Origin of the sequence: Neorhizobium sp. BT27B (assembly GCF_050455485.1) — a bacterium.
In the GTDB taxonomy this organism is placed as follows: domain Bacteria; phylum Pseudomonadota; class Alphaproteobacteria; order Rhizobiales; family Rhizobiaceae; genus Neorhizobium.
Window position 1 is genome coordinate 1 of record NZ_JBCIYT010000005.1, and the last position, 57250, is coordinate 57250.

52 protein-coding genes and 1 pseudogene (1 of these 53 cut by a window edge) are annotated in these 57250 nt (G+C 60.1%); 31 read left to right on the forward strand and 22 right to left on the reverse strand.

Features of this window, described 5'->3' with window-relative positions:
* Positions 1–45 precede the first annotated feature (45 nt).
* Positions 46–525: pseudogene (locus AAIH70_RS14410) on the forward strand (transposase); the annotation flags it as partial.
* A gap of 246 nt (positions 526–771) precedes the next feature.
* Here the strand turns inward: AAIH70_RS14410 and AAIH70_RS14415 are convergent.
* The 3 genes from AAIH70_RS14415 to AAIH70_RS14425 are packed head-to-tail and all read right to left on the reverse strand — an operon-like array spanning position 772 to position 2863.
* The gene (locus AAIH70_RS14415; protein ID WP_132281615.1) at positions 772–1599 is read right to left on the reverse strand and encodes an inositol monophosphatase family protein; all 828 of its coding nucleotides are present in this window, start codon (positions 1597–1599) and stop codon (positions 772–774) included.
* A complete protein-coding gene (locus AAIH70_RS14420) occupies positions 1596–2426 on the reverse strand; it encodes a glycerophosphodiester phosphodiesterase family protein (RefSeq protein WP_132281612.1) in 831 nt (276 codons plus the stop codon). Before AAIH70_RS14420 ends, AAIH70_RS14415 begins: the two co-directional genes overlap by 4 nt.
* Before the next feature lie 23 nt (positions 2427–2449).
* Entirely contained in the window at positions 2450–2863 is a 414-nt protein-coding gene (locus AAIH70_RS14425) for a DUF4996 domain-containing protein (RefSeq protein ID WP_245519431.1), read from the reverse strand.
* On the opposite strand from AAIH70_RS14425, the gene AAIH70_RS14430 reads away from it, so the two are divergent.
* Complete coding sequence (locus tag AAIH70_RS14430; protein WP_245519430.1) at positions 2849–3187, forward strand: hypothetical protein; 339 nt, start codon at positions 2849–2851, stop codon at positions 3185–3187. The two genes, AAIH70_RS14425 and AAIH70_RS14430, sit on opposite strands and share 15 nt — an antisense overlap.
* Before the next feature lie 111 nt (positions 3188–3298).
* On the forward strand, positions 3299–3502 hold the full coding sequence (locus AAIH70_RS14435) for a Rid family hydrolase (RefSeq protein ID WP_430034471.1): 204 nt from the start codon (positions 3299–3301) through the stop codon (positions 3500–3502).
* A 19-nt stretch (positions 3503–3521) separates the two neighbouring features.
* Here the strand turns inward: AAIH70_RS14435 and AAIH70_RS14440 are convergent, their stop codons facing one another.
* Complete coding sequence (locus AAIH70_RS14440; protein WP_430034912.1) at positions 3522–5375, reverse strand: sigma 54-interacting transcriptional regulator; 1854 nt, start codon at positions 5373–5375, stop codon at positions 3522–3524.
* Positions 5376–5536: 161 nt separating this feature from the next.
* Here AAIH70_RS14440 and AAIH70_RS14445 point away from each other — a divergent pair, with 161 nt between their 5' ends.
* From AAIH70_RS14445 to AAIH70_RS14495, 11 genes are all read left to right on the forward strand, one after another.
* A complete protein-coding gene (locus AAIH70_RS14445) occupies positions 5537–6910 on the forward strand; it encodes a CmpA/NrtA family ABC transporter substrate-binding protein (RefSeq protein WP_132281603.1) in 1374 nt (457 codons plus the stop codon).
* Positions 6911–7750 carry a nitrate ABC transporter permease gene (gene ntrB, locus AAIH70_RS14450; RefSeq protein WP_132281600.1) on the forward strand — a complete coding sequence of 280 codons (840 nt, stop codon included), beginning with the start codon at positions 6911–6913 and terminating at the stop codon, positions 7748–7750.
* A complete protein-coding gene (locus tag AAIH70_RS14455) occupies positions 7750–8649 on the forward strand; it encodes an ABC transporter ATP-binding protein (RefSeq protein ID WP_132281597.1) in 900 nt (299 codons plus the stop codon). The genes ntrB and AAIH70_RS14455 overlap by 1 nt, the downstream gene beginning before the upstream one ends.
* A gap of 33 nt (positions 8650–8682) precedes the next feature.
* Entirely contained in the window at positions 8683–9165 is a 483-nt protein-coding gene (cynS, locus tag AAIH70_RS14460) for a cyanase (RefSeq protein ID WP_132281594.1), read from the forward strand.
* Between the two features lie 17 nt (positions 9166–9182).
* Positions 9183–9641, forward strand: a complete 459-nt coding sequence (locus tag AAIH70_RS14465) for a DUF1348 family protein (RefSeq protein ID WP_132281591.1) — start codon at positions 9183–9185, stop codon at positions 9639–9641.
* Between the two features lie 62 nt (positions 9642–9703).
* Positions 9704–11329: an ABC transporter substrate-binding protein gene (locus AAIH70_RS14470; RefSeq protein WP_207908353.1), complete on the forward strand. Its 1626-nt coding sequence runs from the start codon at positions 9704–9706 to the stop codon at positions 11327–11329.
* Entirely contained in the window at positions 11329–12276 is a 948-nt protein-coding gene (locus AAIH70_RS14475; protein WP_132281588.1) for an ABC transporter permease, read from the forward strand. The genes AAIH70_RS14470 and AAIH70_RS14475 overlap by 1 nt, the downstream gene beginning before the upstream one ends.
* Positions 12276–13166 (forward strand): ABC transporter permease, encoded by an 891-nt coding sequence (locus tag AAIH70_RS14480; RefSeq protein WP_132281585.1) that lies wholly within the window; start codon positions 12276–12278, stop codon positions 13164–13166. Before AAIH70_RS14475 ends, AAIH70_RS14480 begins: the two co-directional genes overlap by 1 nt.
* Positions 13163–14119: an ABC transporter ATP-binding protein gene (locus AAIH70_RS14485; protein ID WP_132281582.1), complete on the forward strand. Its 957-nt coding sequence runs from the start codon at positions 13163–13165 to the stop codon at positions 14117–14119. Before AAIH70_RS14480 ends, AAIH70_RS14485 begins: the two co-directional genes overlap by 4 nt.
* Positions 14092–15162, forward strand: a complete 1071-nt coding sequence (locus tag AAIH70_RS14490) for an oligopeptide/dipeptide ABC transporter ATP-binding protein (protein WP_245519428.1) — start codon at positions 14092–14094, stop codon at positions 15160–15162. Before AAIH70_RS14485 ends, AAIH70_RS14490 begins: the two co-directional genes overlap by 28 nt.
* Entirely contained in the window at positions 15149–16735 is a 1587-nt protein-coding gene (locus tag AAIH70_RS14495; protein ID WP_245519427.1) for a gamma-glutamyltransferase family protein, read from the forward strand. The genes AAIH70_RS14490 and AAIH70_RS14495 overlap by 14 nt, the downstream gene beginning before the upstream one ends.
* Positions 16736–16872: 137 nt before the next feature.
* Here AAIH70_RS14495 and AAIH70_RS14500 read toward each other — a convergent pair whose 3' ends face one another.
* Positions 16873–18936, reverse strand: coding sequence for a mechanosensitive ion channel family protein (locus AAIH70_RS14500; protein ID WP_245519426.1), 2064 nt, complete (start codon positions 18934–18936; stop codon positions 16873–16875).
* Between the two features lie 188 nt (positions 18937–19124).
* Between AAIH70_RS14500 and AAIH70_RS14505 the strand changes: the two genes are divergently transcribed.
* The 5 genes from AAIH70_RS14505 to AAIH70_RS14525 all read left to right on the forward strand — a co-directional run bounded on the left by AAIH70_RS14505 (position 19125) and on the right by AAIH70_RS14525 (position 26570).
* The gene (locus AAIH70_RS14505; protein ID WP_132281579.1) at positions 19125–20309 is read left to right on the forward strand and encodes an efflux RND transporter periplasmic adaptor subunit; all 1185 of its coding nucleotides are present in this window, start codon (positions 19125–19127) and stop codon (positions 20307–20309) included.
* Between the two features lie 4 nt (positions 20310–20313).
* On the forward strand, positions 20314–23409 hold the full coding sequence (locus tag AAIH70_RS14510; protein ID WP_132281576.1) for an efflux RND transporter permease subunit: 3096 nt from the start codon (positions 20314–20316) through the stop codon (positions 23407–23409).
* Between the two features lie 143 nt (positions 23410–23552).
* Positions 23553–23885 carry a hypothetical protein gene (locus tag AAIH70_RS14515; protein WP_132281573.1) on the forward strand — a complete coding sequence of 111 codons (333 nt, stop codon included), beginning with the start codon at positions 23553–23555 and terminating at the stop codon, positions 23883–23885.
* Positions 23886–24002: 117 nt separating this feature from the next.
* The gene (locus tag AAIH70_RS14520; protein ID WP_430034478.1) at positions 24003–25535 is read left to right on the forward strand and encodes a DegQ family serine endoprotease; all 1533 of its coding nucleotides are present in this window, start codon (positions 24003–24005) and stop codon (positions 25533–25535) included.
* A 138-nt stretch (positions 25536–25673) separates the two neighbouring features.
* The gene (locus AAIH70_RS14525) at positions 25674–26570 is read left to right on the forward strand and encodes a DUF1003 domain-containing protein (protein WP_132281567.1); all 897 of its coding nucleotides are present in this window, start codon (positions 25674–25676) and stop codon (positions 26568–26570) included.
* Between the two features lie 425 nt (positions 26571–26995).
* Here the strand turns inward: AAIH70_RS14525 and AAIH70_RS14530 are convergent, their stop codons facing one another.
* The 6 genes from AAIH70_RS14530 to AAIH70_RS14555 all read right to left on the reverse strand — a co-directional run bounded on the left by AAIH70_RS14530 (position 26996) and on the right by AAIH70_RS14555 (position 32557).
* Positions 26996–28255 carry a TRAP transporter large permease subunit gene (locus AAIH70_RS14530; protein WP_132281564.1) on the reverse strand — a complete coding sequence of 420 codons (1260 nt, stop codon included), beginning with the start codon at positions 28253–28255 and terminating at the stop codon, positions 26996–26998.
* Positions 28252–28782, reverse strand: coding sequence for a TRAP transporter small permease (locus tag AAIH70_RS14535; protein WP_132281561.1), 531 nt, complete (start codon positions 28780–28782; stop codon positions 28252–28254). Before AAIH70_RS14535 ends, AAIH70_RS14530 begins: the two co-directional genes overlap by 4 nt.
* Positions 28783–28809: 27 nt before the next feature.
* Positions 28810–29814 (reverse strand): TRAP transporter substrate-binding protein, encoded by a 1005-nt coding sequence (locus AAIH70_RS14540; RefSeq protein ID WP_132281558.1) that lies wholly within the window; start codon positions 29812–29814, stop codon positions 28810–28812.
* A 67-nt stretch (positions 29815–29881) separates the two neighbouring features.
* Positions 29882–30919, reverse strand: a complete 1038-nt coding sequence (locus AAIH70_RS14545) for a transketolase family protein (RefSeq protein ID WP_132281555.1) — start codon at positions 30917–30919, stop codon at positions 29882–29884.
* Positions 30916–31755: a transketolase gene (locus AAIH70_RS14550; RefSeq protein ID WP_132281552.1), complete on the reverse strand. Its 840-nt coding sequence runs from the start codon at positions 31753–31755 to the stop codon at positions 30916–30918. The genes AAIH70_RS14545 and AAIH70_RS14550 overlap by 4 nt, the downstream gene beginning before the upstream one ends.
* Before the next feature lie 40 nt (positions 31756–31795).
* On the reverse strand, positions 31796–32557 hold the full coding sequence (locus AAIH70_RS14555) for an SDR family NAD(P)-dependent oxidoreductase (RefSeq protein WP_245519425.1): 762 nt from the start codon (positions 32555–32557) through the stop codon (positions 31796–31798).
* A 142-nt stretch (positions 32558–32699) separates the two neighbouring features.
* Between AAIH70_RS14555 and AAIH70_RS14560 the strand changes: the two genes are divergently transcribed.
* Positions 32700–33593 carry a LysR substrate-binding domain-containing protein gene (locus AAIH70_RS14560; RefSeq protein WP_132281549.1) on the forward strand — a complete coding sequence of 298 codons (894 nt, stop codon included), beginning with the start codon at positions 32700–32702 and terminating at the stop codon, positions 33591–33593.
* A gap of 112 nt (positions 33594–33705) precedes the next feature.
* On the opposite strand, the gene AAIH70_RS14565 is transcribed toward AAIH70_RS14560, so the two are convergent.
* Genes AAIH70_RS14565 through AAIH70_RS14575 form a run of 3 tightly spaced genes read right to left on the reverse strand, consistent with a single transcriptional unit; the run spans position 33706 to position 35112 of the window.
* Positions 33706–34131, reverse strand: a complete 426-nt coding sequence (locus AAIH70_RS14565) for a cupin domain-containing protein (RefSeq protein ID WP_132281546.1) — start codon at positions 34129–34131, stop codon at positions 33706–33708.
* Positions 34132–34183: 52 nt separating this feature from the next.
* Positions 34184–34816, reverse strand: a complete 633-nt coding sequence (gene grxB / locus AAIH70_RS14570; protein ID WP_132281543.1) for a glutaredoxin 2 — start codon at positions 34814–34816, stop codon at positions 34184–34186.
* Positions 34813–35112, reverse strand: a complete 300-nt coding sequence (locus AAIH70_RS14575) for a putative quinol monooxygenase (protein ID WP_430034483.1) — start codon at positions 35110–35112, stop codon at positions 34813–34815. Before AAIH70_RS14575 ends, grxB begins: the two co-directional genes overlap by 4 nt.
* Before the next feature lie 127 nt (positions 35113–35239).
* On the opposite strand from AAIH70_RS14575, the gene AAIH70_RS14580 reads away from it, so the two are divergent.
* Complete coding sequence (locus tag AAIH70_RS14580) at positions 35240–35815, forward strand: TetR/AcrR family transcriptional regulator (RefSeq protein ID WP_430034485.1); 576 nt, start codon at positions 35240–35242, stop codon at positions 35813–35815.
* 52 nt (positions 35816–35867) lie between these two features.
* Here the strand turns inward: AAIH70_RS14580 and AAIH70_RS14585 are convergent, their stop codons facing one another.
* Both AAIH70_RS14585 and pqqA read right to left on the reverse strand, forming a co-directional pair.
* Positions 35868–36803 carry a LysR substrate-binding domain-containing protein gene (locus AAIH70_RS14585; protein ID WP_430034487.1) on the reverse strand — a complete coding sequence of 312 codons (936 nt, stop codon included), beginning with the start codon at positions 36801–36803 and terminating at the stop codon, positions 35868–35870.
* Between the two features lie 263 nt (positions 36804–37066).
* A complete protein-coding gene (gene pqqA, locus AAIH70_RS14590; RefSeq protein ID WP_132273835.1) occupies positions 37067–37162 on the reverse strand; it encodes a pyrroloquinoline quinone precursor peptide PqqA in 96 nt (31 codons plus the stop codon).
* Positions 37163–37408: 246 nt separating this feature from the next.
* Between pqqA and AAIH70_RS14595 the strand changes: the two genes are divergently transcribed.
* The 3 genes from AAIH70_RS14595 to AAIH70_RS14605 all read left to right on the forward strand — a co-directional run bounded on the left by AAIH70_RS14595 (position 37409) and on the right by AAIH70_RS14605 (position 40983).
* Positions 37409–37798 carry a glucose dehydrogenase gene (locus AAIH70_RS14595; RefSeq protein ID WP_132273837.1) on the forward strand — a complete coding sequence of 130 codons (390 nt, stop codon included), beginning with the start codon at positions 37409–37411 and terminating at the stop codon, positions 37796–37798.
* A gap of 10 nt (positions 37799–37808) precedes the next feature.
* Positions 37809–39839, forward strand: a complete 2031-nt coding sequence (locus AAIH70_RS14600; RefSeq protein ID WP_132273840.1) for a pyrroloquinoline quinone-dependent dehydrogenase — start codon at positions 37809–37811, stop codon at positions 39837–39839.
* A 181-nt stretch (positions 39840–40020) separates the two neighbouring features.
* Positions 40021–40983, forward strand: coding sequence for a LysR substrate-binding domain-containing protein (locus AAIH70_RS14605; protein ID WP_132273843.1), 963 nt, complete (start codon positions 40021–40023; stop codon positions 40981–40983).
* A 28-nt stretch (positions 40984–41011) separates the two neighbouring features.
* Here AAIH70_RS14605 and AAIH70_RS14610 read toward each other — a convergent pair whose 3' ends face one another.
* Complete coding sequence (locus AAIH70_RS14610; protein ID WP_132273845.1) at positions 41012–41254, reverse strand: hypothetical protein; 243 nt, start codon at positions 41252–41254, stop codon at positions 41012–41014.
* An 882-nt stretch (positions 41255–42136) separates the two neighbouring features.
* Here AAIH70_RS14610 and AAIH70_RS14615 point away from each other — a divergent pair.
* On the forward strand, positions 42137–43519 hold the full coding sequence (locus AAIH70_RS14615) for a putative bifunctional diguanylate cyclase/phosphodiesterase (RefSeq protein WP_245519196.1): 1383 nt from the start codon (positions 42137–42139) through the stop codon (positions 43517–43519).
* Positions 43520–43708: 189 nt separating this feature from the next.
* Positions 43709–46840 (forward strand): PAS domain S-box protein, encoded by a 3132-nt coding sequence (locus AAIH70_RS14620; protein WP_430034490.1) that lies wholly within the window; start codon positions 43709–43711, stop codon positions 46838–46840.
* A 135-nt stretch (positions 46841–46975) separates the two neighbouring features.
* Here AAIH70_RS14620 and AAIH70_RS14625 read toward each other — a convergent pair whose 3' ends face one another.
* The 4 genes from AAIH70_RS14625 to AAIH70_RS14640 are packed head-to-tail and all read right to left on the reverse strand — an operon-like array spanning position 46976 to position 50691.
* Positions 46976–47791, reverse strand: a complete 816-nt coding sequence (locus AAIH70_RS14625; RefSeq protein WP_132273851.1) for an ATP-binding cassette domain-containing protein — start codon at positions 47789–47791, stop codon at positions 46976–46978.
* On the reverse strand, positions 47792–48757 hold the full coding sequence (locus AAIH70_RS14630) for an iron chelate uptake ABC transporter family permease subunit (protein ID WP_132273854.1): 966 nt from the start codon (positions 48755–48757) through the stop codon (positions 47792–47794). It abuts the gene before it with no gap.
* The gene (locus AAIH70_RS14635; protein WP_132275767.1) at positions 48754–49761 is read right to left on the reverse strand and encodes an iron chelate uptake ABC transporter family permease subunit; all 1008 of its coding nucleotides are present in this window, start codon (positions 49759–49761) and stop codon (positions 48754–48756) included. Before AAIH70_RS14635 ends, AAIH70_RS14630 begins: the two co-directional genes overlap by 4 nt.
* Positions 49762–49785: 24 nt before the next feature.
* On the reverse strand, positions 49786–50691 hold the full coding sequence (locus AAIH70_RS14640) for a Fe(3+) dicitrate ABC transporter substrate-binding protein (RefSeq protein WP_132273856.1): 906 nt from the start codon (positions 50689–50691) through the stop codon (positions 49786–49788).
* Between the two features lie 307 nt (positions 50692–50998).
* On the opposite strand from AAIH70_RS14640, the gene AAIH70_RS14645 reads away from it, so the two are divergent.
* The 5 genes from AAIH70_RS14645 (at position 50999) to AAIH70_RS14665 (ending at position 56447) form a co-directional block, all read left to right on the forward strand.
* Positions 50999–51676: a response regulator gene (locus tag AAIH70_RS14645; RefSeq protein ID WP_132273859.1), complete on the forward strand. Its 678-nt coding sequence runs from the start codon at positions 50999–51001 to the stop codon at positions 51674–51676.
* Positions 51663–53120: a sensor histidine kinase gene (locus AAIH70_RS14650; RefSeq protein WP_165932018.1), complete on the forward strand. Its 1458-nt coding sequence runs from the start codon at positions 51663–51665 to the stop codon at positions 53118–53120. Before AAIH70_RS14645 ends, AAIH70_RS14650 begins: the two co-directional genes overlap by 14 nt.
* Before the next feature lie 61 nt (positions 53121–53181).
* Entirely contained in the window at positions 53182–54141 is a 960-nt protein-coding gene (locus AAIH70_RS14655; protein ID WP_430034494.1) for a Bug family tripartite tricarboxylate transporter substrate binding protein, read from the forward strand.
* Between the two features lie 102 nt (positions 54142–54243).
* Entirely contained in the window at positions 54244–55551 is a 1308-nt protein-coding gene (locus AAIH70_RS14660) for a CitMHS family transporter (protein WP_132273866.1), read from the forward strand.
* A gap of 182 nt (positions 55552–55733) precedes the next feature.
* Positions 55734–56447 (forward strand): FadR/GntR family transcriptional regulator, encoded by a 714-nt coding sequence (locus AAIH70_RS14665; RefSeq protein WP_132273869.1) that lies wholly within the window; start codon positions 55734–55736, stop codon positions 56445–56447.
* On the opposite strand, the gene AAIH70_RS14670 is transcribed toward AAIH70_RS14665, so the two are convergent.
* Positions 56419–57250: the 3' portion of an aspartate ammonia-lyase gene (locus tag AAIH70_RS14670; RefSeq protein WP_430034496.1), read on the reverse strand. Its footprint extends 602 nt past the window's final position; the window shows 832 of its 1434 coding nt (coding positions 603–1434); its start codon lies off the right edge, out of view; the stop codon is at positions 56419–56421. The genes AAIH70_RS14665 and AAIH70_RS14670 overlap by 29 nt on opposite strands.

Here is a 57250-nt window from a genome sequence, read left to right on the forward strand (position 1 = left end):
ACTTGCGAATGATACCAATGGGTTGTCACTCGCAAGGAAGCTGCAATGAAACGCACCTACTCCCATATCGACATGGACGAACGACGCAAGATTGCCCGTTGGAGAACGGCTGGGCTGAGCATTGAGCTGATCGCCGAGAAGCTGGGCAGGCATCGCTCAACGATATTTCGCGAGATCAGACGCAACACCTTCACCGATGCCGAGTTTGTGGACCTGAACGGCTATTATTGCGTCACGGCGCATGACATGGCGTGCGAACGCCGCGCCAAGCTGAGGAAGCTGTCGCGCTTTTCGAATGTCAGGCAGTCCGTCATCGACCGGATCATGCATGGTTGGTCACCGCAGCAGATTGCCGGCCGAATGCGGCTCGAGCGTCACCCTGTCTCGGTCAGCCACGAGACGATCTACAAGTTCGCGTATTCGGCCGATGGTCAGGCGATCAAGTTGTGGCGACATTTGCCCGAGCATCGCGCCCGACGCCGACCACGCCATGCCAGACGCAAGCATGGTCAACGGTTTAGCCCGGTGGGTTCAAGGATGAAGTGCGACTTGCGAATGATACCAATCGGTTGTCACTCGCAAGGAAGCTGCAATGAAACGCACCTACTCCCATATCGACATGGATGAACGTCGCGTTATCGCGCGGATGTGGGCAGAAACGAAAAGCCCGCGCGGGAGGAAAGCCTATTATCTCTTGATACGATGCAAACCAAAGCGCATGTCGACGTGGGTACGCTCCTCTGAGTATTATTATCAATCTCAGGGACGACTTCAGTAAGAAAGAGCCTCTCGCACGTCACTCCATGACGCCCGGCTCTGTGCGGCGAGCAGGTGTCCTTCCGTCATCGTCGGCCGATAGAGATCACCCGTCATGGTCGCGGCATAGCCACCGGCCTCCGCGTGGATCAGAACGCCCGCCGCGTGATCCCAGGGCTTCAGGCTCTCATTGAGGCAGAAGCTCATAGCGCCCGTCACAAGCATGCGATACTCCCACGCCGAGCAACGCCATGTCGTTACCCGCAGGAATTTCAGCAGGCGCGGCGCCAGCTCAGCCCGCAGATCCGGTTCGAACATATGCAGCGGAATGAACCCGTGCATCTGGTCTATCGGCGTCGGCATGGCGACGGAAAGCTGTGTGCGTGAACCGTCTGCCGCCACGTGCCATGCGCCCTGCCCCGGTCGTGCCACCAGAAAATCACCCTGAACCGGATAATGAATGATGCCGGCAATGGTTTGCCCACCGGAAACGATGGCGAGAATACTGCCGAACATCGGCGTGCCATTGGCAAAATGCCAGGTGCCGTCCACTGGGTCGATAACCGCCGCGAGCTCCGCATCGGCAAGCCTTGCGAGAACCGATGCATCATCCGACACCGCTTCCTCGCCGATTATGGTGATGCCCGGCAGACGCGCCGCGAGCTTTTCGCTGATCATGCGCTCGGAGGCGATGTCCGCATCAGTGACAATATCGTCCGCCATGGTCTTGGCGCGAATGGTATCCGACGTGACCGAACGGAAACGCGGCAGGATCTCTCTGTCTGCCGCCTCGCGCATGATGTCCATAAATTCATTCAGCAGTTCGTCCGAAACGGTTTTCATGCGCGGCGCCCCGCCAGATAAGCTTTGAGCGCTTCCGGCTCGTCTGTCTGGAAAACGCTGACACCGGCTTCCATCAATGTGCCCCAGATGCGGTCGGGATCGACAAGCGCCGTCTTGTCCACCCACTCGCCGCTGGCTTCCATGTTCAGCGTGTTCGTCCACAACGACATGTTGGCATCGCGAAACATCTGGCGGTTGGCCTTGATGGTTTCGAGGCTGTCCAAACGCATCTCGCACATGAACGGCCTGATTTCCGACAGCAGTGCCATGGTTTCGTAGATGCTCTCGGCGGTGAATTTCGACATCGCCATGAAGGCCACGCCGTCGATGTTCTGGGCGCGCACCCAGTCCAGCTCCTCGCGGGTCATGACACGGGTCTTCAGGTCCACATAGGATGCGGCATTCATCTCGCGGGCGCAGGCTGCGACTTCGGAGAAAAGGCCGCGATCCTTGAGATCGAGATCCGCAAAAATACGTCCGCGTATGATTTCCAAAACCTCTTTCAGAGTCGGAATACGCTGATCCGTCGTGGCGCGATGTTCGCCGCCATCATCTTCACGCAGCGCAATGGCCTGCAGTTCGGCAATGGTAAAGGTTTCGGCGTCGCGGTCGATACCGGCCATGCGCAGCAGTGTGTCGTCGTGCATGATGAGGAGTTCGCCATCAGCGCTCTTGCGGATATCGAGTTCGACAACATCTGCGCCAACGGCGATCGCGCGCTCGATGGCCGCGAGGCTGTTTTCCGGCGCACCATGCCACGCGCCGCGATGGGCAACGATGGCGGGATCGCGTTTCTGGTCGGCGATGTAATCTACGTAATGCGTCATTTCATGCTTCCTTGGGAGAGTATTCAGGCGCGGCGCGCCGCGAGATAGGATTTCAAGGCGGCGGCCTCGTCAGTCTGGATGACCGAGATGCCGGCATCGATCAGCCGTCCCCAGACGGCATCGGGATCGGCAAGGGCCGCCGTATCGGTGAAGCCGGCGCAGGCAACGCTGTCGAGCGTGTTGAGCCAGAGCGCCATGCCGGTGTTGCGGGTGAGGTCCTTCAGGGCGGCCAGCTCCTCCAGCCGGTCGAAATAGATTTCGCAGACCGAGGGACAGAGTTCTTCCAGCAGAGCCAGCTGCGTAGCAGCACCCGGCACGTTGAGTCGGGTCTTAGCCAGAAACAGCACCTCATGCGGAAGGATCGTCTCGCGGATCCAGCAAGAATCCTTTTCGGTTTTCAGCGAGGCCCAGAAATCAACCTGATGCTCGACACCCATGTCCTTTGCGAGAGCGATCACATCCGGAATGACATCGCGTTCCTTGACGTCGAGATGCAGAAAGATGCGGCCGCGCGTCAGTTCGAAAACCTCGGCGACGCTCGGCAGTTTTTCCAGCGTGAAGGCATTCTCGATCTTTCTTCAACCGCAACGGCGCGCGCAGCAAGCGAGCCCACGACCGGGATCGTCTCGGTGACGGCCAGCTTTTCGGTGGAGAAGGATGCGGATGAAAATATAGGCAGGAGAAAAAGCGCGCCGAAGACGGGCCGGACCTGCGACAAGAGTGATCGGACAATCCGAGCCATGATAAGACCTTCCATTTGATCCGCAGACATCGCGGATGATGAGGATCAAACGGTATCGATCCCGAGGCGGAAGGGTGTGTCGTCGTATTAAGAAACGTTACAAGGCGGATCGATTGCACGCGGATCAACGATGCGCCAGTCTAAATATACTTTCGAGAAAACACGTGGCCGGTCCGTCAATATTCTCCTCGCCGACATGGCCGGCTTTGCAGAAATGAACGAAGCCTGGGGTACCCAGGTCACCAGCGGGCAGGCTCACACTGGAGCCACGGTGGAATCGCGCCTCGCTCATCCGGATCTGCCTGTCGAGATGACTGTCATCGCTGCAAAATAGCGAACTGGCGAGATACGATCTAGATCATCAGCGCCTTGATACGAGAGGCGAGAGTGGTCGGCTTCATCTGCAGCATGTCGGCCGCGCCGCCCTTGCCGGATATTTTTCCACCGCTGCAGTGCAGTGCGGAAAGAATGTTTTCCCGCTCCAGCTGTCGCATCTGGCTTTCGGTCATGAACGTTACGGCAGGATCGGGCTGGCGGGGCTGTGTTTTTTGCGGCGCCGGCGTATCAGGCAGGTCGAAATCGAGCTTTCCATGACGCGACAGAATGGCGGCGCGTTCGATAACATTTTGCAATTCACGCACATTGCCCGGCCATGCGTAGCGCTGCAAGGTTTGGATATTGGCGTTCGACAGAGTGAGATCTTGACGCCGAGCAAGGCTTTGGCGTGCGAGAAAATGCTGCGCAAGCAGTGGGATGTCTTCGCGGCGGGCACGCAGCGGCACGGATTCGATCGGGAAGACCGCCAGCCGGAAATAAAGATCCTCGCGAAATCGGCGGTTCTGTACGGCCCGTTTCAGGTCGAGATTGGTGGCGGCGATAATGCGGACGTCGACCTTGCGGGTGCGCTCCTCGCCGACGCGCTCGAATTGCCCCTCCTGCAGGATTCGAAGAAGCTTGCCCTGCAATTCCGGCGGGATTTCACCGACTTCATCGAGAAACAGGCTGCCACCGTCGGCCAGTTCGAAACGACCGATCCGATCTCTGAGGGCGCCGGTAAAGGCACCTTTCGCATGGCCGAAAAACTCGCTCTCAAACAGTTCGCGCGGAATGGCTGCGCAGTTGACGCGAATGAGTGGGCGATCCTTGCGGTCGCTTGCCTCGTGGATGGCGCGGGCGATCAGTTCCTTGCCTGTGCCGGATTCGCCGGTGATCAGCACGGTTGCGTCGGTCGGCGCGACCAGCGCGATCTGGCGAAGCGTCGCCTGCACGGCTTCCGACCGACCGACGATGCCGGAAGCGTTCGTCTCAATGCGGATTTCTTCCTGCAGGTAGGCGTTTTCCAGCTCCAGCCGCTGGCGCAACTGATCCACTTCCATCAGCGCCGCATGCAGTTTTTCGTCCGATCTCTTGCGTTCGCTGACATCGCGAAAGACGACCACCGCTCCGACGACGACATTGCGGTCCCTGATCGGCGTCGATGTATATTCCACCCATAACGGCGTGCCGTCCTTGCACCAGAAGATCTCGTTATCCACCCGATGCACGGCACCATCGCTGAAGGCCGCATAGATAGGGCATTGGTCATGCGGATAATGACTGCCGTCAGGGCGGGTGTGGTGGATGATCGTATGGATGTCGCGGCCCGTCAGTTCCTCCGCGCTCCAGCCGAGAAGACGCTCTGCAATCGGGTTGACGAATGTGGTCTTGCCCTCGGCATTCACCCCGTAAATGCCCTCGCCGGCGGCCCGCAGGATCAGGCGGTTTTCCCGTTCGATATCGCGAAAAACGCGCTCGGCGCGCTGCCATTCGGTCAGGCCGCCGCCCATGAAATCCTCGGCTGCGTCGTCAATCGAGCGGCGTTGCCTTTCGACCAAATCGTTGACGGCAAGCAGGATCAATCGCCCGTCGCTGCCATTGTCGATCAATGATCCGAAATATTCGACACGCAGTTCACGCCCGAGGGCATGGCGTGGCATCAACCGGGTCGTGCGGTAGACACCTTGCGCGAGCACGGCCTGCGTGAAAACGATCAGCGTCGGTAATTGTTCGGCGTGGAGGTGGCTGACCTTCGTTTGCACCAGAAGGTGATGGTCATAACCGAGCAGCCGGCACGCCGCCGTGTTCGCATCGACAATCCGGTCCCTGTCGGCATCGATGACGATCTGGGCCTGCGGAGATTGTTCAAATATATCCTGTCGGGAAATCAGCACACGAAATCTCGTAAATGAAAATGACGATATCTCGTTTATAACGAGATATCGTAAACCATCAAGCGGCACGCAACCCCGGAATTCCGGGGCATTCCGCGTTTCGACCGTTCTGGCACGGCCTTTGCAATACCGTTCTCATAATAAGGGGAACGGCTGCCATGTTCGACAATCCATTTGATCCCAAGACAACTCTGTCCTCCGCGGGCTGCAGCTGCGGCCGCCATCGCAGCGAGCACGAGCATGCTTCTGCCCTGCAGGCGACGGAGGTCACCAGCGGAGAGGAGAAGATCTACCAAAATGTCATTGCCTCCACGGTTTTGCGAGCAATGTTCCCGAGCGATGTTTCGCGACGGATCTTTCTGAAAGCCGTGGGCAGTGCAACGGCCGTGGCGGCCGTTTCGCAATTCTTTCCTCTGGCCACTGCTACCGAAGCCTTTGCGCAGACCGGGCCTCTGGAGAAGACAAAGCTCAATGTCGGCTTCATCCCGATCACCTGCGCCACGCCGATCATCACGGCCGCGCCGATGGGCTTTTATGAAAAGCAGGGGCTCGACGTTCAGGTGATCAAGACCGCCGGCTGGGCGGTCATCCGCGACAAGACGTTGAACAAGGAATACGACGCAGCACACATGCTGTCGCCCATGCCGCTTGCCATCACCATGGGCCTCGGCTCCAACCCGCAGCCCTATGCGGCGCCGGCCATCGAGAATATCAACGGCCAGGCGATCACGCTGGCGTTGAAGCACAAGGATCGTCGTGATCCGAAGGACTGGAAGGGCTTCAAACTCGCCGTTCCGTTCGATTACTCCATGCACAATTACCTCCTGCGTTATTATCTGGCGGAGCATGGCATCGATCCGGATACGGACGTGCAGATCCGCGCCGTGCCGCCGCCGGAAATGGTGGCGAACCTGCGCGCCGAAAACATCGACGGCTTTCTCGGCCCCGACCCGATGAACCAGCGCGCCGTGTATGACGGCGTCGGCTTCATCCATATCCTGACCAAGGACATCTGGGAGGGGCACCCCTGCTGCGCCTTCGCCGCATCGAAACAGTTCATCGGTGAAATGCCGAACACCTATGCGGCCCTGCTGCGCTCGATCATTTCCGCCACGGCTTATGCCCATGATCCCAAGAACCGCAAGGAAATCGCCACGGCCATCGCACCGGCCAATTACCTGAACCAGCCGGAAACGGTGCTGGAACAGATCCTCACCGGCACGTTTGCGGATGGCCTCGGCAAGGTGGTGCAGCAGCCGAACCGCATCGATTTCGACCCGTTCCCATGGCAGTCGTTTGCCGTGTGGATCATGACCCAGATGAAGCGCTGGGGGCAGATCAAGGGTGATGTCGATTACGCGGCCATCGCCAGCGAAGTCTTCCTTGCCACCGATACGGCAAAGCTGATGGCCGAGGTGGGGATGCAGGCACCGAAGGAAACCACCAAGACCTTTGTCGTCATGGGCAAGACCTTCGATCCCGCAGAGCCGCAGGCCTATCTCGACAGTTTCCCGATCAAAAAGGCCTCGTAAGTGCAGACATCTCTTTCAATCAGGGCGGGACTGCTGTCAGTCCTCCTCCTCGCGATCTTCCTGTCGCTCTGGCAGTTCTCCACCATGGGAACCGGCCCGACGACGGATATGGACCCGGAATATGCCAAGCTGATGGGGCTGACGGCAACAACCGGAAAATCGGCACTGCCGGGGCCGATGGATGTCGGCGCGGCACTCTGGAACCATCTTCGGGACCCATTCTATGACAACGGCCCCAACGACAAGGGGCTGGGCATCCAGCTCGCCTATTCGGTCGCCCGCGTCCTCCTCGGTTATCTGCTGGCCGTTGCCGTGGCCATCCCGCTCGGCTTCCTGATCGGCATGTCGCCGCTCGTCAGCCGCGCCGTCGATCCGTTCATCCAGGTGCTGAAACCGATCTCTCCGCTCGCCTGGATGCCACTTGCGCTCTACACGATCAAGGATTCGGCGATTTCCGCGATCTTCGTGATCTTCATCTGCGCCATCTGGCCGATGCTGATCAACACCGCCTTCGGCGTGGCCGCGGTGCGCAAGGAATGGATCAATGTCGCCCGCACGCTGGAGGTCGGCACGTTCAGGCGCGCCTTCACCATCATCCTGCCGGCCGCCGCCCCCACGATCCTTACCGGCATGCGGATCTCGATCGGCATCGCCTGGCTGGTCATCGTGGCGGCCGAGATGCTCGTCGGCGGCACCGGCATCGGCTACTTCGTCTGGAACGAGTGGAACAACCTGTCGATTACGAATGTCATCATCGCCATTCTGGTGATCGGCGTCGTCGGCATGCTGTTCGATCAGGTGCTCGGCCGCCTGACCCGTCTCGTAACATTTCCGGAGTGATGCCTGTGGCCAAGTTCATTTCCATCGAAGGCATCGCCCGTCACTATCCGGCCAAGGGATCGGCATCGCCCACCACCATCTTTGAAGATCTCTGGTTGTCGCTCGATCGCGGCGAGTTCGGCTGCGTGATCGGTCATTCGGGCTGCGGCAAGACAACCGTGCTCAACATCCTGGCCGGGCTGGAAGCGCCGAACGAAGGCACGGTTATCGTTGATGGTCAGGCCGTAACCGGCCCGAGCCTCGACCGCGCTGTGATCTTCCAAAGTCATGCGCTGCTGCCGTGGATGACTGTGATCGGCAATGTCGCCTATGCCGTCTCCTCCCGCTGGCCAAAATGGAGCCGGTCGGAAATTCGCGCGCATGCGCAGAAATTCGTCGATCTCGTCGGACTGTCCGGCTCGGAAAACAAAAGGCCGTCGGAACTCTCCGGCGGCATGAAGCAGCGTGTCGGCATCGCCCGTGCACTGTCGATCACGCCAAAAATGCTGCTGATGGACGAGCCGTTTTCGGCGCTGGATGCGCTGACGCGCGGAACATTGCAGGACGAGGTTCGCCGCATCTGCGACGAGACCGGCCAGACCTCGTTCATGATTACCCATGATGTCGACGAGGCCATCTATCTTGCCGACAAGATCTTTCTGATGAGCAACGGGCCGAATGCCGTCGTGGCCGAAGTGGTCGAAAACCCGCTGCCGAAACAACGGTCGCGCGTCGATCTGCATCGCCATGCCGATTATTACGCCTTGCGCAACCACATCATCGATTTCCTCATCACCCGCAGCAAAAGTTTTGCCGGCTCCGGCACCTCTCATGACCCGCGTCATGTGCCGATCGTCGTTCCACGCGCAGCGGCAACGGAAGACCCGTCAGTGCTGTCCTCAATCGCGCGCAGCCGCTGACCCGCATACATTTTATTCTCACAGGAGACCAACATGAAACGTGCCGACCTCACCGAAAAGCTGCTCGATATCAAGCGCGACAACGGCTGGAGCTGGAAACATATCTGCGAAAAGATCGGCGGCTATTCCGAGGTACTGATCGTCGGCGCCGTTCTCGGCCAGATGAAGCTGACCAAGCCGCAGGCGGAAAATGCCGGTGAGCTTTTCGGGCTTACACCCTCTGAAATCCGCATGCTCAACGAGACACCGATGCGCGGTTCGCCAATGCCGCCGACCGATCCTCTGATCTACCGTTTTTATGAGCTGGTGATGGTCAACGGCCCCGCATGGAAGGCGCTGATCGAGGAAGAATATGGTGACGGCATCATGTCGGCGATCGATTTCGACATGCAGATCGAGCGGGTGGCGAACCCGAAGGGCGACCGCGTCAAGTTCACCATGTCGGGCAAGTTCCTGCCCTACAAATATTACGGCGCCAGTGGCAACGTGCCGGAATACGGCTATCGCGAGGAATAACAGCGGGAGAAAGTGCCATGAGCATCATACCGCCTTTCACCCGCGAAACAGCCATCGCCAAGGTGCGCATGGCCGAGGACGGCTGGAACAGCCGTGATCCGCAGCGGGTCTCGCTGGTCTATACGCCCGACAGCTGCTGGAGAAATCGCGCCGAATTCGCGGTCGGCCGCGCCGAGATCGTTGCCTTCCTCACACGCAAATGGGTGAAGGAACTGGACTACCGATTGATCAAGGAACTCTGGGCCTTCGATGGCAATCGCATCGCGGTGCGGTTTGCCTACGAATGGCACGACGACAGCGGCCACTGGTACCGCTCTTACGGCAACGAAAACTGGGAGTTCGCCGAAGACGGCCTGATGGCCCGCCGTTTCGCCTCGATCAACGACATGCCGATCCTGGAAAAGGACCGAAAGTTCTTCTGGCCGCTCGGGCGGCGGCCGGATGATCACCCCGGCCTGTCCGATCTCGATCTCTGAGAGGAAGGGGAACGGATCGGACGCACTGCTGGACCACCCACAAACAAAAAAGGGGAACTTCGATGACGAAGAAGGACATTCTGACCAGCGCCGACCACCGCAAGATTCTCGAAGACCGGCTAAGCGCCCAGCTTGGACGAAGAACACTTCTGAAAGGCATGGGCGCTGGCCTTGTGGCCGCCGCCGGCGCCACGCTTCTGCCGGGCGAAAGCCTTGCCCAGCAGAAGGGACATATCCGCATTGCGGCCATCAAGCATATCGATACGCTCGACCCGCATTTCACCTTCTTCCTGTCCGCCGTTCAGATCATCAACAACATCCACAACGGCCTGTTGAAGGTGACCTATGATGGCGAAGCGGTGCGCTTCGAGCCGGATCTCGCCGCCTCCTGGGATTTGGAGGACGCCAAGACCCATCTCTTCAAGCTGCATCCGGGCGTGAAATTCCACGACGGCACCTCTTGCGATGCCGAGGCCGTCAAGTTCTCGCTGCTGCGCGTCAAGGAAGGCAAGCCCGCTTCCCCGCACGCCTGGAAGCTGGAACTGCTGGAGGCGATCGAGATCGTCGATCCGCTCACCATCCGCCTGCGCTTCACCAAGCCCTATGCCTTCCTGCCCGTAGCGCTCACCGGCTCCACCGGCCGCGCCGGCACGATCGTCAGCCCGGCGGCCGTGCAGAAATACGGCATGGACTACGGCCGCAATCCGGTCGGCACCGGCCCGTTCAAGTTCGTCAGCTGGAAGGACAATGACAGCATCGAGCTGGAAGCCAACCCGGACTATTTCGAAAAGGGGATGCCGAAGCTGCAAAAGGCGTCCTTCATGCTGATCGATGAGCCCAGCACGGCGGTTGCAGCCCTCGTGTCGGGCCAGATCGATGGCATGACCGATTGCCCGATGCAGCTCGTCAACCAGGTGAAGAAGATCCCGACGGTTTCGCTCTATGGTGAGATCGAGGGCAACTACACCTATGTCGGTATGAACAACCGCAAGGCGCCGTTCGACGACGTCAACCTGCGCCGCGCCGTCGCCTTCGCCATCGACCGCGACACGCTGGTCAAGCAAGCCTATTTCGGCCTTGCCCAGCAGGCCTACAGTCCGATCTCGCCGCCCATGACCGGTTATTACGACCCCGACATCGCCAAGACGGACCGCGGCCATCGCTTCGATCTCGCCAAGGCCAAGGAATTCCGCGCCAAGGCGAAGAACCAGGGCGAAATCAAGATAACCTACATCATGGCCGAACGCGGCCCGGTCGGCACCCGTGTCGCCCAGGTCGTCGCCCCGATGCTTGCGCAGATCGGCATCAAGGTGAAGCTGGAGCTGCTGGAACCCGCCGCCTGGGTGCAGCGCATGAAGGACGGCAATTTCGAAATGCTCGATTTCGACTGGGTCGCCGACCTCGATCCGGAAGAGACGATCTTTCCCGAATTCAAGACGGGCGGCTCCTGGAATTACTGGGGCTGGTCCAGTCCGGAGTTCGACCGGCTCTGCACGGAAGCATCGACCACAATCGATGTGCCTGCCCGTGCAGAGCTCTATCACAAGGCCGAGGACATCCTCATGGATGACGCGCCGGTGGCAATGCTTGCGCATATCCCGATCTACAAGGTCTTCTCCAAGAAAGTGCAGGGCTTCAACTATATTCCTGCCGACCTCGTGAACCTGCATGGCGTGAGCATCACCTGATGCTCGCACAGTCCGCCGCAAAGATCTTTCAGACTGCGGTCGTTCTGTTCATCGTTTCGGTTGCCAGCTTCAGCCTGCTGAAGCTGGCGCCGGGCGACCCGGTCATGCTGATGCTGGGCTCGGAATTTTCGCAGGAAAGCTACGATTCGCTGCAACGCGAACTCGGGCTGGATCGGCCGTTCCTTGTCCAGTATCTGGCATGGCTCGGCAATTTCATGATCGGCGACTGGGGGACCTCCTTCGTCAGTCGCGCCGACATCTTCAATTTCGTCGTCATCGAGGCCCTGCCTGTCACCCTGACGCTCACCTTCTGTTCCATCGTCCTGGCGATCGTCGTCGGCATTCCGCTGGGCGTCATTTCCGCGATCCGCAAGGACACGATCTGGGACACGGTGATCGCCGTCTTCGCCCTCACCGGCTCCGCCTTCCCGTCCTTCTTCCTCGGCATCGTGCTCATCTGGTTTCTCGCGGTCCAGTTCGGCATCTTTCCCGTCATGGGCTTCGTGGCGCCCTGGCAGGATTTCTGGCTCGGCATGTATCACATGGCCCTGCCGGCACTGACGCTATCGACCTATTTCATCGGCATGATCGTCCGCGTCACGCGCTCATCGCTGATCGACGTCATGGACCAGCCCTTCATCGCAGCTGCGAAGGCGCGAGGCGAGCCGCGCTGGCGGGTCGTCTGGGTGCATGGGGTGCGCAATATCGCCATGCCGGTCGTCACCATGATCGGCCTGCAACTTGGCGGCATCCTGCAGGGCGCGGTGCTGACCGAAACCGTCTTCTCGCTGCCGGGCATCGGCCAGATGCTGACGGATGCCGTGCTCGGGCGCGAATACACGCTGGTTCAGGCCGGCGTCATGCTGACGGCCACTCTGTTCATCGTCATCAACCTGCTGGTGGACCTCTCCTATCCGCTGCTTGATCCAAGATTGAGGCCACGCTGATGGCAATCAACGGCACCACGACACCTATCGCGGCAGCCCGGCTCCGCCGCTCCGGCATGACCCGGAAAAGCATGTTCCTGCGCCGTCCCTTCTTCACCATGGCGCTCGCCATCACCTTCGGCTTCGCGCTCTGCGCCATCTTCGCGCCGCAGCTCGCCCCCTTCGATCCGGTGGCGCAATCGATCGAGGCGATGATGGCGCCGCCCGACAGTGTCCATCTTCTCGGTACCGACAGCTACGGCCAGGACATATTGAGCCGCATCATCCACGGCACGCGCTATGCTCTTCTGATCGGCCTCTGTTCGGTCGCGCTCGGTGCGATCGGTGGCCTCGTGCTCGGTGTTGCAGCGGGTCTTGCTTCGGGCAAGACCGAATGGATCCTTCTGCGCGTCATCGATTCTATCCTCGCGCTTCCCTCGCTCATCCTTGCCGTCGCCTTCATCGCCATCCTTGGACAGGGCGTCGACAAGGTCATCATCGCGGTGGCGCTCTCGCTGATCGGCCCCTTTGCCCGCACCGTCCGTTCCGACGTGTTGCAGGTGAAGGTGCAGCTCTTTGTCGAGGCCGCCGGACTGATGAGCATTCCGCGGTTCACCGTCATCCGCCGTCACATCCTGCCCAATGTGCTGTTTCCGCTCTTGGTGCAGGTCACGATCCGCATCTCGGAAGCCATCCTCGTTTCTTCCTCCCTTTCCTTTCTCGGCATCGGCGTTACCCCGCCGACGCCCGACTGGGGGCTGATGATCGCCGAGGGCAGAAGCTTCGTCAGCTTCGCGGCCTGGATGTCCGGCATGCCCGGCCTGGCACTGGCGCTGCTGCTCATCGCATTGTCGATCGTCGGCGATGCGATGCGCGAGGAATTCGACCCCAAGCTGAGGACAGGCCGATGACCGCACCGCTTCTCGATGTCCGCGGCCTGACGCTCCACCGCGGCACGAAACGCATCCTCGACGACGTGTCGCTCACCATCGGCCGCGGCGAGACGGTGGCGCTGGTCGGCGAAAGCGGCGCCGGCAAATCCACCATCGCCGTTGCCCTGATGGGCCTGATCGACAAGGGTGACGCCGTCATCGAAGGCGAAGCTCGCTTCGACGGCATCGATAACCTTGTCGGCCTGACGGAAAAACAGTGGGGCAAGCTGCGTGGAAAACGCCTCTCCATGGTGTTTCAGGATGCCGGCTCGGCACTCAATCCCTGTTATACCGTCGGCAGCCAGCTGGCCTCGGTCCTGCGCCGCAATCTCGGTCTCTCCCGCAAGACGGCACAGACAAGAGCCGTCGAACTGCTCGAAAACGTCGGCATCAACGATGCGGCTGCCCGCATGTCGGCCTATCCGCATCAGCTTTCCGGCGGCATGCAGCAGCGGGTGATGGTGGCGATCGCGCTGGCCTGCAATCCCGACCTTCTCTTCGCCGACGAACCGACATCGGCGCTCGACGTCACCATCCAGGCGCAGATCATCCGCCTCATCCTCGACCAGACGAAGACGCGCGGCGCCAGCTGCATTTTTGTGCTTCACGATCTGGCGCTTGCCAGCCAGTCCTGCGACCGTATCGTGGTCCTCTATGCCGGTCAGGTTATGGAGGCGGGGCGCTGCGATGTCGTGCTGCGAGATCCGAAGCATCCCTATACGCGGCTACTCAAATCCTGCGTTGTCGAGATCGGCACACAAAACCTCGATCCGCCGGAAGGCAGCGTGCCGCCCTATGAGGCCATGCCCGCCGGCTGTCGTTTCTCCACCCGCTGTCCGAGGGCACAAGCGCGCTGCGCCGATGAGCGCCCGCCGCTTGTCGAAACACAAGGACGTGCACTCGCATGCTGGAACCCGGAATGGACGCGATGATCGATCCGGCGAATGAAAGGGTTGCGACCGAGCGCGAGGCACTTTTCGAGCTTCTCGATGTCGAGAAGGTCTATGAGGTCACAAAGTCCGAGGGCTTTCTCAAACGCAGCAGGCGCAAGCTGGCCGCGCTCGACGGCGTGCGCCTGCGCATCGATCAGGGCGCCAGCATGGCGCTGGTCGGTGAAAGCGGATCGGGAAAATCCACACTTCTGCGCGTGCTGCTGGGCCTCACCGAACCGACGCAGGGACTGGCCCTCTATCGTGGCCGTTCGGTCAACCAGATGCGTGACGCTGGTCCCGATTTCGCCCGCGACGTGGCGATGGTCTATCAGGATGCGCGCGGCTCGCTCAATCCGCGCATGACCGTCGGCCAGCTGATTGCCGAGCCGCTGCGCCATTTCGGCATCTGCCCGGAGGCCGAAATCCCGCAACGGACGAACGCGCTTCTCGCCCGCGTCGGCCTCGCAGCCGATGTCGCCGCACGTTATCCCGCGGCCATGTCCGGCGGCCAGATCCGTCGCGTGGCGATCGCCCGTGCGCTTGCCTCCAACCCGACCGTTCTGGTCGCCGACGAAGCCGTCTCCGGCCTCGACGTCTCTACCCAGGCGCAGCTCCTCAATCTTCTGCGCAAACTGCAAAAAGACATGGGCCTGACGCTGATCTTCATCACCCATGATCTCGGCGTGGCGAGCTATCTTTGCGAGGAGATCGCGATCATGTATCTCGGTCGCATCGTCGAGACCGGGCCGACGCAGGCGGTGCTTGACAACCCGGCGCATCCCTACTCCAAGGCCCTACGCCACTCGGCGCCGGAATTCTTCGAGCCGATCTCCGATCCGCTGCCGGGCGAGATCCCAAGCCCGCTCGATTTGCCGCCCGGTTGCCGCTTTTCCGGCCGCTGCACGGTTGCGCAATCGGACTGTCTGGCCAATGATCCCGCATTGACCCGGCAGGGACAGGACCGGGCCGTCGCCTGTTATCACCCATTCGCAATGTCAAACATATCGCCTGAGGGCATCAAGGAACGGCATGTCACATTTTGATTTCTTTTCCGCGCGACGCCCGTCGACGCTCTCCACCGAAGCCATGATCGCCACCTCCCACCCGCTGACCACCGCAGCCGGCTTGGAAATCCTGCAGGATGGCGGCAATGCCGTGGATGCGGCGATCGCCGCGGTTTCGGTCCAGTGCGTCGTGGACCCGCTGATGACCGGCATCGGCGGCGATTGTTTTGCGCTCTTTGCCCCGGCCGGCGAAAAGGTGAAGGCGCTCAACGGTTCCGGCCGCGCACCGGCAGCGGCATCCGTGGCAAAACTGGCCGAACTCGGCCTGTCAGGCGAAATTCCACAAACCAGCCCGCATGCAATCACCGTGCCCGGCGCCATTTCCGCATGGTGCCGCCTGCATGCCGATCACGGCTCGCTGCCGCTGGAGCGCCTTTTCATGCGCGCCATTGGCTATGCCCGCAACGGCTTCGTCGTGACCCCGCGTGTCGCCATGGACTGGGCCGGCAACAAAAAGATCATCGGTGGTGATGCCAACGCCGCCGCTATCTTCCTCCCCAACGGCCGAGCCCCGGTCGCCGGCGAAATCATCCGCCAGCCGCTGCTGGCAGACCGTCTGGAAGAGATCGCCGCCAAGGGTGCGGCCGGCTTCTATGAGGGCGAAACCGCCGCCAGGATGGTCGCGCATCTGAATTCCCTCGGCGGCCTGCACACGGTGGAAGACTTTGCCGCCGGCAAGGACGCCGCGCACTGGGTTGAACCGGTCAGCGCCAATTATCGCGGCTACGACGTGCACGAATGCCCGCCCAACGGCCAGGGCCTCGCCGCACTCCTCATTCTCAAGATCATCGAGGGTTTCGATATCGCCGCCATGAGCGATGCCGATCGCATCCACCTGCATGCGGAAGCAACCAAGATCGCCTATCACCACCGCGATGCGCTGCTCGCCGATCCTGACCACTGCCCGGGCGTTGCCGAAAAGCTGCTCTCCGACGACGTGATCGCGACACTGCGTGCGCGCATCGACATGAAAAAAGCACTTGCGCCGGTCCTATGGAATGAACCGGAACACAAAGACACCATCTATCTCTGCGTGGTGGATGCGCAAGGCAACGCCATCTCGTTCATCAACTCGATTTTTCATGCCTTCGGCTCGACCCGTCTGGATCCGGCGACCGGCGTGCTCTTCCACAGCCGCGGCGCCTCCTTCCGGCTGATCGAAGGTCATCCGAACGCGATCGGCCCGATGAAACGCCCCATGCACACGATCATTCCGGGCATGGTGACGAAGGACGGCAAGACGCTGATGCCTTTTGGCGTGATGGGCGGGCATTATCAGGCAGCCGGGCATGCCGCCTTCCTGTCCGGCGTCATCGACTTCGGACTCGGCCTCCAGGAGGCTATGGACGTGCCGCGCAGCTTCGGCTTTGGCGGCGTGCTGGAAGTCGAACCGACCATCGCGCCAGAGATCCGCGCTGAACTGGAGGCACGCGGCCATGTCCTGAAGATCGTCACAAGCCCGATTGGTGGCAGCCAGGCGATCCGTATCTCCAACGGCTATCTTGAAGGTGGCTCAGACAGTCGAAAGGACGGAATGGCACTCGGCACCTGAAGTCGGGAGTCAGTGTCCTTGTGCTGTCTTCCTGAACGATATGCCGTTCACAAGCTCATGGAGGCCTCGAGGCGACGTACCGGCAACTTACGATCGTTGTGTGAAGCCTTCGCAACAGACAGACAGATAGGCACGCGTCACACTTCAGGCTCCGGTGGCGCCGTCTCTTGGGGCGTATGTGCCTTTGGTTTGCCAGGGCCGGCTCCGGCCATGGTGGCGAATTCGATCCCGTTCTGCTCGAACGCATCCTTCAACATGGCAAAGGCCCTGCGGCGGATCATCGATTGCAGGCCCGTCGGTTTCAGCTTCATGCCGAAGCCGAGCGTCATGCCGTATTCGCCGAATTGCTCGACACCTTTCAGCTTCACCGTCTCGAGCAGCAGGGGGCCGAATTCCGGATCGTCCTGCAGGACCTTGCCGATCTCCTTCGTGATGGATTTGACCCTGGCGATGCTGGTGTCGAAACCGACCGTCACCATGAACTTGTCGATCGACCAGTCACGGCTCATGTTTTCGACCGCGCCAAGCGTCCCGAAGGGCACAGTGAAGATCGGGCCGCGATGGTGCCTGAGCTTGACCGAGCGGACGCTGAAGGACTCGACGGTGCCGCGATAGGAACCGCTCTGAATGTACTCTCCGACGCGAAATGCATCGTCGACCATGAAGAAGACACCGCTGATGATATCCTTGACCAACGTCTGTGATCCGAAGCCGATCGCGATACCGAATATCCCGGCGCTGGCAAGCAGCGGCCCGATATCGACCCCGAGTTCGGACAGGACCGTCATGATGGCGACGGCGCCGATCAGGATGCCCAGCATGTTGCGCAGGATCGGAAGAACCGTCCGCAGCCGGTCGTCCTGTTCCGGCAGAGCGCCTCCAGCTTCCAGTCGGCCGGCAATGACCGACTTGATGCCGATCCAGGCGAAATCGGCCAGAAGAAGAACGAGAAGGCCATGCAGCAAACCGACGATCACCGAGGTTGCGACGGCGCCATCCGGCAAGGCATTCGGGTAGGAACGCACGAGATAGATGAGCCAGAGGATGGCGGCCGCAAGAAGAAAAAGCCGGACGCCGCGCCCCACCAAAACCGCACGCAGATCGTCTTCCCTATAGCCGGCAAGGTCGACCGCGACCCTGTGTGCCGCCGCGCTGAGCGTGCCGGTAGCAGCCGGCAGGACAAGGGCATAAAATCCGATCCAGAACAGCACACCGGCACCGGCGATCCAGAGACTGAAAAGCAAGGCCAGATAGAAGGTCAGCGCCACATCGACCGGTCGCTTACGCTCGAAATTGCGCTCGACACCGGGACGCACCCAGATATTGACGACGGCAAGCAGCAACAGCAGGGCCGCCATGCACGACGAAATCAGTCCGACCGACTGACCGGGCACGCCCAGATTGCCCAAGGTGCGCAAGAATGCCCAGAAGATCAGCCCGACCGCCAGCAGACGCCCGAAACGAATGATCCAGTAGTCTCTGCGTCTGCTGTTGCGCTCGCCGTCTATATGGCGCAGCAGATCAACCACGGCACCGACCACGGGAACGGCGACGCTGATTGCCAGCCAGGGCAGCAAAATGGCGCTCAGCAATTCCGACCACTGGATGGCAAAGAACATGGCCGTGACGCCAAGGCCATATCCCAGCACCGGCAGCAGTTTTTGTGAGGCGATTGCAACCAGATACTGGCCCGCATCACCATCCCGCTCGCGGGCATGGCGCGCAGCGGTTACCACCCTCGTGGCATAGCCGACGGCAAGGCCGGCACCGAACAGAAGGGCGAGGTTCAGGGTAAATCGCGACAGGCCATAATCATCGATCTCCCGCTCCAGCGTCGACAGGGCGGAACCGAGTTCGACTGGAAGATCCGGCAGGCGCGCCATGATGCGGGCGATGTGATCCCGCCTGCGGCTGGCCCATTGATCGAGATCGCTCAACTGGCTTGCCGATGCCGCGGTATCCGGCGATGCGGCCGAGAGTTTCTCCTGAAGGAGCGCGCGAACATCCGCCTGCCCCAGCAGATTTATGAGGTCATCGACCTTCTGCTCCGTGGTTCTGGCTGGCGAAGCCGGTGTTTGCGGCGGCAGTTCCTGTGCACAGACCGGCGAGAAACCCGCAAGCGACAGGATGACGAGGAAGGCCAACAGCATCGTACCGACGCAGTCTGTGACGGACAATAGCCAATGCTCAACACGACCCATGCCACGCTCCCGCGTATCCGAACCATACCAATGAAAACAGCCTTATGATCTATAATGGAAAACCCAGCGATTACGGCGGAAAGCGAGCTTTAAACATTATTTATATTTAATGTGATTTGCGCTGCAAGCCTGCCTATAGTCGCGTCAAAAGGTTTCGCAAACCTGCCGACGATGGCTGAGAGGATTGCATGAAATACGTTGCAGCAGCGGCAATATTCATCGCATTGGTTTTCCTTTTTATCCTCAATCGCACCAGTATAGAGCCTTATCTGCCGGGCTGGGCCACCACCGAGGATACGCCGGTAGTCGCATCCACCCGTCATGAAGGCCAGCACGGCGGGCAGGCAGGCGCGCGCAGTTTTGCGGCTACCACCACGGTCGCAAAATCGGGTTCGCTGCCGGTCACTCGGCAAACCATAGGGTCGGTGGTTGCCGTCAATTCCGCAGCACTCGCAAGCCCTGCGGCCGGCATCGTTGCGCAGGTGATTGCTCATGATGGCGCCGAGGTGAAGGCGGGCGATCTTCTGGTGCAACTCGATGACCGCACCATCAAGGCGAATATAACGCGTGATCAGGCTCTGCTTGCCAAGGATCAGGCAGCGCTCGACGAGGCCAATATCACGCTCAAGCGGGTCGAAACTCTGAGCCGGTCCGGTGCCGACACGCAGCAGCAATATGGCGATGCGGTCGCGGCGGCCAAGCAGGCGGCTGCAACCGTCGATGTCGACAATGCCAATCTGGCCGCGGACAATGTCACCCTGTCAAACACACAGATACACGCCTCGTTCGATGGCCGGCTGGGAGCCGTGCTCGTTTCTCCCGGCGCCTATGTGGCGGCAGGCGCCGACGTTGTGGTGCTGACGCAAATGAAGCCGGTCTTCGCGGAGTTTTCCCTGCCGGAAACGGATCTCGATATCGCCCGATCCGCAATGGCTAACAAGCGGCTGACCGTAAACGTCACGCCGACACTTGACCGCAGCGTGGACAAGGCGACAACCGGCGAAGTCGTCTTTATCGACAATGCCGTGGATACGGCTTCCGGCACGTTCCGGATGCGGGCAGAATTTCCGAACGAGACCGAAATGCTCTGGCCGGGACAGTCGCTGAGCGTCACCGTCAATGCCGGCAGCAAAGATAATATCGTGATCGTGCCGACCGTTGCCGTACAGCCGCATGGGGACGGTTTCATCTGTTTTGTGCTGCGCGCCGATCAGACTGCCGAGATGCGCAACGTCGTTCCGGCGCTCAGCGTCGGCGACATGACGGGCGTCAGTGCCGGATTGCAGGATGGCGAACAGGTGGTCATAGGAGGCCAGGCCGGACTGGTGAACGGAGCGCATGTCGACACCGGCGCCACCAAGGCGAAGGGATAGCGCGATGTCCCTTTCGGAAATCTTCATCCGCCGGCCGGTCGCGACATTCCTTCTCATCGTCGGCCTCATTCTGGCGGGTGCTGCCGCCTATCGAAACCTGCCCGTCGCAGCCTTGCCGCAGGCCGATTTCCCGACAATCAACGTCTCCGCCCAGCTTGCCGGTGCGTCTCCCGATACGATGGCGAGTTCGGTTGCGACGCCGCTCATCAAACAGTTCGAGACGATCGCCGGCATCGACACGATCAGCGCCACCTCCTCGCTCGGCAATACCCAGATCACCATCCAGTTCGATCTGTCGCGCAATATCGATGCTGCAGCCGCCGACGTACAGGCCGCAATTGCCCGCACCCAGCGGCAACTGCCGGACAATCTCACCACCCCGCCGAGCTATCGCAAATCGAACCCGGCCGATTCCGCCGTGATCGTGCTGGCGCTGACCAGCGATGTCGCCGATCTCACCAAGATGGACGATATCGCCGAAAACATCATCTCGCCGGCACTCTCGACCATTTCAGGCGTCGCACAGGCACAGATTTTTGGTGCCAAGACCTATGCCGTCCGGGTCGAGGTCGATCCCGACCGTCTGGCCAGCCGTGGACTTGCACTCGATGGTCTGGCAACCACCCTTTCGGCGGCAAACGACCAGTCACCGCTCGGCACATTGCAGAACAGGTCGCAAGCCCTGACGCTCGACGCATCCACGCAGCGCACCGATGCGGCAAGCTTCCGCACGCTGATCATCGCCAAGCCGAATAACCGTATCGTACGCCTCGGCGACGTTGCCGATGTGAAGGACAGCGTCGCCGTTCTCAACCAGGGCAGCTGGCTGGATGGCACACCGGCCATCGTCCTCTCCGTCCAGCGCCAGCCGGGCGCCAATACCGTCGCGGTCGTCGATGCGATCAAGGCAAAAATACCGGAACTGCAGGCAGCACTGCCGGGTAACATGCATATCAATGTCGTCAACGACGCTTCCGTTTCGATCCGGGCTGCGGTGTCCGATGTCGAAACGACGCTCATGGTGACGATCGGGCTGGTGGTTCTGGTGATCTACCTGTTCCTGCGCCGCCTGTGGGCGACACTGATCCCCGGTCTGGCCGTGCCCCTATCGCTCATGGCGACGCTCGCGGCCATGTATGCTTTCGGTTATTCGATCGACAATATCTCGCTTCTGGGGCTGACGCTGTCCGTCGGCCTTGTCGTGGACGATGCGATCGTCATGCTCGAAAACATCGTCCGCAAGGTCGAGGAAGGCATGCCGCCGTTTCAGGCAGCGATCGAAAGCAGCCGCGAGGTGACGGGAACCATCGTTTCCATGTCGATCTCGCTGGTGGCGGTTTTCCTGCCGATCCTGCTGATGGGCGGTGTCGTCGGGCGTGTCCTCAACGAATTCGGCATCGTCGTGACACTCGCCATCCTCTCTTCCGCAGTGGTTTCCCTGACAGTGACCCCGATGCTGGCCGCACGCCTGCCGCATGACGAGGCGGCTCACGAACACCGCGAACCGACGCTGTTCGACCGGGTGACGGCAGGTTATGGCCGCTGGGTGGGCTGGTGCCTCGATCATCGCGCAATCGTCATGCTGGTCTTCGTCGCCACGCTGGCGGCGTCCGCGTGGATGATGTCCACCCTGCCGCGCAGCTTTTTCCCCACCGAGGATATCGGCCTGCTGACGGTCTCGACACAGGCGCGTCAGGACATTTCCTATCAGGCCATGCACGATCTCCAGGCCAAGGCCGCGGCCATCGTCTCGGACAATCCGGCCGTGCAGCATGTCACCTCGACGCTCGGTTCCGGCCCCGGCGGATCGGCGCTCAACGCCGGAACGCTGCTTGTCCAGCTGAAGCCGGCCGATGACCGTCCGAACCTGGAGGTTACGCTTGCGCAGTTGCGGCATGCGCTCTCCGGTCTTGCGGGTTTGAAAACCTTCATCACACCGCAGCAGAGCCTGCGTTTCGGCGGCCGCAGCAGCCAGAGCCAATATCAGGTGGTGCTGCAGTCGATCGATGCCGCGGCGGCGAGACAGTGGTCGCAGACGCTCGGTGATGCCATGCGGGCCGAGAGCAATTATTTCGTCGATGTCGCGACGGATTTGCAGAACAACGCGCTGCAGGCGCATATCGAGATCGACAACGACCGCGCCAGCAGCCTCGGCATCTCCTCGAAATCGCTGCGCACCACGCTCGAAGCGGCGTTCGGCAGCTATGTCGCCACGCAGATCCAGACGACCGGCAACAGCTATGACGTCATTCTCGAATATGACCAGTCACGCGACTGGAACGAACAGGGGCTGGCCTCCCTGCGTGTCGCTTCGTCGTCGGGAACGCTTGTGCCGCTATCCAGCTTCGCGACGATCACACGTGAGGCAGGCCCGGTCACCGTCAACCAGAATGGCCAGCTGACCGCCGTGACCCTGTCCTTCAACCTGCCGGCCGGCGTTTCGCTCGGAACCGCGACCGATCGCATCGAGACCCTCAAACAGGAGATCAAACTGCCCGCCAGTGTAACGACGGGTTATGGTGGCGCCGCCCGCGTCTTCCAGCAGGCGAGTGGCAATACCGGCCTGCTGATCGGCGCCGCCGTGCTGACGATCTACATCGTGCTGGGGGTTTTCTATGAAAGCCTTCTGCATCCGCTGACCATCCTGTCCGGCCTGCCATCGGCCGCCTTCGGTGCGCTTCTGGCGCTCAAACTTGCCGGCATGGATCTGTCCATCATCGCGCTGATCGGCCTTCTGATGCTGATCGGCATCGTCAAGAAGAACGCGATCATGATGATCGATGTCGCGCTCACGCTGCAACGCGAGGAAAATCACCCAACGCTTTCGGCCATCCATGAGGCTGCCGTCCGGCGTTTTCGTCCCATCATGATGACGACATTCTGCGCCCTGCTCGGCGCGCTGCCGATTGCGGTCGGCACCGGTGCGAGTTCGGAACTGCGCCAGCCGCTCGGCATTGCCGTCGTCGGCGGCCTGATCGTCAGCCAGATCCTCACCCTGTTCATGACCCCGGTTATTTTCGTCGAGATCGAAAGACTGTCGTCAATGGTCGGGTCGCTCAGGCAAAGGCTGCGCCGAACACGCACGGCGACCTCCGCCTGATCAACGTGCCGGACCGGTGGCATTTTCGAGCAAAGCTTACCAAGGTTTAATCCGGCGGATATCCAGCGGTAATCCAGACTGTTCTAATGTCCATCCCATGGTCACGGAACAAGACCGTTGGCCATCCAAGCAGGATCAGGACCATGTGGACATCAGCACGCACGTTTGTCACCACCGGTCTGGTCGCCTTGACGATTGCCGGCACGGCACTCGCCACCGCTTCCCAGGCTGAAGCACATAACAATTTTGGCCGCGGCCTTGTTGCCGGCATTGCCGGAGCCGTTGTCGGCGGCGCCTTGCTCGCAGGCGCCGGGCATTCACCCACCTACGGCACTCCCGCCTATGCCGCCCCGCCGTATGGCCCTCCTCCCATGCCTTACGGACCATCGCCGGTGGCCGCCTATGCGCCGGATTGCCAGGTTGTCTGGAAGCAGAATGCCTGGGGCGACATGTACCGCGCCCATATCTGCGACTAGGCCGCCAAAAATCGGCGGCCAACACCGCCCTCCCACACCGATTGAAACCATTGGGCGCGCCGCTTCACCGGCGGCGACGCCTTCGCTTACCCATCGTTCAAAAGAGTGAGACCGACCATGTCCAACATCATTCGCAGAAACCGCATGCTCGCCCTTCTGGGCGCCGCCATCATTGCCGTGCCATTGGCAACGCCGATCATCGTCGGCAACAGCGTGGCATTTGCCGACGCGCCATCTCCGGCACCCACTGTGGGCGGCATCATTGCCCCAGCCGGTTCGTTTGCCGCGATCGTTTCGGCAGACAAGCCGGCCGTCGTCACCATCACCACCACGATGAAGGCCGAAACGGCCGCCTCCGACGAGGCTTCGCCCTTCGGTGACAATTCGCCGTTCAACGAGCAGTTCAGACAGTTTTTTGGCCAGCAAGGCATCCCGATGCCACATCAGGCGCCGCAACAGCATCAATCGCAACGCGCGCAAGCGCTCGGCTCCGGCTTCGTCATCTCGGCGGATGGTTATATCGTCACCAACAACCACGTCATCGACAAGGCGATCGATATCAAGGTGACGATGGATGACGGCACGGAACTGCCGGCAAAACTGATCGGCGCCGACCCGAAATCCGACCTCGCTGTTATCAAGATCGATGCGAAAAAGCCGCTGGCGACCGTTGCCTGGGGTGATTCCGACAAGCTGAAACTCGGTGACCAGATCCTGGTGATCGGCAACCCGTTCGGGATCGGCACGACGGTGACCGCCGGTATCGTCTCGGCACGTGGCCGCGACCTGCATTCCGGCCCCTATGACGATTTCATCCAGATCGATGCACCGATCAACCATGGCAATTCCGGTGGCCCGCTCGTCGATAACAACGGCAATGTCGTCGGCATCAACACGGCGATCTATTCGCCGAACGGTGGCAGCGTCGGTGTCGGTTTCGCAATTCCATCCGATCAGGCAAGACAGGTTGTCGCCAAGCTGATGAAGGACGGCTCGATCGAGCATGGCTTCATCGGCGTGCAGATCCAACCGGTTTCCGCCGATATCGCCAATGCGATCGGGCTGGACAAGTCCGAGGGCGCACTGGTGGCCGTCGTCAACGATGGCACACCTGCCGCCAAGGCCGGCGTCATGACCGGCGATGTCATCACCGCGCTGGGCGGCAAGCCGGTAACCTCTCCACGCGATCTTTCACGCATGGTTGCCGACCTTGCACCCGGCTCGAAGGAGGACCTGACCGTCTGGCGCCAGGGTTCGACCAGGGACCTGCGCCTGACGATCGGTGAAAACGGCAAGGAGGAACAGCAGGCGTCCGCGGATGAAGGCAAGGCTGGTCCGGCTGCCCAGAAACTCCCGACCATCGGCATCGGTCTCGCCGATGTCACGGATGAGGTTCGCCAGGCGCTGAACCTTTCGGCACATGAAACGGGCGCCGTCATTGCCAGCGTCGCGCCCGACAAGCCGGCGGCAGAAGCAGGCCTCCAGACCGGCGATGTGATCGTTTCGGTCAACCAGCATGCGGTCAAGACCGCGAAGGAAGCCAAGGCTGCCGTGGCGGATGCCGGCAAGAGCGGCCGCAAGGCCGTTCTGCTGCTGATCGAACGCGGCGGTGACCAGAGTTTCGTCACCGTTCCCTTCGCAATCGGCTGACCGGCATCTGCACAAATCCGGCCCTGCCCAATGACATGGGCGGGGCCGGGGTTCTCATTTTCCTGCCAACGTAAAGGGGAATGAAAGAAGACATCCCTGATACTCGATAACCTATCAAACGATCCGGCGGGAATGATCATGGCTCAGGAAAATCTGGCCGGCACCGATCTCGGTGCGGGCAGCTTTGTGGATTTCGACAATGGCAGGGGCGAAAGCGCCACCGTAAAACTGGGTGACTTCTCCAACAGCCTGAAACAGGCCCAGGCAAAGTCGGTTCGGTTGGTTGACGCCCTGACCGGCATTCCGCTGAAGCGCAAGGATGCTGTGCGGGTGGACGATCTGCGGCCGGCGCTTGTCGATTACCTGCGCAGCCAGCACCCGACACTCCACTCCGACGATTACATCAATCGCAAGACGATGGACGATTTGCGTGGCGAATATATTCGCGAGCTTCTGAAAGACGAGCGCGGCGAGTTGTCATCGCTTGAGACCGACGTTGTCGAGAGCCTGCGCAGTCACGAGCTGCTCGCGGAAAATGTCGAGACGGAATATACGGGCCGCCGCAGCCTTGGTGACCGGATCGCCGATGGCGTCGCATCATTTGGCGGAAGCTGGACGTTCATCATCAGCTTCTTTGCATTTCTGGCCGTCTGGATGCTGATCAATGCCGCGCTCGGTCAGGCCGAAGCGTTCGATGCCTATCCCTTTATCCTTCTCAATCTGGTGCTGTCGACGATTGCCGCCTTTCAGGCACCTGTCATCATGATGAGCCAACGCCGGCAGGAAGAAAAAGACAGGCTACGCGCCCTCAACGACTACAAGGTCAACTTGAAGGCGGAGCTGGAAATTCGCCACCTGCACGAGAAGGTCGATCATCTGCTGAACAGGCAGTGGGAAAGGCTGACCGAGATCCAGCAGGTCCAGATCGAGATGATGAACGATCAGGCACGGATCGCCAAACGCATGCTGAAGTCAACAAGGCCACCGGCCAAAGTAATTAAGGCGGCGAAAATCGAAAAACAACTGGAGGATTGAGAAAAATTACCATTCTTGTTTCATCGATAGCGGATTTTCTAAACATCTCCACTCAATCGCGTCTTACTCATAGCTCCAGCGATTATCATTGTTCGTGGCTACCATGGTCTTGGAAGGATACGAACCACTGGCCCGTTTTTTCTAAGAATTAGCTAGAAAGGTCATGTTAACAAAGTGTTTATGCCAATGCGACCGGGGGACACCATGACGACACTTGGGGTCTATGATCTCAAAGATCACGTTCTTGCGCTTGATCTCAGAAACTTGCTGCGACTTTTCCTCGTTCCTTAGAAGCACGCTGGGTGGTTGCTCTGAACCCTTCAAACTGCAGCAGTTTTGACTAGAGTTTTCCAGTGCAATTTCCTGGCTGGGAAATAAACGGACAGACGAGAATGAACTGCGATGCGTGACGCATCGCAGTCTCCTCAGTAGATCGTCAGAGCAGGAACAAAGCTCACCGCCATCAATAGCAGCATGGCCATGCCGAAGAAGGGCCAGAGTTCCCGCGTCGTTGCGCCGAGCGGCGCCCTGGCAATCGACGAGGAGATGAACAGCGTCGTTCCGATCGGCGGCGTGTAAAGGCCGATGCCGAGATTGATCACCATCATCAGCCCGAGCTGCACCCGGTCGAGTTCGATCGCATCCGCCAGCGGCACGAAGATCGGGCCGAGCAGCAGGATGGCAGGCGGCATGTCGAGCGGCATGCCGACGATCAGCATCAGAATGTTCATCATCAGGATGATGACGATCGGGCTGGAGATATTGGCCGCCACCCATTCCGCCATCTGTTGCGGCGCCTGATCGAAGGTCAGCACCCAGCCGACGGCCGCACTGCCCATGATCACCAGCATGACGACGCCGGTTGCCACACCCGCCTCCACGAGGTTTTCGCAAAAGCGGCCCCAAGTGAGATCGCGGTAGAACAGCAGGCTCAGCAGCAGGGAATAGACCACCGACAGAACCGCGACTTCGGTGGGCGTTGCAAAGCCGAAGCGCAAGAGAAGGATGATCAGGATCGGCAAAAGGATTGCCGGTGCGCTCTGCAGGGCAAGGCGGGCCAGATCGCGTTTGCGGATACCGGATGCGCTGGCGGCATATCCCCTTCTCACCGAAATGAACCAGCAGACGAAGATGAAGCTCGCCGCCATGATCAGGCCTGGCACGATGCCGGAGATGAAGAGGTTGGCCACGCTGACACCGCTGATCAACGAATAGAGGATCATCGGGATCGACGGCGGAATCAGCACGTCGATCACCGCCGACGTTGCGTTATTGGCAGCACAGAGCGCCGGCGGAAATCCCTGTTTTTTCTGCCAGGGGATCAGCACTGAGCCGAGCGCGCTGGCATTGGCCACCGCCGAGCCCGACACACCACCGAAGACGACGGACGAGACGACGGTGGTGGACAACGGCCCGCCGCGCCAGCGTTGCATGGCTCGTGAGGCCAGTTCCAGCAGCTGCTTGCCAAGCTCGCCACCGAGCATCAGCGTGCCGGCCAGCATGAAGAAGGGCAGTGCCAGCATCGGAAACGACTGTGTCTGGTCATAGACCTGCTGCGCCACCAGCGACAGCGGCACATAGCCGTTGAAGAGGATGCCGAGGCCCGCGGCAATGATCAGCGCATAACCGACAGGCACGGCCAGAACCATCAGCACGCAGAAGGAGACGATCATGATCATGGTCATAGCGGCATTTCCTCTGCCTTGATTTCAATGCGATGGTCCCAGCCGAACCGGAGCACACGCAGCGTTGCCGCGATGGTCACGAAGGACACCAGCAATGCGCCGATCGCCAGCGCGTAATAACCGATGCTGTTGGGCAGTTGCAGGACGGGACTGTGTTCGATGCCGGCGATCTCGGCGACCACGACCGACTGGTAGGCCAGGATCAGAAAGGCAACGATGCTGATGGCATTGGCGAACACGAATGCGACAAGCCGCGCCGTGCCATTGAGCTTGTCGTAGAGCCACTCGACGGCCATGTGGCCGCCGGCATGCGCCGCCAGAACGATGCCCGCGATGATGAACCAGGGGAACATCAGCATGGGCAATTCCTGCGCGAAGCCGAAACCGCCGCTTTCGAGCATGTAGCGGGCCAGCACGTTCGCCGTCATCACCACCGTCAGCGCGATACCGCTGGCGATGATGACGAAACGGGAAAAGACAACGATGGCAAGCGACACAAGGTCGACGCCTTTCAACAGGATCTGCATGGATGGCTCCGATCAGGACCAGGGCTTTTAAGCCCTGGCCTCCGCTTCGATCTTGCTGACGAAATCGCCGAACGGTTTTTTCTTCCAGTTCTCGGCAACACCCGCCGTCGCCTTGACGAAGGCCTCACGCTCGACCTCCGTGACCTCGACAGCCGCGTTGCTCTTGAAATTGGCAAGAACCTGGGCTTCCTTTTCGGCCGATAGCTTGCGCTGCAGGTCGCCCGCCTCCTTGGCTGCCGCCTTGACCGCTTCGAGGTCGGCACCGAGACGGGCCTGGGCGATCTTCGACATCAGGAACGGTGTCGATTCCCATTTGTGTGCGGTGAGGCTCACATATTTGTTGACCTCGAACAGCTTGGAGCTTTCGATATTGGCGAGCGGGTTTTCCTGCCCGTCGACGACACCCTGCTGCAACGCGATGTAAAGTTCACCGAAGGCGATCTGTTCGGTGGCAGCGCCCAGTGCCTGAAAGATGTCGATGGTCATCGGATCGGCGGGCGTGCGGATCTTCAGGCCCTTCAGTTCGCCCGGCGCTGAGATCTTGCGCTTCGAATTGGTGAGGTGGCGAATGCCGTTGTCCCACCAGTCGAGCGGGACGACTCCGACCGCTTCGAAACGCTTGTTGAGGTCTGCGCCGACAGGTCCGTTGAGAACCGCCATGGCCTTCTGCGTATCGGGAAACAGGAAAGGCAGGCCGAGCGCCGCGAGTTCAGGCACGAGGGCGGACGTGGCGCCCTGGCTGTTGGCGGTAAAATCGAGCGCGCCGGTGCGCAGGCTGGTCAGCATGGCGGAATCGCTGCCGAGCGTTTCGGCACCGGCAACGTTGATCTTGATGCGGCCGGCGGTCTTTTCGGCCACCAGTTCGGCAAATTTGGTTGCCGCCAGTGTGCGCGGGTTTCCGGGGGCCGCACCGTGCCCGAGCGTCAGTGTGGTTGCCGCCTGCGCCGGGCGGATGCCAAAGACCACCGCCGGAGCCGCCAGGGCGCCGGTCGCGACAGTCAGAAATGCGCGTCTGTTGATAAACAAGCTCATGTTCTCCTCCATTATGTGCTCGCGTGAAATGATCGGCCCGCACTCCCATCCGGGCCGTCACAAGGGTCTATTCATCCAGCCATGACCTGATCGCCGCCGTTACCTTCTGCGTCGAAAGACCATACTGGTCATGCAATGTCGGAAGCGCTCCCGCTTCCAGAAAGGCATCGGGAAGACCGATCTGCCGGAACGCGGCAGGCCTGACATCCGAACGCATCAGGGCGGCACCAACGGCCTCTCCCAGGCCGCCGATGACGGTATGGTTTTCCGCCACGACCACAAGCCTGTTCTGCTTGCGGCATTCGGCCAGGATCGTCGCCTCGTCGAGAGGCTTGATCGTCGGCACGTGCAGAACGGCAGCCTCGACGCCATCCTTCTGCAACTCCTTTGCGGCTTCCAGCGCCCGCATCGTCATCAGGCCGGACGAGATGATCAGAACATCCTTTCCCTCCCGAATGATCTTGGCCTTTCCAAGCTCGAACTTGTAGCCGTATTCCTCGAGCACCACCGGCACGTTGCCGCGTAACAGGCGCATGTAGACCGGCCCCTTGTGTGCCGCGATGGCCGGCACCGCCTGCTCGATTTCGCTGGCATCGCAGGGATCGATGATCGTCAGGTTCGGCATGCCGCGGAACATGGCGATATCCTCAGTCGCCTGATGGCTGGGGCCGTAACCCGTGGTCAGGCCCGGAAGCGCACAGACGATCTTGACGTCCAGCATTTCCTCGGCGATCGCCAGGCAGATGAAGTCATAGGCGCGCCGCGATGCAAACACGGCGTAGGTCGTGACCCAGGGCTGAAAACCCTCGCGCGCCATGCCGGCCGCCGACATCATCAGCAGCTGCTCGGCCATGCCCATCTGGTAGAATTTGTCCGGGTGGGCGGCGCGAAAGACGTGCAGGTCTGTATATTTGGCGAGATCCGCCGACATGCCGACGATGCGATCGTCCTTTTCCGCCAGTTTCGCCAGTGTATGTCCGAAAGGTGCGGGCCGTGTCTGCTGGTCGGGGCCGGCGATCGAGGCGATCATGGCAGACGTGGTCATTCTCGGCCGGTCGGTGCCGTTGGTCAGAAAATCCGGCCGGATATATTTCGAGCGCCTCATGCCCCTGCCCCCGCATCGATGATCCTGATTGCTTCCTTCCACTCATCCGGTTCGACGCGAAGGAAGTGGTTTCGCTCCCGCGCTTCGAGGAAGGGCACGCCCTTTGCCATTTTCGTATCACAGATGATGATGCGTGGCTGCTGTCCTTTGTGATGACGGGCGGCATCGAAGGCGGCCACCAGTGCGCCGATATCATTGCCATCAACGCGCTGGACGAACCAGTTGAAGGCCTCGAATTTCGGCCCGAGCGGCTCGAAATTGAGAACGCCCATCGACGGGCCATCGGCCTGCATCTGGTTGACGTCGACGATGCCGATGAGATTGTCGAGCTTGTAGGAGCCCGCCGACATAGCAGCCTCCCAGGTTGAGCCTTCGTCCAGTTCACCATCGGAAAACAGGTTGTAGACAAAGGCGTCCGATTTCTTGCGCTTGAGCGCCAGTGCCATGCCGACGGCGATGCCCAGCCCGTGGCCGAGCGATCCGCCGGTGATTTCCATACCCGGCGTATAGGCCGCCATTCCCGACATCGGCAGCCGGCTTTCATCCGTGCCGTAGGTTTCGAGCTCGTCCTCCGGGATGATTTTCGCCTCGATCAGCGCCGCATAGAGCGCAATCGCGTAATGGCCGATCGAGAGCAAGAAGCGGTCGCGCCCTTCCCATTCGGGGTCCTCGGGACGGTAGTTGGTGGCATGAAAGTATGAAACGGCCAGCACATCGGCAACGCCGAGCGCCTGGGCGATATAGCCCTGGCCCTGCACTTCGCCCATCCGCAGCGCATGGCGTCTGATACGCCGGGCGCGTTCGGGCAGGCTGATATTGTGACCCATCTGTGCCATAGGGTGGCATCTCCTCGAATTGCCTTGCTGATGCCGCCGATCAGTGGATCAGCATGCCGCCATTGACGTCGATCACCGCGCCGGTGACATAGGCCGACAGGTCGGACGCTAGGAACAGGTAGATGCTGGCGACATCGCGCGCATCGCCGAGCCGGCTGAGCGGAATGCCCTTGATGATGTCGGTGCGCATCTCGTCGGTCAGCTTGCCGCCGGTAATGTCTGTCTGGATCAGGCCGGGCGTTACCGAATTGACGCGGATGCCGACGGGGCCGAATTCACGCGCCATCGCCTTGGCAAGACCGAGGACACCGGCCTTGGCAGCCGAATAATGCGGGCCGCCGAAAATTCCGCCGCCACGCTGCGCCGACACGGACGAAATGCAGGCGATCGAGCCGCCGCCATGGTCGCGCATGCCCGGAATGAAGGCCTGGCTGAGAAACAGGATGCCGGTCATGTTGACAGAAACGATCCGGTTCCAATCGGCCTCGGTGATATCGAGGGTTTTCACCGGCTGGGTGATGCCGGCATTGTTTATGAGTGAATCAATCTTGCCAAACGCGGCCTCGACGGCAGCCGCGGCCGCAAGGCAGGACGCCTTGTCCGCAACATCGCATCGCAGGCCGATATGGCTGCCCTGCGGCACTGCCGGCAGTTCCGTGGCCGCGACTTCCGCCGCATCACCATCGATGTCCAGAATGGCAACCCGAGCGCCATGCTCGGCAAATAGTTCAGCCGTGGCGCGGCCAATGCCACGCCTGCTCGCCGCGCCCGAAATGACCGCGGTTTTCCCTTGCAACAACATGTCTGTTCTCCTCCCGATGCCTCCCCGACATCGGTCTCCTCCCACACGACGACTGGCGCCGCATGTCATCAAGTTGACAAAACGCCAGCTGCACCACAAACGCGATATTTACACGGGATAGTGAATCTGTTTCACTAATCCGATGTTGAACATGGCGTCGCTGTCTGCTTTTCGCGTCTTCGAGTCGGCCGCCCGCCTCGGATCGTTCCGGGCTGCGGCGGACGAACTGAACCTGTCGCCCAGCGCCGTCAGCCACGCGATAAAGGGGCTGGAAAAAAGCCTGGGCGTCGCCCTGTTCGAGCGCACGACACGAAACGTCACGCTGACGCTTTCTGGCCAGACGATGCTGACCCACGCATCCGGCGCCTTCGAGGAACTGCGGCGCGGTATTGAGGCAATCTCATCCAATCGGGCGCATCTGCTGAGAGTTCACTGCGCGCCAAGCTTTGCAGCGCAGGTTCTCTCTCCCCTGCTTCCCTCGTTCCTGAGGCAAAACCCAGGTGTCGAGGTAAGAATCGCCGCCAGCACCACCTATGCCCGGTTCGTGGACGGGCTTTTCGACGTGGATATCGTTTATGGCGAACCCCTGAACCGCGAAGACCTGATCGTGATTCCACTCGGCGAGGAAATTGTTTCTCCGCTGTGTTCGCCGGAATTTGCCGCCTCGTTGAAATCCATCCGCGACCTGACGAGATCTCCCCTCATCCGCAGCGACCTGAAGCGCATCCAGTGGGGTGACTGGTTCGAGGCCAACGATCTCGGCCCGCCGCCGGCGCCGGCGATGTCCTTCGACCGATCATTTCTGGCACTCGATGCGGCCGCCAACGGACTGGGCATCGCGCTGGAATCGAACATACTGGCGCGGCGTGCGCTGGAAAGCGGCAGACTGGTGCGGCCGTTGGCCGGCAAGGGCCGCGACAATCGCTATATCGGCCATTATCTCGCCTATCCGAAATCCGGCAGCCAGCGACGGCTCGCTCGTGAATTTGCGGCATGGCTGCAGGCGGAAGTGATGATGGGGCCGATCGAGAAGTAACAAGCCAGACACCCGGGCGCTCAGCGTAAATTCAGCTGATACACACCAGTTTTACCATTTCGACGCGCAACCTCTCCATGGCCGGCGCGCCCCGATCCGGGACGCGCAATTGTCACGCCTGATTGCGCGCCATGAAGTCCGTGGCGCTGCCGTCGGCAACGTCGACGAAGGTGACGTCGGTCGGGGAACGGCGCGGCGCGTCGATCGACAGGAACACAACAGGCTCCTCGATCAACGTGGGAAGCGAGTGCACGACATTGCGTTCGAAAAACAGAAGATGCCCCGGAGAAAACTCGGCTTCCGTGGATGGGTCTCCCATCCAGAACGTACCGCGTCCGGACAGGACATAGAGATATTCGTCACATTCCCGGTGGAAATGCGCCGGCACGCCCCGGTAGGCGCGAAACACGCGGCAGCTCGCTCCTTCGCGATCCACCAGATACTCGTCGGCGAGCATGGTTTTTGCGGTTTCAGGAAGTTTTGCGGCGATTTCGGCTGGAATGAAGCGTGCGAATTTCGAGTCGTTTTCGGTGGTCATGGAGGCTCCGATTGAAGTGTGTGATGTCCGTCCCCGCGGTGCCGACCAGGCGTTACATCGCCTGATCGAACAACAGATTGACCCCTGCGGCCTTTTCGATGGTTTCCATGTAGCCCAGGACAGCCGGAGGGAATTCAAGACCCTTGACGATGCTGAGCGATCGCAGGATCGGCCAGAGCTTGATATCGCTGATACCGCTGAACTCGTGTTCACCCAGAAGTCCGGAGAGGACCTTGAGCTTGACATTCATTTCGGCAATGAGGGCCGCACTGTCCGCCAACAGGGCTTCGAGATCGCCAAATGCCTTTTCTTCGCGCAGGCGATAGGCTTCGCGAGCCTGCGGCGTTGCCAGTTCCGCGAACTGCGCCTTCGTGAACCGCGGGATGAACAGTTTCAGTCCAAGCCGCCAGGCATCCGTTCCCCAGGCGTCGAGCGCCTCGTTGGCGGGACCGTCGAACATCGGGGTGTCAAGCTGGTCGATGAAGTGGACGATATCCAGGCTTTCGCCCATATGCGAACCGTCCGGCCGCTCCAGAATTGGAACGGCCTTTTTTCCGATGAGACGGGTCGGCGTTTCGGCATCGCCTTCCATGACGACCACCGTCTCATACGGAATATTCTTCACACCTAGAGCCAGCCTGGCCCGCGTGCAGAACGGGCAGTGCTCGTAGATGTAAAGTTTCATGCGGCGCCTCCGGCCAGCTTGACGAGCGGCAGAACCTCTGAGCTTTCGACGAGGTCAGGCACCTGCGCGAACAGTTCGGCGATGTGCGGCGCAGACAGATGCTTGTCGAGCAGTGCCTGGCTCGTCCATTCTTCCGTCCAGATGAAGCGGCTCGGGTTATTGGCATCACGGTTGAGCTGGTAGGTGATGCAGCCCTCTTCCTTGAGGGTGGTCTCGATGACGCCGCGGAAAAGCTCTTCCAGCTTCTGCTCCGAACCGGCCTTGGCGACGAAAATAGCGACAACAGGTGTGGTCATGAAAATGCTCCATTAATACTCAACAGTAATGTTACTTATCAGTACGGTTATTAATTTCAACCCTTGCGGGATGAAGAATTTGTGAAATGCTGTTAGCGGTCATATCGAGAAAAAACTGAACGGAACCATGCCTGTCAGACATAAGAGCAAGGGCGAACAGACGCGTGCCAGGCTGCGAGAGGCAGCAATCACGGTGTTTGCCCGAAACGGATTCCACGGCACCAAGGTCAGCGACATCGTCGCCGAGGCAGGGTTGAGCCAACCGTCTTTCTATCTTTATTTCGATTCCAAGGAGTCGACTTATGAGACCCTGGTAGAGGAGTTCCGGGAGAGTCTGCGGTTCGTTACGCTATCAAACCTGATCGCCCCCGATACTCAGAAGGCCGAGCTTGAAGAGCGGGTTGCGGTAAGTTTTCGGAGGTTTCTGGATTTTATGGCCAGCGATCGCTCCTTGACGGAGATCGGCTTTTTCCATCCTCCAGGCTGCTCGGTGACGAAACAGCAGATGGTCGACTGGGTTGCTGACAATATCCGAAAGGAGCAAGTCCACAGAATCTTCCGCAAGGACATCACCGCCGAAGAAATCGCCAAACTGTTGGTCGGCATTCTCGATCAGTTCGGCCGGATTGATGCCGATGAAGCAGAACGGCAGCGGCTGGCGGATGTTTGCGGCAAGCTCTTCTGTTCAGGGGCTGGCTCCTGAGCGGACGACCGAGATCCCGCTCCGCTGGCCACGCGTCGCGCCCGCAGGGCTATCAGCCTGCCGACATCTCCAATCTTGCCGCCGCCGTGGCTGCGTCGCCATTGTCGAGCGGATTTGGCAGCCCGAGTTCGTTTGTCAGCCATGCGCAGAATTGGCGCACTGAGCGTCTCGACTTGCTGCTGGACGGCACCACGAGATAGTGACCGTGATACTGGATATCGCTCGACTTGCCCTGCAAGGGCGCAACAAGTTGACCGCTTTCGAGCTCTCGCTCAACGAGCCGAAGCGATTCCAGCGCAACCCCGAGACCGTTAACGGCTGCAGAAATCGACATGTAGCTGCGTTCGAACCTGAAGCTTCTTCTGGCCGGTCCGCTGAGGCCGTTTGCGGCAAACCAATCCTCCCATTGAACGCGCTTCAGTTCGCTGTCTATGAGGTCGTAATCGAGAAGATCTGATACCAACCGGATGCGGCTTGCGATTTCCGGCGTACAAAGCGGACAGACAGTTTCGAGGCCAAGCGGAATGCTGATCAGGCCCTCGCCCTTCGGTGGCCCGTAAGAAATATCGATATCCATATCGTCGCCATGAAACCGGTAGGATAGCGACGATGACGATAACCGGATCTCCAGTTCAGGCAGGTCTTTTGCAAGCCGCGTCAACCGCGGTGTCAGCCATTGAGCCGCCATTCCCGGCGCGCAATGCAGCCGCAAAAGATTGGATGCACGTCCGTCGGCCAGTTCCATCCCTTCGCGCAGGTCGTCAAACGCACGGCCGACACGGGAATACAGCGATTGCCCGGTTGATGTCAGTTCTATTACCCGCCCGTGACGCTCGAAGAGGGCCGATCCGATCAGGTCCTCGAGCTTGCGGATGGCGTGGCTGACAGCGGAGGCGGAGATCGACAGCTCCTCCGCCGCCACTCGAAACGAACGGTTGCGCGCAACCGCCTCGAACGTTTGCAAAGAGGACACGGGAAGAATTGACATCAATCAGGCCTGAATGGCATTCACGTCCAGATGCAATAATGCCATTTGAAGTTCAATTCAATCGACCGCTCCTGAGACTGCCCGGTTCTCACCATCCGAGCTAACGGAGTGCGACGACTGTATCCGCGGCGACGTTTCGCAGCAGGATCGCGGGCGGCGGCGCAGTTGGAACAATTGCAATTCCGCTGTGGCAATCCGCCGCCGGCGGCAACATCAGGCACGGAAAAAAAACGAATACCCGTCATGATCCCGTGCCTTTCAGATCAGAACAGGACGGGTTCGTCGCCGTCCGGCTGTGCATAGCGGTTGATTTCCATGCCGCAGCTGACTTCGACGAACTTCGGGGCGTTCCATTTCATGTCAATGTCTCCTGTTTTGGCTGTCCCTCGCTTGCGCCGAGGGCAGGCTCGGACAATTGAAGGACATTTTGACACAGGTCCAGTAGCGCACCGATTGGCGAAACGCATTTTAGCAGGACTACACACTCGTGAAGAAATACTAACAGCCGTATGGTCGTCTTTTCTTTGACAGATTGTCGCAGGCAAAATAGGCAAAGCCAAGCTTGGGCCCGAGCTTTAAATTTTTATCAAGCTACGGAAGTCATTATGACACTCACTCGGAACGCCGCATTTGCGGACGGGCCCGCTGCCGCGCGTCGTGGCGGCGCCTGGCGCATTGCCGCGATACTTCTCTCGATCGTTCTCGCACTGTTCGGCATCGTGCTGTTCGGCGGCGGACTTTGGCTGATCTGGCTCGGTGGAAGCTGGTATTATGGCTTGGCAGGCGCTGGCCTGCTTGCGACGGCCTACCTCGTGCTGCAGCAGCGCATGGCCGCGCTGAAGCTCTATCTTGTCGTCTGGGTCCTGACCCTCATCTGGGCATTCTGGGAAGTAGGCTTTAACTTCTGGGCTCAGATCCCGCGCCTTGTCGCACCGACTGTCGTTCTGGTGTTGCTTCTCGCAATCCTCCCAGCCCTGCGTCCCCGCCGAACCTAAGGAACTTCCCATGACGAACTTACTCCGCGTCAGCCTCGCGGCTGCGATGGCGACGGCATTGGCAGGCACGGCGCTTGCCCAGGAAACGGCTGTAAAGCCGGCAGCACCCCAGCCGCCAGTCGGTGCCGATTGGCCGTTCTACGGCGGCGACGAGAACGCCAGCCGCTACAGCCCCCTCTCCCAGATCACACCGGAAAACGTCGGCAAGCTCGAGCGCGCCTTCGTTCTGCATACCGGTGACGTTCCAAGCCCCAAGGCCCGTTACTCGCCCGAGACGACGCCGCTCAAGATTGGCCGTTCGCTTATCATGTGCTCGGCCAAGAACATTCTGGTTTCCGCCGATGCGGCGACGGGCAAGGAAAACTGGCGTTATGATCCGGGCGTTCCGGATGCGGCTATCCCGCACGCCGCCGCCTGCCGCGGCATTGCCACCTATACCGCGCCGGAGCTTGCCGAAGACGCCGCCTGCAAGACGCGCGTCATCGAAGCGACACTCGATGCCCGCCTGATCGCGGTCGATCTGAAGACCGGTCAGCCTTGCCAGGATTTCGGCACCGGCGGCCAGGTCGATCTGTGGAACGGTATCGGCAAGCGCGTACCCGGCTGGTATGCAGTGACCGCGCCGCCGACCGTCGTGCGTGGCGTCGTCGTCACCGGTGCACAGGTCAAGGACGGCCAGGATGAAGATGCGCCATCGGGCGTCATGCGTGGCTTCAATGCCGTCACCGGCCAGCTTGCATGGGCCTGGGACATGGGCAACCCGGCAAACAAGAATGGTCCTGCCGAAGGCGAGACCTATACGCGTGGCACGCCGAACAACTGGGCGGCTGGCGTCGCCGATGAGAAACTCGGCTATGTTTACATCCCGACGGGCAATTCCTCGATCGACTATTACGGATCGAACCGCAAGGATTACGAAAACGAATTCTCCACCTCGCTTGTCGCACTCAATGCGGCCACCGGCGATGTCGTATGGCACTTCCAGACCATCCACCACGATGTCTGGGACTACGACCTCGGCAGCCAAGGCACACTGATTGACTTCCCCGGCGCGGACGGAAAGCCGGTTCCGGCCATCCTCCTGCCGACCAAGCAGGGCGATATCTATATTCTTGACCGTGCGACCGGCAAGCCGCTCATTCCGATCGGTGAAGCCAAGGGCCAGAAGGGCGGATCCGTAGAACCGGATTACATTGCAGACAGCCAGCCGACTTCGCTTTGGCATACGCTGCGCAAGGAGCCGCTGGTCGAATCGGACATGTGGGGTTTCACGCCGATCGACCAGATGATGTGCCGCATCCAGTTCCGCAGCGCCAATTACGAAGGCTACCTGACGCCGCCTTCGGCCGACAAGCCATGGATCCAGTATCCCGGCTACAACGGCGGCTCCGACTGGGGTTCGGTTGCCATCGACCCGGTCAACGGCGTCCTCATCGCCAACTACAACGACATCCCGAACCTCAACCAGCTCATCGAACGTCCGGAAGCAGATAAGATGGGCGTACGCCCGATCTATGCGCCAAAGACCGATGCGCCGGCACCGAAGTCGACCGGCGGCGAAGGCGGCGCGTCGATCTATCCGCAGATCAACGCGCCCTATGCGATCAAGGTCAATTCGGGATGGCGTAACTGGGGCACCGGCGTTCCCTGCTCGGCACCTCCTTACGGCGGCATCCGCGCCGTCGACATGAAGACCGGCGAGACCCTGTGGGATGAACCGCTGGGCACCGCCCGCCGCAACGGTCCGTTCGGTATTCCGTCCTACCTGCCGTTCACGATCGGCCTGCCGAACAATGGTGGCTCCGTCATCACCGCAGGCGGCCTGATCTTCATCGGTGCGGCCACGGACAATCTGTTCCGCGCCATCGACGTGAAGACGGGTGAAGTTCTCTGGCAGGACGTTCTTCCCGCCGGCGGCCAGGCAAACCCGATCACCTATGAGGTGGACGGCCAGCAGTATGTGCTGATCGCAGCATCGGGTCATGCCTTCATGGAAACCGGTCGCGGCGACGCACTCGTGGCTTACCGACTGCCCAAATAAGATTGCAAAGGGGCCGGGCCATCCGGCCCCTTTGTCTTGTCAGGACCGACAGAAAACCTCGCAATCGGATTGCGAGAGTTGGCCGGCGATCAAGAACTTCCTTGGCCGGCGCCGCAATAGACCTGTTTTATGGGTGACATCACATGTACAGACTTCGGTTTTGTCAAACCTGCAAAAGCCCATGAAGTCACTGAACCTGAACGCTACACAATATTTCGAGGCTGTCGCCCGCCTTGGCGGCGTCACACGCGCGGCCGAGGAATTGCAGGTTTCCCCGTCAGCGGTGAGCCAGCAGATCAGGCTTCTGGAGCAGCAACTGGGCGTGAAGCTTTTCACGCGCTCCAAACAGGTCCTGTCGCTGACCATCGACGGGGAACGTCTCTACCAGACGACCACGCGCGCGCTGCAATCGATCAAGGATGTGCATGGCGCGATCGTGCGTCAGCGTGAAAATCTCGGCCTCAGCATCCGCGTCAGCCCATCAGTTGGCGAAAAATGGCTGGCGCCCCGGCTCGCCTCGTTCGTCGACAGCCACCCCGACTGGCATATCCGTGTCGACGGCACGCCGAACTTTACCGATTTTGCCAACGAGATCGTCGATCTCGATATCCGCTATGGCCGCGGCAATTGGGACGGTGTCCATGTGGAGCATTTGCTGACGGATTACGTGGTTCCGATGTGTTCACCGGCATACCGGGACAGACTGGCGAAAATCTCATCGGATCCGATCGTCCAGCTTCAGAATGCAAGGCTTGTCGACAGTATCAAGGCCTATGTGCGCTGGGATCAGTGGCTGGAATTCAACCCGATCGAACATGTCGCAATGGCCTATTCGTACCATCTGGAGCGGTCGTCGATGTCCATCGAGGTCGGCAGGCAGGGCGGCGGCCTCATCCTGGAAAGCGCGACCCTTGCCCATGAAGAATTGAAACGCGGAGACCTCGTTCCGCTGTCAGCCGTGTTCTCCGCCATTCCGGTACGTGCCTACTGGATCGTCTGCCCCAGCCGCCACCTGTCGCGCCGGCCCGTGCGAACATTCATAGACTGGCTCTCAGCAGAAGCGCTGGTTCAGCAGGATGAGGTGAAGACGCTGCTGTGCTCAGCGGGCATCTCGATCCAGGCGCCTGATGTGCACAAGGCCTGATCCGTATCGCGGAGGATGCTGGGAGCTTTCAGGCTTCAACAGGAGAGGAATCGAAATCCAACCCGATTGCAGCAGCTGATCCAATGGCAAGGCTGCTGGTTGCCGCTCTCGAACTCATTTCCAACAGGCCATGGCAATGTCGCATCGTCGGCAGTGACGGTATGCGCCGGACATCGGCGGATGCCTGCGGAAACAGATCGACCATGTGGGCCTTGCCTGCCTGATCGTCGTGACCGGTGACGTGGAGGACATTGGCGCTGAATACCACCATGGGATATTCTTTTTTTATCTGACACTGAGTAATTTACACCAAAGGAATTAGTCGATCCGAACCAAGTAACGCTTTGTTTTCTTGGAAATTCCATTGCTTAAATGAATTTTTTAACGCTAAAACAGCAACAATTCACACTCACTTAATTATGCAAGCTTCCGATAAATTAAGCGGAACATGAAAGACTGAGGGCTCTTCGGAGGGATATGAAATCACTCTGCGCATGAATATGAAATTGAATATCAGACAGCGTGCCCAGGTATGATCAATTCGATCCTGACCCTCTTTCGCGTGAGGGGTGACGATCCCACCCTTGCAGTCGCCCAAAAAGCGGCGCTCTCCAAGCAGATCCCGCTCATGTATTTTATCCTTCTGGTAAATACATGGGGCGTGGCCATCACGCATATGCACGTTGCTCCGGCTTTCCTGACGATTGCCGTTCCCACGTTGATGACTGTCGTTTGCAGCATGCGGCTTCTTCAGTGGTGGTATCGAGCTGGCCGCACGGAAACGGATCCGACAAGGGCCATCGCCGATCTGCGTCGGACAAACCGGATTGCCTGGGTGCTTGCAGCCGTATTCGCCACTTGGGGCGTAGCGCTTGCACCTTACGGCGACAGTTTCATGCAAAGCCATGTGGCGTTCTATATGGGCATCACGGTCATTGGCTGCATTTTCTGTCTGACCCACCTCCTGTCTGCCGCGATCGCCGTCACTCTCGTCGTCAACATCGTGTTCATCGCCTATTTCGGGATGACCGGGAATGACATTTTCATCGCGATGGCCGTCGATGTCGGTCTCGTTTCGCTGGCGATGCTGATGGTCCTGTGGGTGCAATATCGGGATTTCACCAACCTGATTGTCTCTCGCAGGGAACTGGAGATGAAAAAGAATGCGCTGGAAAAGCGCGAACTGGATCTGATCGAGGAACAGAAGCAGACGCAGGCTCTGAGCGACGAGAACAAGAAGCTGGCCAATGTCGACAGCCTGACAAGCCTTGCAAACCGTCGGTTTTTCTTTGGCAAACTGGATGAAGCGATTGCCGCCAGCCAAGCGCAGGATGATCCTATCCATGTCGGCATCATCGATCTGGACGGTTTTAAGCCGGTCAATGATGCCTACGGGCATCGGATCGGCGACGAACTCCTGGTTCAGCTGGCTTTTCGCCTTTCGCATATCTGCCGCGGCAAGGCACTTGTGGCCCGCCTCGGCGGCGACGAATTTGCATTTTTACTCTTGGCAAAAAATCACGCCGCGGCTCAGGAACTTGCCGAGGAGATCTGTGAAGCCTGCCGGGAACCGTTTTCGATTGCCAATATAATCGTTCAGATCGGCGCCTCCGTCGGCATTGCAAGCAGCGACCTTTGTGACGATGCTGCAAATCATCTGTATGAGCATGCTGACTTTGCCCTTTATCAGGCAAAACGCGACGCTCCGGGCACTGCCGTCGCATTTTCAGATGAACATCACCGTAGCCTGTCGCGGGTCATGATCATCGAGCAGGCATTGCGTGATAGGTCCATCGATCGTGACATCGCACTGAACTTCCAGCCGATTTTCGACATTCAGCAGCAGTCGGTCACGGCGTTCGAAGCGCTGGCCCGGTGGCAGCACCCCGTGCTTGGCTTTGTATCTCCGGCGGAATTCATTCCAGCGGCAGAACGGCTGGGATACATCAACCATCTCAGTCGTCTGCTTCTCACGAAAGCCCTGCATGAAGCACAGACATGGCCAGACAATATCCGGCTTTCGTTCAATCTCTCGGCCAGAGATCTTTCCTCCAGCGAACACGCCATGCGCCTTCTGGCGATCATCGGCAATAGCGGCATCACACCTACTCGCATCGATCTGGAAATTACCGAAACTGCGATTTTGACAGATCTCATGCGCGCCCAAACGGTTGCGCAGGCATTCATATCGGCAGGTGTCGGCGTGTCTCTGGATGACTTTGGCACCGGATATTCCAGCCTGACGCATCTTCATTCGATGCCGCTGACGAAAATCAAGATCGACCGCAGCTTTGTCACCGGCATCGACCGTGACCCTGCAAGCGCGAAAATCGTCAAATCTCTCATCAGGATGGCGGATGATTTAAATCTCGAATGTATCATCGAGGGTGTCGAAACTGCCGGGGAGATGGATCAGGTTCGTGAACTCGGCGGACGTTTTGTGCAAGGCTACCACATCTCGAAACCGCTCGGCGCAGCAGACGCCCGCAAGCTGGTGCTTGCAACCGGACAATCAAATCATGCCGCAGCACGGTAATGGGCTATCCGGCTATTGGCCACCGTAGATCAATCCACATGATTTACATCTCATCGGCAAACGAACGCATTGGTATTTACGTATTCTACAATGTTGATCGCTAATTTTGCCAAATGTCATTTCGTGGGGGGATGACAGCTCTGATGACAGCACCACGCACGTGCCGTCATCCATAATCAAGGCGCTTCAATGCTTCAGCAGGTCACTGACGACGTTTCCACACAAGGTGATATTGCGGCTTTCGAGCAAGCTATGGCACGCGTCGCGATTTCCGCCGACGGAACGATCTTGCGCACCAACATGCTGTTTCTGGCATTGTTCGATTACCGCGCCTGGGATCTTGCCGGACGCAACCGAAGCATATTCCTCCCTTCAGAGGCCGATCCGAAAACCGAAGATGCAATCCGCCAGGTGCTTGAGGACGGCATCGAATTAAGAGGCGATATCAGAGCTGTCCGGCGCGATGGGGCCGAGCTCATCGTGGAGGCCTTTTTCCATCCGGTAAAGGATGCGACCGGCAATGTGCAAGAGGTCGTCATCTTGATGCGCGACATTACCGAACAGGCGCGACGTTTGGCGGATGAAGGCGGTCAGATCGCCGCGATCAACACCTCGCAGGCGGTCATCCATTTCGCCCTTAACGGCACGGTCATCGATGCCAATCAGCGTTTTCTGCAGGCTATGGGATATAGCCTCGCCGATATCATCGGTCGTCATCACAGCATATTTGTCGATGAGGAAGAGGCCGCATCGGCAGAATATCAGAACTTCTGGCAGGCGCTCGGTGAAGGCCGTTACAATGCCGGAGAGTTTCGTCGGCTTGGCAAGGGTGGGCGCCCGGTCTGGCTGCGCGCCACCTACAGTCCTGTCCTTGATGGCGACGGCCAGCCTTTCAAGGTCGTCAAATACGCAACCGACGTGACAGCGGAAAAGCTCAACCATGCGGACTACGAAGGCCAGATTGCGGCCATTCACAAGTCCCAGAGCGTCGTCACCTTCGACATGGACGGCACGATCCTGGATGCGAACGATAATTTCCTGCAGGCCGTCGGCTACAGCATGGAAGAAATTTCCGGGCGCCACCACCGCATGTTCGTTGACCCCTCCTATGCCCATGGACTGGAATACGAAGTATTCTGGAGCGATCTGGCGGACGGGCGCCATCGGTCGGGTGAGTTCAGGCGTATCGGCAAATCGGGCCGCGATGTATGGTTGCAGGCGACCTACAATCCCGTATTTGATCAGTATGGCAATCCGTTCAAGGTCGTCAAATATGCAACGGTGATCACCCGCGAAAAATTGCGCCAAGCGGATCATCAGGGCCAGATTGCCGCCATGCACAAGTCGCAGAGCGTCATATCCTTTGCACTCGATGGCACGATCATCGACGCCAACGACAACTTTCTCACCCTCACCGGCTACCGTCTGTCCGAGGTCCGCGGCCAGCATCACCGGATGTTCGTACCGGCCGAAGAAAGAGACAGTGCCGACTATCAGGAATTCTGGCGCCGCCTTGGTGCCGGCGAGCACCAAAGCGGCGAGTTCAAACGCATCTGCCGCAATGGCGCCGAAGTCTGGCTGCAGGCCAGCTACAACCCGATCTTCGACATGAACGGCCGGGTGTTCAAGATCGTCAAGAATGCCGTCGACGTCACCGCAGAAAAGCTCCGTCAGGGCGACCACGAAGGCCAGATTGCGGCGATCAGCCGTTCGCAATGCGTCGTCACCTTCGATATGGACGGCATCGTACTCGACGCCAATGACAACTTTCTCGATGCGATGGGCTATGCACTCGACGAAATCGTCGGCCAGCATCACAGCATTCTGGTCGAGCCGAGCTTTGTCGAAAGCGAACAATATCGGCTGTTCTGGAAGAACCTGCGCGACGGGACCTTCCTCTCGTCCAAGTTCCGCCGGACCGGCAAGGATGGAAGAGAGGTCTGGATACAGGCCTCCTACAATCCGATCCTCGATCTCAACGGCAAGCCGTTCAAGATCGTCAAGATCGCCATCGACATCACCGCCGATGTGGCGCTTGCAGCTGATCTTTCGAAGGCACGGCAGGAAGTTCTGCATGACGGCCTGACGGGGTTGCCGAACCGCATGGGTCTTGCCGATTTCATGCGCAAGAGCCTTCAGGCGATCGACGCGAAACTCTCGCTTCTTTACCTCGACCTCGACCATTTCAAACCGATCAACGACACCTTTGGCCATCATGTCGGCGACCACGTGCTTCGCGAGATTGCGGCACGGCTGAAGCTGACGCTGGAGGCAGATCAGATCGTCGCGCGAGTCGGTGGGGACGAGTTCGTCGTCGCGGCGCCTGATCTTACCCGTGAAGAGGCTGCAGCGCTTGCAACCCGGCTTATCAGCGTGGTGAAGGATCCGATCCGCCACGACAGCAGCAGCCTGACCGTGGGGCTTTCCATCGGCATTGCCCAGGCCCCGCACGACGCGCGAACAGAGGATGAGCTTCTACGCTTTGCCGACGTCGCCCTCTATCGCTCGAAAGGCGGCCAGAAGGGCACGTACAGCTTCTTCTCCGATCCCGATGATCAGAGAAAGGAAGAGGATCGCCATCTCTCGCATGAGATGCAGTTCGGCATCAAAGCCAATCAGTTCCGGCTGTTCTTCCAGCCACGCTTCAGAGCGGATGATGGCGTTCTTGACGCTGTCGAAACCCAGGTCGAATGGGATCATCCGGAACGCGGCAACCTGACCGCCGAACACTTCCTTCCTCTGGCGGAAGTGAGCGGGCTTATCGTACCGCTGGGCGACTGGACATTGCGCACAGCCTGCAATGCGGCGCTGGACTGGCCGCTGATTACCGTGTCGGTCGCGGTTTCGCCGGTGCAGTTCATGAGCGGAGACCTCCCCCGCGCCGTCAAGCTGGCGCTGCGTGAAACCGGCCTGCCGGCAAACCGACTTGAGATCCGCGTGGACAAGAGCATCGGGTCCTTCGATATCCCCAATCTGCGAGCAGAACTCGAGGCACTCAAGAAAATCGGCGTTCGCATCGTCGTCGCAGGTCAGCTTGTCGGCGAGGACGCGACAAGCGGTCGCGAATCCTGGCCGGTGGACTACGTTCTCATCGACGACCGGACCAGGGCCAGCCTTGAGCGGCAAAAGCATGAGAGCCTGAAGGAAATCGCCAAGATCGAGGCGGCTCTCGATGTTGCCGATGGCGGCCACTCTTCGTCGGATGCCCGCAAGCGTCTGAGCCTGTGGCTTGATCGAAATGCGAAGCTGCATGCTTTCCTGTCGACGCCGCCGCGCTCGGCCGAAGATGTTCCGGCTCTGCTTCCGAAAAAATCTGCCTAAGGGACTGCAACTTCATGGCTTGCTGCACGCCGTAAAATCCGAGGCACAGCAAAGGCCTGCGGATGTTTATCGCAAGCTTTTTCTCTTCGGTGCGGGCACACATATCGAGCCAGATCAACGACGTCTCGCGCGCCGCTAATCCTTGATGACGAGCATTGGGGTTGCGGATTCGGGATCCTTGATGATCGAGCAATCGATTGAAAACACGTCATGCAGAAGCTCAGGTCGGGCAACCGCATCGGGACGACCGGAGGCCACCAGCTTGCCGCCCTTCATCACCGCAATGTTGTCCGCATAACGAAAGGCCTGATTGAGATCGTGCAGGACGGCGACCACCGTCTTGCCCTGCGCTGCCAGACTGCGCGCAAAGCGCAGAACCTCGACCTGATGGTTGATGTCGAGAAAGGTCGTCGGCTCGTCAAGCAGGATGATCGGCGTCTGCTGCGCGACGATCATGGCGATCCACACCCGCTGGCGCTGGCCGCCCGAGAGATCCGCGACATAGCGGTCAGCGAGTTCGGTCACCTCCAGCTGTGCAAGTGCCGCCTCGATGGCGGCTGTGTCGCCGCCACCCAGACGACCCCAGATATCATTATGAGGACTGCGGCCATAGGCGACCAGCTGGCGCACGGTAATCCCGTCGGGAACCGGCAGAACCTGCGGCAGGAATGCAATGTTTCGGGCCAGCGCCTTGGCGCTGTAATCGCCCATGGGTATTCCGTCGATTGCAATGCTCCCCGTCACGGGAGGCAATATCCGCGTCAGGCTTTTCAGAAGCGTCGATTTTCCGCAGCCATTGGGACCGATAAGCGCGGTGAAGGCGCCTTTCGGAAAATCGAGCGACAGATTTTCGATGATCGGGACGGAGCCATATCGCAGCGTCAGATCAACGACGGAGATGGCGGGGTTCTGCTCCAACCGGTCTTGTGAATGATTGTTTGAAATCTGCATCTATCGAATCCGGAACAGGAGCCAGAGGAAATAAGGCGCGCCGATCACTGCCGTCAGAACGCCGACGGGTATTTCCATCGGCGGCGCAAGACCGCGGCCGAGTGTGTCGGCGAGCACGACGATGATGGCACCGGCAAGTGCCGCGGTCGGGATCAGCGTCAGATGCGCGCCGCCGACCAGCCGTCGGGCAAGATGCGGCGCCATTAGCCCCACGAAGGTGACCGGGCCGATAACCGACACCGAGATGCCGGTCAGCAGAACAGAAAGCGCAATGGCAAACAATCGCACAGGCCTCAACCCTACGCCCAAGCCCGTCGCCGCTTCATCTCCCAGCCCGATGAGATCAAGCGGCTTGGCCAGGAGAAACCCCGCACCGATCAGCGGAACGAGCAGCAGCGATGGCGCAAGATGTGTCCAGCCGCGTGCCCAGAGGCTGCCGGTCAGTGCGAGAAGCGCGGTGTTGATTTCCACCGGATAGGTCAGCAGCAGGAATTCCGTGACGCTGGCAAAGGTCAGGGAAACGGCGACGCCCGACAAGGCGAAGCGAACCGGGGAAAACGCCATTCCACTGTTATAGGCCGTCAGCAGCAAGGCACCGCCGGCGCCGCCAAGGCAGGCGATCAACGGCAACCAGCCCTGCGCGCCTGACTGTACGAGCAACAACACCACCGTTACGGCCAGACCCGCGCCCTGGGTGACACCCAGAATATCCGGCGAAGCCAGCGGATTGCGGATGACGCCCTGTATAAGCGTGCCGGCGGTACCAAGTGCTGCGCCGATGAGGATGGCGATCAGACTGCGCGGCAGACGATGCTGCCAGATCACAAAATCCGCAGCGTCGTGCAACCACGCCATTTTGACGGCAGCAAGCGGCGAGATCATCGTTACGCCGATACAAAGCGCGGCGAGAGAAGACGCTGCGAGCAGGAGTATCAGAGTGGCAATCACCGGCACCGCGCGCATCATCTCTGCCCCCGCGCCATCAGCAGGAAGAAAGGAGCGCCGATCAGCGCCGCGACAGCGCCTGCCGGCGTCTCGGCTGGAAATGCCACGGCCCGGCCAGCGATATCGGCAGCCAGCAACAGGATTGCCCCGACGGCAGCGGTCATCGGAACGAGTGGCCGGTAATCGGCGCCGACGAAGAGCCGTGCGATATTCGGCGCCATCAGGCCGATAAAGCCGATAGGCCCGGCGACAGCGACCGTTGCACCGGTCATGATGCAGCCGGCGACAAAAACGATTGCCCGCAGCAGTTTCAGCCGCACGCCAAGCGCATGCGCCGTCTCATTACCGAGATTGACGAGGTTGAGGCGCGACGCGACGACACTGGCCAGAAACAGTCCGGCAACGAACACCACGGCCATGATCTGCACTTCGGGGAAGCGGATATTGGACAGCGACCCCGCCAGCCAGTTCAGCATGCCCAGCGCCCTCTCCTCAGCCAGAAGCACGAGCAGCCTTGTGAGCCCGCCGCAGAGCGCAGCAACCGTAATGCCGGCCAGAATGAGCCGTCCTTTGGAGGCATCCATGGACCAGGCTGTACCGAGCAGAAAAACGAGAACCCAGGCAAAGGCACCGCCGAGAATGGTGGCGATCAGCGCATCGTGCCCAAAAGGCAGGGCAATCAGGCCGGTCGTCACGAAGGCGAGCCCGAGGCTTGCCCCGCCGGTGACGCCGAGCAGCGTCGGCGATGCCAGCCTGTTGCGCGTGATGCCCTGCATCAGCAGGCCACACAGCGCCAGCGTGCCACCGATCAACGCCGCCGCCAAAGCGCGTGGCAAACGGATATGCGCAACGATCCGTGCTGATGTTCCGGCACCCTGCCCGCCGTTGAAGACACCGGCCCACGCGTCGGCCGGGCTGATCGCGAATGTCGAGAAAGCCGACAGCGACCACCAGAACAGCCCGACGACCAACAGAATGGCCGCCCCGATGGAAACGAGGCGGCGATCAGCGCATGGGATCGGCATCGACATTGCCTTACACCTCAAGCATCATTCGACGGGCGTGAACTTGCCCTGCATGATCGCCAGCGTATCGCTCGCGATCTTTTCCGCCGAAAGAATGCCGCGATTGCGCGCCCAGACATTGGAATCGACGGCGACGACCTTGTCCTTGGAGGCACGCAACACGCTCCACAGGTCTTCCTTGCTCCACTTGTCGACGATGTTGGGATGGCGGTAGTTGCCGACGAACAGCCATTCCGGATCGAGGCTCAACAGCTGTTCGATGCCTGCAAATTCGGTCGGAGCACCCTTGTCGCGCATGGTCGGCACGGTTGCACCGAGGCTGATCAGCACGCTGCCGGCATAGGATTCCGGGCCATGGACGGAAAAGCTGTCTTCGCGGGCCGCACCGAACAGGATCGAGATACCCTTGGGCATCTGGGCGGCGATGCCGGCCATCAGTTCCTTGTGCTTGACAAGACGCGCTTCCATTTCCGGCGCCTTGCCCACTGCCTGTGCGATCAGTGCCGCAGATTTCAGGCTGCCCTGATAATCTTCGCCACGCGAAGACAGCAGAAGCGTCGGCGCAATGGCGCTCAATTCCTTGTAGACGGAGGCGTGCCGGTCGAGATCGGCAATGATAAGGTCAGGCTTGAGACCGGCAATCGCCTCGATGCTCGGCTGGCCGCGGGTGCCGACAGACGTCCAGGTGCCGATGATATCGCGCACTGCCTGCGGCAGGCGCTTGGCATCCTTGTCATCGGCAACACCGACAGGCGCGACACTGACCGCAGCCAGAGCATCTGCGAAGGAGAATTCGAGGACGACGATACGCTTTGGAACGTCAGGGATCGTGATCGTGTTGGTGCCGTCATTGACCGTAATCGGTGCGGCAAAAGCGACCGGTGCGATCAGAGAAAGGCCAAGAGCCAGGCAGGCCAGAATGCGCTTCAACGGAAGTCTCCTGATTAAGCAACAAATTCCTCCCGCACCCGACCTATGAAACTGGCGTATAATCGTCAACTTTAACCGGAGCTGCAAACCGGCTGCGACGACATTCCCACAGGCTCTGTCAGCCTGCCGACAGTTTGGCGCCGTAAAGTCGAGATATCCCGGCGGCGGTGTTGCATCCACTTGCCTTTTTCAGGGACATCGTGCGTCTCTTGATGCGATCTCCTGCAGACCACCGAACCGCGCGGCTTTTACGAGATCGTCAACCGGTTGAACATGGACGCGACGTTCTATGAGAGGAAACAGCGGCTTGCGGCTTTTGCTGGTCGAAGACGACAAGGATCTGGCGCTCTGGTTACAGCGCTCGTTGCAGCAGCGTGGGCTGTTCGTGGAATGGGAAGAGGACGGCATGCAGGCGGATCGCCGCATCGCCGCCGAAACCTTCGACGCCATCATCCTCGATCTGAACCTGCCCATGCTCGGCGGCGCGCGACTGCTCGACAAGATGCGTGACCGTGGCGATGCAACGCCATTGATCATCATCACCGCCAAGGATGACCTGCCCGACCGGATCGCCCTGCTTCATGCCGGCGCAGACGATTTTCTGGCAAAACCCTTCTCGGTGGAAGAATTGGAAGCACGTCTCGTCGCATTGGTGCGGCGCAGCCGCGGGCACGGGCGAGGCGTTTACGATTGCGGTTCGCTGAGCTTCAACCAGTCGCAACAGCTTTTTCTGCTCAACGGAACGCGTCTGGCGCTGAGCGCGCGCGAACACGCGGTGCTCACCATCCTGATCCAGCGCGTCGGCGAGCCGATTTCCAAACAGCAGATTCTCGACCGCCTCATCAGTTCAGACGAGGAGATGCAGCTGGAGACCGTCGAGGTCATGATGTATCGCCTGAGAAAGCGCCTCGAAAATTCCGATGTCCGCATCATTACGCTCCGGGGCCTTGGATATTTTCTCGAGGCGCTCGATGGCCAGGGGTAAGATAAAGGCAGAGGCAAGATCGGCTGGACGGTCTCTGCTGTTCACCGTGACGATGTGGGTTGCGCCTGCACTCGTTGCTCTCGTTGCCGGAACGGCCTTCATCACAGGTTCGACAGCGACCAACCTTGCCGATAGCGCCTATGACAGGTCTATTGCCGGTGCCCTGCGCGCCATCGATCTCAACATTTCCACCGAGAGCGGCGGCATCGGCGTGGAACTGCCCTACCCGCTGTTCGAGGCTTTCGAGGCGACCGCGTCCGGCGCCGTTTATTTCCGTGTCGCGACCGAAGACGGAATGGTGGAGATCGGCGACAGTTTTCTGCCGCGCCCTCGGGATTTTTCCGGCACCGGCTTTCATTTCTACAATGACGAATTCCTTGGCGCGCCGATCCGCATGGGAATTTTCAAACGGAAGCTGAAACAGCCTTTGTATGGCGCGGCGGAACCGCAGACGATCGTCCTGCAGGTTGCCGAAAGCATGCAATCGCGTGACGCGTTCCGGTTCGAGATCATCAAGAGCACGGCTGCCTTGAACCTTGCCTGCGTCTTCGCCGTCATCATTCTTCTGCTTGCCGGCCTCACCCGCGCCCTGTCACCGCTATCTGCCTTGAGGGCCGGGTTCGAACGGCGCGATCCGAACGACCTTTCACCCGTGGATGCTTCAGCACTTCCACGCGAAATCCGTCCGCTGGTCGATACATTCAATCGGCTGCTGGGTCGCCACACGGCGCAGGCCGAAGCACAGCGGCATCTGCTGGATGACGCCTCCCACCAGTTGAGAACACCGATCGCCGTCCTGCGAACGCAGATTGATTACGCGCTTCACACCAGCGCCGCCGAGGAAAGGATCTCCGTTCTTCAGGCCATGCGCAAAATCGTCGAGCGCGCATCGCGCACCACAACGCATTTCCTGACGATGGCGCGCATCCGCAATTTCGCCAGCGACACCGCTCCGGACACGCACAGGCCGGTCGATATCAAGGCATTGCTGACGGAACTCGCGCGTATGCGGCTGGCGGATGCGCGCCGGCAACGCGTTGACCTCGACCTCGATCTTCCCGACCAGGACGTTTACGCAAACGGCTCTGAAATCCTCATATTCGAAGCGCTTAGCAACCTTCTCGACAATGCGATTCGCCATTCTCCCAAGCAGGGAAACATTACCTTCCTGCTTGAGCCTTCAGATGGTCTCCTCCGCATCACCCTGATCGATCAGGGGCCGGGCATGAGCCAGGAGATGATCGACAGGATCGGCGAGCGCCATCTCGACCCGGCCCATCATCGCGAGGGCGCCGGCCTCGGCCTGGCCGTGGTCGTCGAGGTCGCACAGGCGCATGGCGGTGCCCTCACGCTCCGCAACCGGACAGAGGGCGGACTGGAAGCGGCGCTCACACTTCCGTCACCGGCAACTGCGGCAAAAAACCGCACATTGACAGCTTCCTGACAGCCATGATGCGTTATCCGTGCCCAAACTTGTTCAGATCGACGTTCTTTGGGAGGGGGCGGTGAGCATAAGATACCTTATCATCCTGGCCGCCGCCCTGCTCTGTTCGAGCCTTGCCGTCGCGGCCCCCGCCAATCCGGTCTGCATTGTGCCATCGGAACCGGATGGTGCCTTTCAGCTGACATGCGAGCTTGCGAAAGAAGCCATTGCGGCGACAGGCGACCTGCCACAGCCGATAGTGCTCGAGCGCATGCCAGGCGGTGTCGGCGCCATCGCATTCAACGTTTTCACCAGCACGCGCCGAGCAGAGCCGGGCAGCCTCGTGGCGTTTTCCGAAGGCTCGCTCTTCAACATTGCCCGTGGCAAATTCGGTCCGCATGACTGGACCGATGTCAGATGGTTGGCCGTGCTGGGTGTCGATTATGGCGCCGTTGCCGTTCAAGATCAGGCGCCGTGGCGCACGTTGCCGGATCTCGTCGAGGCCATCAGGGCCGCGCCCCGATCGATCGCGATCGGCGGCTCGGGCACGATCAATGGCCGCGACTGGATGCGTGCCGCCAGCCTCGCCAAGCTGGCGGGAGCCGATATCCGCACCATGCGTTTTGTCGCCTTCGAAGGCGGTGGAGACTGTATGGCGGCACTGGTCGGCGGCCATGTGCAGGTCTGCATGAACGATGCGGCGACAACGCAGAAGCGGATCGACCGGGGGCAGCCGGTGCGCCTGCTTGCCGTTTACGCCAGGGATCGGCTCGAAGGGAAACTGAGCGGCGTTCCAACCGCGCGGGAACAGGGGTTCGATATCGTCTGGCCGGTTGTTCGCGGTGTTTATATGGTGTCGGATGTCAGCGACGCGGATTACGCGTTCTGGGCGGATGCCTTCAGGAAGGCCTTGGCGCAGCCGGCTTATCAGAACCTGCTTGCCGACAATTATCTGCAACCGTCCCCCCTCATCGGTGATGAACTCATAAAATTCGTTCGCGAGCACGCGGCATCTGCGGCCAAAGAGCGGGAGCCACTCTAGCCTCACCTGCATCCATCGTCGGCCATCGCGTCGACACCGCCCCCAAATCCAACGAAAGCAACCGAGTATCCACCTGCCTTGGTGGATGCCACAGGAGGTCTTTTGCTTACAGTTCTTGCTTATTCGATGATCGCAACCTTTATGGCGCTCATCATGACCAACCGCATGTCGGCATTGATCGCCCTCATTACCGTTCCGATCGCATTCGCCATCATCGGCGGCTTTGGACCGCAGATCCCGGAGATGGCCATGGCAGGCGTCAAGGGAATTGCTCCGACCGCCGTTCTCCTGCTTTTCGCCATTCTCTATTTCGGACTGATGATCGATCTTGGACTGTTCGATCCGCTGATCCGGGTGGTGGTCCGCATCTGTCACGGTGATCCGCTGCGCATCATCGTCGGCACCGCGATCCTGTCGACGGTGATTTCACTCGACGGTGACGGCTCGACGACATTCCTGCTGGTGGTCAGCGCCATGATGCCGCTTCATCGCCGCATGGGTATCAACCCGCTGATCCTGCCGGCGGTCACGGTTCTGCCGAATGCCATCATCAACATCGCCCCCTGGGGCGGCCCCACCGCCCGCGTCATGGCGTCCCTGAAGGTCGATGCCAGCCAGGTCTTTCTGCCCCTCGTGCCGGCCATCATTCTCACCTGCATTTCAGCCATTCTGATTGCCGCCTATCTGGGCCTCAAGGAGCGCCGCCGGCTTGGTGTGATCACCATGAATGGCGAAGCCGAGGAAGAGGCCCGCAATGCTGCCGACGCGGCCATGCAGGCCGTGGTCTCGCGCACGCCGATGCTGCAGCTTTTCAACGGCTTGCTCACAGTCGCCATTCTCGTGCTGCTCGTCATGGACGTCCTGCCGCTCGGCCTGATTTTCATGGTCGGGTTCGCCATTGCCCTGACCGTCAATTTTCCGGGTATCAACGCACAACGCGAGCGTATCGAGGCGCATGCGGGCAGCGTGCTGATGGTCGTATCGGTGGTGTTTGGCGCCGGTGTCTTCACCGGCATCCTGTCGGGCACCGGCATGACCACGGCGCTTGCCGAAAGCGTCGTCAACGTCATCCCCACCGCTGCCGGCGAATATATTCCGCTGATCACCGCACTGCTGAGCGGGCCATTCACCTTCTTCCTGTCGAATGATGCCTTCTACTTCGGCGTCGTGCCCGTGCTCGCTCACGCCGCCGCCGCTTACGACATCCCGCCGGAAGTCATCGCCCGTGCATCGCTCATCGGCCAGCCGGTGCATATGCTAAGCCCACTTGTGCCGGCCGCCTATGTTCTGACAGGCCTGTCAAAAGTGGAATTCGGCGCGCACCAGCGCTTCACGCTCAAATGGGCAGCCCTTCTGGCGCTGATCATGCTGTTCGGTGCGGTTGTAACCGGCGCAGTGCCTATCTTCTGAGCGCATTCCTGCATCAGGACGGCGATGTCTCTTGAGATGCGGAGGCATCGCCGGATGCAGGTCTTCGGTCATGCCCTCGAAGTAATCAGCGCGGCTTCGCCAATGATCATCACGCCGCTTTACCACAAGCCTGCCAGCCCTCGGCAATTGACAACCGTCCGGCCATCGGACAGTTTGCGGACATGAATGAAATGGCTGACTGGTTGTCGGAAAATAGCCCGATCAGCCGCAAGAACGCGGCTGAGGCGGTATTCGATGAATTGCGCTCTGCAATTGTCTCCGGCCGTATCGAGGTCGGCACACGCCTGCCATCCGAAACGCATCTCGCAAAAAGTTATGGCGTAAGCCGTCCGGTCATCCGCGAGGCGCTGCGATCCCTGCAGACACTCGGCATGACGCAAACACGCACCGGCAGCGGCACGTTCGTGACCACGTCGGCGCCTTCAGCCAATCTCAGCTATAGCGGGTATTCCGCGCGCGACCTCATCGAGGCCCGCCCGTTCATCGAAGTGCCTGCCGCCGGCTGGGCCGCACTGCGCCGCAGCGCGCAGCAGGCAAGCAGCATGTTGCAACTGTGCGACGACATGGACGCCGAGGAAGACCCGCACCGGTGGGTCACGCTCGATTCGGAATTTCACATGCTGCTGGCAAAAGCATCCGGCAATGCCGTCTTCGAAAAGATCGTCACCGACGCCCGCGATGCCCTGATGCAGCAATCGGAACTGGTCAACATGATGGCCAGCCGCCGTCTGGCCTCCAATCGCGAGCATCGGGCCATTGCCATCGCCGTCGATGCAGGCTCGCAAGAGGATGCCTCGCGAGCCATGGAAATTCATCTGGGGCAGGTCAAGCAGGTTGTGACCGATATTATCGGGGCAAACCAGACGCTTCGTTGAGCTTCTCTACAGACGGCTGAACATTGGCCAGAACTTCCGGACGCAAAGCCTTGTCCAGCTGCTCGACGGTCAGATAACCGCGTTCAAGCACAACCTCGACAATCGTTCGACCGGTTGCGAGCGCCTCGCGGGCAACCTCGGTGGCGGCATAATAACCGATCAGCGGATTGAGTGCGGTTGCTAGGCCGAGCGACTGCTCCAGACGCAGGGCCATGATGCCCGGATTGGCCGTGATGCCATCGACGCAGCGTTCTGCGAGTATCCGGCAGGCCGAATCGAGATGGGCAATGCTGTCGCTAAGAGAGCGCACGATCACCGGTTCGAATGCGTTGAGCTGAAGCTGACCGGCTTCAGCCGCCATCGTGATGGTGATGTCATTGCCGATCACCGAGAATGCCACCTGATTGACAACTTCGGGGATCACCGGATTGACCTTGCCCGGCATGATGCTGGATCCCGCCTGCATTGGCGGCAGGTTGATCTCACCGATGCCGGCGCGCGGGCCGGATGACAAGAGACGCAGGTCATTGCAGGTCTTGGAGAGCTTTACGGCGACCCGCTTCAGAACACCGGAGAGATGCACGAATGCGCCCGGATCCTGCGTGGCCTCGATGAGGTCGGCCGCAGTGGTAAGCGGACGGCCTGTCAGGCGGACGAGGTGCTGGCAGGCCAGCGCCGCGTAGCCTGCAGGGGCGTTGAGGCCCGTGCCGATCGCAGTTGCGCCGAGGTTGATCTCGTGCAGCAGCGCTGCGGATTCCAGCAGACGCGCCCGGTCCTCACCAAGCATCACCGCAAACACGCGA

Bases quoted from the DNA above. Each gene is read 5' to 3' on its own strand.
- AAIH70_RS14415 (WP_132281615.1), bottom strand. From the start codon at position 1,599: ATGAAAACCGTTTCGGACGAACTGCTGAATGAATTTATGGACATCATG.
- AAIH70_RS14420 (WP_132281612.1), bottom strand. From the start codon at position 2,426: ATGACGCATTACGTAGATTACATCGCCGACCAGAAACGCGATCCCGCC.
- AAIH70_RS14430 (WP_245519430.1), top strand. From the start codon at position 2,849: ATGCTCGACACCCATGTCCTTTGCGAGAGCGATCACATCCGGAATGAC.
- AAIH70_RS14425 (WP_245519431.1), bottom strand. From the start codon at position 2,863: ATGGGTGTCGAGCATCAGGTTGATTTCTGGGCCTCGCTGAAAACCGAA.
- AAIH70_RS14435 (WP_430034471.1), top strand. From the start codon at position 3,299: ATGCGCCAGTCTAAATATACTTTCGAGAAAACACGTGGCCGGTCCGTC.
- AAIH70_RS14445 (WP_132281603.1), top strand. From the start codon at position 5,537: ATGTTCGACAATCCATTTGATCCCAAGACAACTCTGTCCTCCGCGGGC.
- AAIH70_RS14455 (WP_132281597.1), top strand. From the start codon at position 7,750: ATGCCTGTGGCCAAGTTCATTTCCATCGAAGGCATCGCCCGTCACTAT.
- cynS (WP_132281594.1), top strand. From the start codon at position 8,683: ATGAAACGTGCCGACCTCACCGAAAAGCTGCTCGATATCAAGCGCGAC.
- AAIH70_RS14465 (WP_132281591.1), top strand. From the start codon at position 9,183: ATGAGCATCATACCGCCTTTCACCCGCGAAACAGCCATCGCCAAGGTG.
- AAIH70_RS14470 (WP_207908353.1), top strand. From the start codon at position 9,704: ATGACGAAGAAGGACATTCTGACCAGCGCCGACCACCGCAAGATTCTC.
- AAIH70_RS14475 (WP_132281588.1), top strand. From the start codon at position 11,329: ATGCTCGCACAGTCCGCCGCAAAGATCTTTCAGACTGCGGTCGTTCTG.
- AAIH70_RS14480 (WP_132281585.1), top strand. From the start codon at position 12,276: ATGGCAATCAACGGCACCACGACACCTATCGCGGCAGCCCGGCTCCGC.
- AAIH70_RS14485 (WP_132281582.1), top strand. From the start codon at position 13,163: ATGACCGCACCGCTTCTCGATGTCCGCGGCCTGACGCTCCACCGCGGC.
- AAIH70_RS14490 (WP_245519428.1), top strand. From the start codon at position 14,092: ATGCTGGAACCCGGAATGGACGCGATGATCGATCCGGCGAATGAAAGG.
- AAIH70_RS14495 (WP_245519427.1), top strand. From the start codon at position 15,149: ATGTCACATTTTGATTTCTTTTCCGCGCGACGCCCGTCGACGCTCTCC.
- AAIH70_RS14500 (WP_245519426.1), bottom strand. From the start codon at position 18,936: ATGGGTCGTGTTGAGCATTGGCTATTGTCCGTCACAGACTGCGTCGGT.
- AAIH70_RS14505 (WP_132281579.1), top strand. From the start codon at position 19,125: ATGAAATACGTTGCAGCAGCGGCAATATTCATCGCATTGGTTTTCCTT.
- AAIH70_RS14510 (WP_132281576.1), top strand. From the start codon at position 20,314: ATGTCCCTTTCGGAAATCTTCATCCGCCGGCCGGTCGCGACATTCCTT.
- AAIH70_RS14515 (WP_132281573.1), top strand. From the start codon at position 23,553: ATGTGGACATCAGCACGCACGTTTGTCACCACCGGTCTGGTCGCCTTG.
- AAIH70_RS14520 (WP_430034478.1), top strand. From the start codon at position 24,003: ATGTCCAACATCATTCGCAGAAACCGCATGCTCGCCCTTCTGGGCGCC.
- AAIH70_RS14525 (WP_132281567.1), top strand. From the start codon at position 25,674: ATGGCTCAGGAAAATCTGGCCGGCACCGATCTCGGTGCGGGCAGCTTT.
- AAIH70_RS14530 (WP_132281564.1), bottom strand. From the start codon at position 28,255: ATGACCATGATCATGATCGTCTCCTTCTGCGTGCTGATGGTTCTGGCC.
- AAIH70_RS14535 (WP_132281561.1), bottom strand. From the start codon at position 28,782: ATGCAGATCCTGTTGAAAGGCGTCGACCTTGTGTCGCTTGCCATCGTT.
- AAIH70_RS14540 (WP_132281558.1), bottom strand. From the start codon at position 29,814: ATGAGCTTGTTTATCAACAGACGCGCATTTCTGACTGTCGCGACCGGC.
- AAIH70_RS14545 (WP_132281555.1), bottom strand. From the start codon at position 30,919: ATGAGGCGCTCGAAATATATCCGGCCGGATTTTCTGACCAACGGCACC.
- AAIH70_RS14550 (WP_132281552.1), bottom strand. From the start codon at position 31,755: ATGGCACAGATGGGTCACAATATCAGCCTGCCCGAACGCGCCCGGCGT.
- AAIH70_RS14555 (WP_245519425.1), bottom strand. From the start codon at position 32,557: ATGTTGTTGCAAGGGAAAACCGCGGTCATTTCGGGCGCGGCGAGCAGG.
- AAIH70_RS14560 (WP_132281549.1), top strand. From the start codon at position 32,700: ATGTTGAACATGGCGTCGCTGTCTGCTTTTCGCGTCTTCGAGTCGGCC.
- AAIH70_RS14565 (WP_132281546.1), bottom strand. From the start codon at position 34,131: ATGACCACCGAAAACGACTCGAAATTCGCACGCTTCATTCCAGCCGAA.
- grxB (WP_132281543.1), bottom strand. From the start codon at position 34,816: ATGAAACTTTACATCTACGAGCACTGCCCGTTCTGCACGCGGGCCAGG.
- AAIH70_RS14575 (WP_430034483.1), bottom strand. From the start codon at position 35,112: ATGACCACACCTGTTGTCGCTATTTTCGTCGCCAAGGCCGGTTCGGAG.
- AAIH70_RS14580 (WP_430034485.1), top strand. From the start codon at position 35,240: ATGCCTGTCAGACATAAGAGCAAGGGCGAACAGACGCGTGCCAGGCTG.
- AAIH70_RS14585 (WP_430034487.1), bottom strand. From the start codon at position 36,803: ATGTCAATTCTTCCCGTGTCCTCTTTGCAAACGTTCGAGGCGGTTGCG.
- pqqA (WP_132273835.1), bottom strand. From the start codon at position 37,162: ATGAAATGGAACGCCCCGAAGTTCGTCGAAGTCAGCTGCGGCATGGAA.
- AAIH70_RS14595 (WP_132273837.1), top strand. From the start codon at position 37,409: ATGACACTCACTCGGAACGCCGCATTTGCGGACGGGCCCGCTGCCGCG.
- AAIH70_RS14600 (WP_132273840.1), top strand. From the start codon at position 37,809: ATGACGAACTTACTCCGCGTCAGCCTCGCGGCTGCGATGGCGACGGCA.
- AAIH70_RS14605 (WP_132273843.1), top strand. From the start codon at position 40,021: ATGAAGTCACTGAACCTGAACGCTACACAATATTTCGAGGCTGTCGCC.
- AAIH70_RS14610 (WP_132273845.1), bottom strand. From the start codon at position 41,254: ATGGTGGTATTCAGCGCCAATGTCCTCCACGTCACCGGTCACGACGAT.
- AAIH70_RS14615 (WP_245519196.1), top strand. From the start codon at position 42,137: ATGAAAAAGAATGCGCTGGAAAAGCGCGAACTGGATCTGATCGAGGAA.
- AAIH70_RS14620 (WP_430034490.1), top strand. From the start codon at position 43,709: ATGCTTCAGCAGGTCACTGACGACGTTTCCACACAAGGTGATATTGCG.
- AAIH70_RS14625 (WP_132273851.1), bottom strand. From the start codon at position 47,791: ATGCAGATTTCAAACAATCATTCACAAGACCGGTTGGAGCAGAACCCC.
- AAIH70_RS14630 (WP_132273854.1), bottom strand. From the start codon at position 48,757: ATGATGCGCGCGGTGCCGGTGATTGCCACTCTGATACTCCTGCTCGCA.
- AAIH70_RS14635 (WP_132275767.1), bottom strand. From the start codon at position 49,761: ATGCCGATCCCATGCGCTGATCGCCGCCTCGTTTCCATCGGGGCGGCC.
- AAIH70_RS14650 (WP_165932018.1), top strand. From the start codon at position 51,663: ATGGCCAGGGGTAAGATAAAGGCAGAGGCAAGATCGGCTGGACGGTCT.
- AAIH70_RS14665 (WP_132273869.1), top strand. From the start codon at position 55,734: ATGAATGAAATGGCTGACTGGTTGTCGGAAAATAGCCCGATCAGCCGC.